The 50,712-nt window shown below is 37.9% G+C and carries 43 protein-coding genes and 1 riboswitch; of the genes, 4 read left to right on the top strand and 39 right to left on the bottom strand.

What is annotated here, in order from left to right:
* Nucleotides 1–170: 170 nt before the first annotated feature.
* From RYP29_RS02830 to RYP29_RS02840, 3 genes are all read right to left on the bottom strand, one after another.
* Complete coding sequence (locus RYP29_RS02830) at nucleotides 171–914, bottom strand: DUF4241 domain-containing protein (protein ID WP_311532130.1); 744 nt, start codon at nucleotides 912–914, stop codon at nucleotides 171–173.
* Between the two features lie 11 nt (nucleotides 915–925).
* On the bottom strand, nucleotides 926–1,816 hold the full coding sequence (locus tag RYP29_RS02835) for an HAD family hydrolase (RefSeq protein ID WP_311532131.1): 891 nt from the start codon (nucleotides 1,814–1,816) through the stop codon (nucleotides 926–928).
* Nucleotides 1,817–1,931: 115 nt separating this feature from the next.
* Nucleotides 1,932–2,867: a DUF1848 domain-containing protein gene (locus RYP29_RS02840; RefSeq protein ID WP_311532132.1), complete on the bottom strand. Its 936-nt coding sequence runs from the start codon at nucleotides 2,865–2,867 to the stop codon at nucleotides 1,932–1,934.
* Between the two features lie 125 nt (nucleotides 2,868–2,992).
* On the opposite strand from RYP29_RS02840, the gene RYP29_RS02845 reads away from it, so the two are divergent.
* Nucleotides 2,993–3,739, top strand: coding sequence for a class I SAM-dependent methyltransferase (locus RYP29_RS02845; RefSeq protein WP_311532133.1), 747 nt, complete (start codon nucleotides 2,993–2,995; stop codon nucleotides 3,737–3,739).
* A gap of 82 nt (nucleotides 3,740–3,821) precedes the next feature.
* Here the strand turns inward: RYP29_RS02845 and RYP29_RS02850 are convergent, their stop codons facing one another.
* From RYP29_RS02850 to ribD, 9 genes are all read right to left on the bottom strand, one after another.
* Nucleotides 3,822–5,105, bottom strand: coding sequence for an amidohydrolase (locus tag RYP29_RS02850; RefSeq protein WP_311532135.1), 1,284 nt, complete (start codon nucleotides 5,103–5,105; stop codon nucleotides 3,822–3,824).
* Between the two features lie 72 nt (nucleotides 5,106–5,177).
* Nucleotides 5,178–6,422, bottom strand: coding sequence for an adenosylhomocysteinase (locus RYP29_RS02855; RefSeq protein WP_311532137.1), 1,245 nt, complete (start codon nucleotides 6,420–6,422; stop codon nucleotides 5,178–5,180).
* A 96-nt stretch (nucleotides 6,423–6,518) separates the two neighbouring features.
* Nucleotides 6,519–7,577 (bottom strand): S-methyl-5-thioribose-1-phosphate isomerase, encoded by a 1,059-nt coding sequence (mtnA, locus tag RYP29_RS02860; protein WP_311532139.1) that lies wholly within the window; start codon nucleotides 7,575–7,577, stop codon nucleotides 6,519–6,521.
* A gap of 43 nt (nucleotides 7,578–7,620) precedes the next feature.
* A complete protein-coding gene (gene mtnP, locus RYP29_RS02865; RefSeq protein WP_311532141.1) occupies nucleotides 7,621–8,415 on the bottom strand; it encodes an S-methyl-5'-thioadenosine phosphorylase in 795 nt (264 codons plus the stop codon).
* Between the two features lie 75 nt (nucleotides 8,416–8,490).
* Nucleotides 8,491–9,369 carry an Hsp33 family molecular chaperone HslO gene (gene hslO, locus RYP29_RS02870; protein WP_311532142.1) on the bottom strand — a complete coding sequence of 293 codons (879 nt, stop codon included), beginning with the start codon at nucleotides 9,367–9,369 and terminating at the stop codon, nucleotides 8,491–8,493.
* A gap of 196 nt (nucleotides 9,370–9,565) precedes the next feature.
* Complete coding sequence (ribE, locus tag RYP29_RS02875) at nucleotides 9,566–10,027, bottom strand: 6,7-dimethyl-8-ribityllumazine synthase (RefSeq protein WP_005377561.1); 462 nt, start codon at nucleotides 10,025–10,027, stop codon at nucleotides 9,566–9,568.
* Nucleotides 10,028–10,080: 53 nt separating this feature from the next.
* Complete coding sequence (locus RYP29_RS02880; RefSeq protein ID WP_301835921.1) at nucleotides 10,081–11,283, bottom strand: bifunctional 3,4-dihydroxy-2-butanone-4-phosphate synthase/GTP cyclohydrolase II; 1,203 nt, start codon at nucleotides 11,281–11,283, stop codon at nucleotides 10,081–10,083.
* A gap of 17 nt (nucleotides 11,284–11,300) precedes the next feature.
* Nucleotides 11,301–11,957: a riboflavin synthase gene (locus tag RYP29_RS02885; RefSeq protein WP_311532147.1), complete on the bottom strand. Its 657-nt coding sequence runs from the start codon at nucleotides 11,955–11,957 to the stop codon at nucleotides 11,301–11,303.
* Nucleotides 11,938–13,158 carry a bifunctional diaminohydroxyphosphoribosylaminopyrimidine deaminase/5-amino-6-(5-phosphoribosylamino)uracil reductase RibD gene (ribD, locus tag RYP29_RS02890; RefSeq protein ID WP_311532148.1) on the bottom strand — a complete coding sequence of 407 codons (1,221 nt, stop codon included), beginning with the start codon at nucleotides 13,156–13,158 and terminating at the stop codon, nucleotides 11,938–11,940. Before ribD ends, RYP29_RS02885 begins: the two co-directional genes overlap by 20 nt.
* 73 nt (nucleotides 13,159–13,231) lie before the next feature.
* Nucleotides 13,232–13,347: riboswitch (FMN riboswitch) on the bottom strand.
* A gap of 245 nt (nucleotides 13,348–13,592) precedes the next feature.
* Between ribD and poxB the strand changes: the two genes are divergently transcribed.
* Nucleotides 13,593–15,338, top strand: a complete 1,746-nt coding sequence (gene poxB / locus RYP29_RS02895) for a ubiquinone-dependent pyruvate dehydrogenase (protein WP_311532151.1) — start codon at nucleotides 13,593–13,595, stop codon at nucleotides 15,336–15,338.
* Between the two features lie 74 nt (nucleotides 15,339–15,412).
* Here the strand turns inward: poxB and RYP29_RS02900 are convergent, their stop codons facing one another.
* From RYP29_RS02900 to RYP29_RS02915, 4 genes are all read right to left on the bottom strand, one after another.
* Entirely contained in the window at nucleotides 15,413–19,138 is a 3,726-nt protein-coding gene (locus RYP29_RS02900) for a PolC-type DNA polymerase III (protein ID WP_311532153.1), read from the bottom strand.
* A 2-nt stretch (nucleotides 19,139–19,140) separates the two neighbouring features.
* Nucleotides 19,141–20,121 (bottom strand): DNA polymerase III subunit delta, encoded by a 981-nt coding sequence (gene holA, locus RYP29_RS02905; protein ID WP_311532154.1) that lies wholly within the window; start codon nucleotides 20,119–20,121, stop codon nucleotides 19,141–19,143.
* 14 nt (nucleotides 20,122–20,135) lie between these two features.
* The gene (locus RYP29_RS02910) at nucleotides 20,136–22,151 is read right to left on the bottom strand and encodes a ComEC/Rec2 family competence protein (RefSeq protein WP_311532156.1); all 2,016 of its coding nucleotides are present in this window, start codon (nucleotides 22,149–22,151) and stop codon (nucleotides 20,136–20,138) included.
* A gap of 136 nt (nucleotides 22,152–22,287) precedes the next feature.
* Nucleotides 22,288–22,917, bottom strand: coding sequence for a ComEA family DNA-binding protein (locus RYP29_RS02915; protein WP_311532158.1), 630 nt, complete (start codon nucleotides 22,915–22,917; stop codon nucleotides 22,288–22,290).
* Between the two features lie 152 nt (nucleotides 22,918–23,069).
* Between RYP29_RS02915 and RYP29_RS02920 the strand changes: the two genes are divergently transcribed.
* Nucleotides 23,070–24,299: an aminopeptidase gene (locus RYP29_RS02920; RefSeq protein WP_311532160.1), complete on the top strand. Its 1,230-nt coding sequence runs from the start codon at nucleotides 23,070–23,072 to the stop codon at nucleotides 24,297–24,299.
* Nucleotides 24,300–24,422: 123 nt separating this feature from the next.
* On the opposite strand, the gene RYP29_RS02925 is transcribed toward RYP29_RS02920, so the two are convergent.
* From RYP29_RS02925 to RYP29_RS02935, 3 genes are all read right to left on the bottom strand, one after another.
* A complete protein-coding gene (locus tag RYP29_RS02925; protein ID WP_311532161.1) occupies nucleotides 24,423–24,902 on the bottom strand; it encodes a dCMP deaminase family protein in 480 nt (159 codons plus the stop codon).
* Nucleotides 24,903–24,985: 83 nt separating this feature from the next.
* A complete protein-coding gene (gene leuS, locus RYP29_RS02930) occupies nucleotides 24,986–27,454 on the bottom strand; it encodes a leucine--tRNA ligase (protein WP_311532163.1) in 2,469 nt (822 codons plus the stop codon).
* A gap of 80 nt (nucleotides 27,455–27,534) precedes the next feature.
* Nucleotides 27,535–29,154 (bottom strand): glycosyl hydrolase family 18 protein, encoded by a 1,620-nt coding sequence (locus RYP29_RS02935; RefSeq protein WP_311532164.1) that lies wholly within the window; start codon nucleotides 29,152–29,154, stop codon nucleotides 27,535–27,537.
* Between the two features lie 131 nt (nucleotides 29,155–29,285).
* Between RYP29_RS02935 and lgt the strand changes: the two genes are divergently transcribed.
* Nucleotides 29,286–30,113, top strand: a complete 828-nt coding sequence (lgt, locus tag RYP29_RS02940; RefSeq protein ID WP_118353167.1) for a prolipoprotein diacylglyceryl transferase — start codon at nucleotides 29,286–29,288, stop codon at nucleotides 30,111–30,113.
* 98 nt (nucleotides 30,114–30,211) lie between these two features.
* Here lgt and trmFO read toward each other — a convergent pair whose 3' ends face one another.
* From trmFO to RYP29_RS03040, 20 genes are all read right to left on the bottom strand, one after another.
* Nucleotides 30,212–31,528: a methylenetetrahydrofolate--tRNA-(uracil(54)-C(5))-methyltransferase (FADH(2)-oxidizing) TrmFO gene (trmFO, locus tag RYP29_RS02945; protein ID WP_311532165.1), complete on the bottom strand. Its 1,317-nt coding sequence runs from the start codon at nucleotides 31,526–31,528 to the stop codon at nucleotides 30,212–30,214.
* Nucleotides 31,521–33,839, bottom strand: coding sequence for a type I DNA topoisomerase (topA, locus tag RYP29_RS02950; protein WP_311532167.1), 2,319 nt, complete (start codon nucleotides 33,837–33,839; stop codon nucleotides 31,521–31,523). Before topA ends, trmFO begins: the two co-directional genes overlap by 8 nt.
* Nucleotides 33,829–34,965, bottom strand: a complete 1,137-nt coding sequence (gene dprA / locus RYP29_RS02955) for a DNA-processing protein DprA (RefSeq protein ID WP_311532188.1) — start codon at nucleotides 34,963–34,965, stop codon at nucleotides 33,829–33,831. Before dprA ends, topA begins: the two co-directional genes overlap by 11 nt.
* Nucleotides 34,949–36,520, bottom strand: a complete 1,572-nt coding sequence (locus tag RYP29_RS02960; protein ID WP_311532168.1) for a YifB family Mg chelatase-like AAA ATPase — start codon at nucleotides 36,518–36,520, stop codon at nucleotides 34,949–34,951. Before RYP29_RS02960 ends, dprA begins: the two co-directional genes overlap by 17 nt.
* A gap of 10 nt (nucleotides 36,521–36,530) precedes the next feature.
* Nucleotides 36,531–36,932: a YraN family protein gene (locus RYP29_RS02965; RefSeq protein ID WP_311532169.1), complete on the bottom strand. Its 402-nt coding sequence runs from the start codon at nucleotides 36,930–36,932 to the stop codon at nucleotides 36,531–36,533.
* A gap of 172 nt (nucleotides 36,933–37,104) precedes the next feature.
* Nucleotides 37,105–37,905 carry a ribonuclease HII gene (locus tag RYP29_RS02970; protein ID WP_311532171.1) on the bottom strand — a complete coding sequence of 267 codons (801 nt, stop codon included), beginning with the start codon at nucleotides 37,903–37,905 and terminating at the stop codon, nucleotides 37,105–37,107.
* Nucleotides 37,898–38,803: a ribosome biogenesis GTPase YlqF gene (gene ylqF, locus RYP29_RS02975; protein ID WP_005379959.1), complete on the bottom strand. Its 906-nt coding sequence runs from the start codon at nucleotides 38,801–38,803 to the stop codon at nucleotides 37,898–37,900. Before ylqF ends, RYP29_RS02970 begins: the two co-directional genes overlap by 8 nt.
* Nucleotides 38,804–38,894: 91 nt before the next feature.
* Entirely contained in the window at nucleotides 38,895–39,236 is a 342-nt protein-coding gene (gene rplS / locus RYP29_RS02980; RefSeq protein WP_005377523.1) for a 50S ribosomal protein L19, read from the bottom strand.
* Between the two features lie 170 nt (nucleotides 39,237–39,406).
* The gene (locus tag RYP29_RS02985; protein WP_287523811.1) at nucleotides 39,407–39,778 is read right to left on the bottom strand and encodes a MarR family winged helix-turn-helix transcriptional regulator; all 372 of its coding nucleotides are present in this window, start codon (nucleotides 39,776–39,778) and stop codon (nucleotides 39,407–39,409) included.
* Between the two features lie 146 nt (nucleotides 39,779–39,924).
* Entirely contained in the window at nucleotides 39,925–41,976 is a 2,052-nt protein-coding gene (glyS, locus tag RYP29_RS02990) for a glycine--tRNA ligase subunit beta (RefSeq protein WP_311532175.1), read from the bottom strand.
* A gap of 1 nt (nucleotide 41,977) precedes the next feature.
* Nucleotides 41,978–42,853 carry a glycine--tRNA ligase subunit alpha gene (gene glyQ, locus RYP29_RS02995; RefSeq protein ID WP_287532043.1) on the bottom strand — a complete coding sequence of 292 codons (876 nt, stop codon included), beginning with the start codon at nucleotides 42,851–42,853 and terminating at the stop codon, nucleotides 41,978–41,980.
* Nucleotides 42,854–43,663: 810 nt separating this feature from the next.
* A complete protein-coding gene (locus RYP29_RS03000) occupies nucleotides 43,664–44,257 on the bottom strand; it encodes a hypothetical protein (RefSeq protein ID WP_311532178.1) in 594 nt (197 codons plus the stop codon).
* Between the two features lie 931 nt (nucleotides 44,258–45,188).
* Complete coding sequence (locus RYP29_RS03005; protein WP_311532181.1) at nucleotides 45,189–45,530, bottom strand: hypothetical protein; 342 nt, start codon at nucleotides 45,528–45,530, stop codon at nucleotides 45,189–45,191.
* Between the two features lie 47 nt (nucleotides 45,531–45,577).
* The gene (locus RYP29_RS03010; protein WP_311532183.1) at nucleotides 45,578–46,036 is read right to left on the bottom strand and encodes a hypothetical protein; all 459 of its coding nucleotides are present in this window, start codon (nucleotides 46,034–46,036) and stop codon (nucleotides 45,578–45,580) included.
* Nucleotides 46,037–46,536: 500 nt separating this feature from the next.
* Nucleotides 46,537–46,776, bottom strand: a complete 240-nt coding sequence (locus RYP29_RS03015) for a hypothetical protein (RefSeq protein ID WP_311532184.1) — start codon at nucleotides 46,774–46,776, stop codon at nucleotides 46,537–46,539.
* Nucleotides 46,777–46,906: 130 nt separating this feature from the next.
* Nucleotides 46,907–48,226, bottom strand: a complete 1,320-nt coding sequence (locus tag RYP29_RS03020) for an amidohydrolase (RefSeq protein ID WP_311532185.1) — start codon at nucleotides 48,224–48,226, stop codon at nucleotides 46,907–46,909.
* A 132-nt stretch (nucleotides 48,227–48,358) separates the two neighbouring features.
* The gene (locus RYP29_RS03025; protein WP_118353908.1) at nucleotides 48,359–48,820 is read right to left on the bottom strand and encodes a hypothetical protein; all 462 of its coding nucleotides are present in this window, start codon (nucleotides 48,818–48,820) and stop codon (nucleotides 48,359–48,361) included.
* Nucleotides 48,813–49,616 carry a DUF3100 domain-containing protein gene (locus tag RYP29_RS03030; RefSeq protein WP_038123354.1) on the bottom strand — a complete coding sequence of 268 codons (804 nt, stop codon included), beginning with the start codon at nucleotides 49,614–49,616 and terminating at the stop codon, nucleotides 48,813–48,815. The genes RYP29_RS03025 and RYP29_RS03030 overlap by 8 nt, the downstream gene beginning before the upstream one ends.
* A 208-nt stretch (nucleotides 49,617–49,824) precedes the next feature.
* Complete coding sequence (locus RYP29_RS03035; RefSeq protein WP_227068247.1) at nucleotides 49,825–49,992, bottom strand: hypothetical protein; 168 nt, start codon at nucleotides 49,990–49,992, stop codon at nucleotides 49,825–49,827.
* A gap of 14 nt (nucleotides 49,993–50,006) precedes the next feature.
* Nucleotides 50,007–50,363, bottom strand: a complete 357-nt coding sequence (locus tag RYP29_RS03040) for a hypothetical protein (RefSeq protein ID WP_311532187.1) — start codon at nucleotides 50,361–50,363, stop codon at nucleotides 50,007–50,009.
* Nucleotides 50,364–50,712: the final 349 nt, after the last annotated feature.

The raw sequence follows: 50,712 nt of genomic DNA on the forward strand, positions 1-50,712 counted from the left end.
AACATTCCTTACGTTTTCTTGCAGAAATCGTTGTAGGTCTCAGTTGTTTACGTGTTGTTATTAACTGGATTTTTGGCATTTAATAATCGAATATATTAATATACTAAAGGCGCCTAGCATTGCTAAGCGCCTTATTTTTGTATTCATAGATCTATATACTATTTTTATTATTAATCATTAGAGCTACAGCTAATGTATTCAATAATGATTTGGCATATATCACCGGCTTCATCAAATGCCCAATATACAGGATATAAACCATCACCAAAGCCAGATTGTATCATTGGTACATACAAATCGGTGTTTGGAATTTTAAAATTAATCCAATCGCCACCAGGTCGTTGAAATTTAGGATAAGCGATAGCATTTAATTTAAATAGTTCATCAAAGTAATCATCATAAATATTGCCATCAGGATGTTGTTCATACCACTGACGATCAAATTCTTTATATGCACGAACCGTGGCTTCATCTACAATGGTTGCTAATCCTGCGTCTACAGGAAAGCCAATATAGCTTTCACCATCTTCTAACTCGCTTAAATCTTCATGACCTTTAAGAGCTAACTCATATTGGACAGGTTTTGTATTCTTAAATAATACCCTAGTTAATACATAACGATAATAATCTATATCTAGTTCAGCCACTTTTGTTTCTATCGGATAGGTTCCTGGTTCTACAGTGCGTATATATGTCTTATTATCAACAGCAGCTAAATGTGTTAAAGGATCACAAGCAACAATATGACCTGTAGGAAAAGCTACATGTCCCATCTGCAATGTATATAGTTTTTTGCCAAATATTTCATCAGCTTCGAATATGGCATGATAATCAACTGGTGCTTTTAATTTCCCTTCACCACCTAGATGATTAAATGTGTCTATCCATTCCTTTGATATATCCTGTGTATTCATTATAGCAACTCCTATCTATGTGATTCTGCTTCGTGCTTATTACGTACATATTGTTGTTCTAACGCTTCATAAGCCGCTGTTTTCTGAATGATTTGTTTAACCACAGTATCTAAATCAGATCCATCTGTATAATCTGCCGGTGCATAATAACGAATGCGATGATGTTGCATCATTTTATAAACCTTATCCTTATTCTTGCTATTAGGATCGTATACACCAATTGAATGACCGCCATTGACATTGACAAGGCTCATGCAAGGAATATCTGTATCACTATCACCTATATAAATCATATTGCGGAACGGTACACGTTGTTCTTCAGGACGGATGTAATCGTTTACACCGAGATCATTTATATCTAATACGCCTTTTTGTATACGGAATAAGAACTGCGTTTTATTCGTGTAATTGATGGCTTGTGCAGGCCAGACGGCCACTCCTTTATCATCAAACATAAATGCGCTGGCATAGATTTTTTTGAAAGCCCCATTCTTTGCCATTTCAGTGCCTTCAATCATCTCTTTTAAGCCAGAAGATATGATGTAATGTTCGATTTGTACACCTTGTTTTAACCCGTACTGGCGGATACGTTCAAACCAACTACTCACACCATTATATAAGGCCACCTTACTTCCATAATCGGCTAATACCTCTTTCGTAAGGAATTGTTTACCATACGATTTAGTAGCCATCATATACATATACGCCAAGTTATTGTCCATATCATGTTCTTTAGCAAGTGTATTCGATTCTTTCCAAAATTCGTTGACGTCTACATTCAAGGATTGGATAAAGCCTTGTGCTTGCATATCATCAGGTGACAAGGTCTTATCGAAATCATAACAAATTGCTAATACGGGTAAATCAGATTCTGCAGATACTTGATTTTTATAGGTAATCATAAGACACCTCCTTTTAATACATAAAATACATTCCTCTACTTATATACATTCCAGAAAAGCTTCGTTGACAAGCAAATTCGATCAAAAAACTGCAATAATATTTTTACCCCTGAAATTATGGGTTAAAAAGGCTGTTTTGGACGGGAATACTATATTTAGAGGCGCTACTAATTTTTATAGTATCATTAGGGTTTATATGTCCAATCAATAATGAAGATTGAGGATCATGGTTATTTCTATTGATGCGTACAGCTTGCTGATTAGTATTGGCATAACAATAACGGCAAAAATGACTGCATGTATCATAAGCACCTATATCGCCATGTAAATAACAATTACATTCAGTCCTTGCCGGTCTTTTCTTAGGCACCTTTAATTTTACATTCCACGCCCGTTCATAGCAATCTATGGTTAAACAGCCGCTTGTATCAGCGCCAATATGTTTGAACGTATCACCTTCACCACATGTTTTTAAGGTCATGCCAAATTGATTAGCAATGTCTACCAAGTTCTTCATCAAACGTATTTGTATATCTTTTGGTGGTCGTTTTCCTTCTGGAAAGTTTCGTAATACCTTATCGTATATATCTAAATAACTGGCTATCACTGTATCTGTATACCCTTCTAATGATTTAGCCATCTTGTAAAAGCTTTCACAATGAAAATCGAAAGAATACGTGTGATTGATAAGAATCGGATCATAGCGCCATACCATTGATTGAGGATTTAGGCCATTACTAATAGTTTTAAACCCATTAATCACCTGTTCATATGGAGGTACATAAGGTTCAATATCAGTACCATACGGTGTAATCGTCATATGCCAATATTGACGATGGTCAGCAATATATGGCAAATACTGTATAAATGGCAGTGGATTTTTAGTACAAAAAGCGATGCCATCGACGATGTTATGATTAATCATATACCGCGTAATCTGATTAGGATGATAAGGATTACGTACATCTACAAAACCAGATTTCACACGATTGATAAACCACTGTCCATAAAAGGCTGGAATATCTGTTCTTTGTCCCGTCTGTAAAATCATAATCCTTTTCCTTCCTTTCAGAGCTTCTATTTTATTATATCTAATGTAGTCAATTTATGAAATATTTCATAGGAATACTACCATAGGTATGATACTATTAGTACAGTAAAAAATAAGGAGATACTATGAACGATTCATTTAATCATATTATTCATCCTAAGGAGGATGACAAAACATTTATTACATCCTATTGGACAGAGCGTGCCAAGGATTTTCGTAAATTGCGTGAAAAAGAATTACAAAGCCCTAAGCTTTTATTGTGGCGCGATGAATTACTAAAACACATGGAAGGGAAATCTAATTTACGTATTTTAGATATCGGATGTGGTGCTGGTTTTTTCAGTATTATTCTGTCTCAGTTAGGACATACTGTAATGGGCATCGATATTACGCCTAACATGATTGAAGAATCTAAACTATTAGCTCAATCTGTTGGTAGTACAGCCCAATTTGCTGTTATGGACGCTGAAAACCTAAATTTTGATGACAACACCTTTGATATTATTGTAGCTCGCAATGTAACATGGAATTTACCACATCCAGATCAAGCGTATAAGGAATGGTTACGAGTTCTTAAATCTGGCGGTATGATTTTAAATTATGATGCAGAACACGCTAAAAATCATCACCATCTACCTCAATCTGTTCACAATGCGCATGAACATATCAAATCTGAACTATTAGAAAAATGTCACACCATCTATCATATGTTATCTATTAGCGGCACAGATCGTCCTGAATGGGATAAACAGCTTCTAGAATCTTATGATGCTACCGTAACAATAGATTCGACTGTAGGACCTCGCATCTATGCAGAAGAAGATGAATTTTATATCCCTGTGCCTATGTTTTTGGTGAAAGCTATTAAATAGAATACCTCTTACGCTGGACAACATAAAACCCACTCTATGAAATATATCATGAGTGGGTTTTTGTTATGTGTGGTATAAAATCTTAGTTTTTAAAATACTCTTGAGCTTTACCAATTTCGCTACGCAATTTTTCTTCATCGATAGTCAATAGTTCTTTATTTTTCATAAGAATCTTACCAGCTACAATGACTGTATTAGCATCAGAGCTATTAGCTGAGTATACAAGTGCTGCTACATCATTATATCGAGGCATCCAGTGCATACCAGATACATCATACAATACGATATCTGCACGTTGACCTACTGCAATTTTACCGAGGTCATTATATCCAAGAGCTTTAGCCCCTTCTACAGTCCCCATATTCCAAGCCGCTTGTGCAGGAATAGCCTTTGGATCATAAAGACGAGCTTTATGTAATGTAGCTGCCAAACGTACTTCTTCTAGCATATCTGCATTGTTATTGGATGCAGAACCGTCTGTACCAAGACCTACAGTAATGCCTTTTTCTATCATTTCAGGAATAGGCGCAATACCACTAGCCAATTTCAAATTAGATTGTGGATTATGAGCTACAGCTACATTATTTTCAGCCATAATAGCCATATCTTCTTCTGTTACATGTACGCAGTGAGCTGCCAATGTAGTATTCCAGAACAAACCTAAATCATGCATATGGGCGATTGGTGTCTTGCCAGTCGCTTTTATAACATTTTCCACTTCCCCTTTAGTTTCGGACAAGTGCATATGAATGCCACAATTTAGTTCATAAGACAATGCAATAACCTTTTCCATATACGCATCTGGACAAGTATATGGCGCATGAGGTCCTAATAGAACCTTGATGCGGTCATTATCATAACCATGATAAGTGCGAGATAAATCTGCATTTTCCACAAGCGCTTGATCAGCTGTAGGAGAAACACCAGCAAGACCACGGGACAATACAGCGCGAATACCGGTTTCTTTCACCACATCAGCTGTTGTGTTCATAAAGAAATACATATCGCTAAATGTAGTTGTACCAGAACGTAGCATCTCTGCAATACCTAGTTGTGTGCCCCATTTAACAAGATCATCATTCAATTTAGCTTCCGTTGGCCAAATTGCAGTTTCAAGCCAATCCATAAGTTCTAAGTCATCAGCGTAGTTACGGAACAATCCCATCGCTATATGGGTATGCGTATTGACAAGACCTGGAGCAGCCAATTGACCTTTACCGTCTAGTGTTTCCTTTGATTGCACAGATTTTGCTTCTTCTGCGGTTAAAATAGCAGTAATATAACCATTTTCGATTTCAACGGCATGATTTTTTAATGTTCCATTATCGGTAAGAACATCTACATTGGTAATTAATAAATCCGACATAATGCCTCCTTGCATAGGTATAACCGAGTCTATATAGACTCGGTTAATAATACGTTCAAGTTAAAGATTATATTAGTTTACCTTTGTTAAGTAATCGATTTGATCTTGCGTTAATGCATCTAAATCGTAGCCCATAGAGTGCAATTTGATTTTTGCTACTTCTTCATCAAGTTCACGAGGCAATACATATACTTTTGATTCCATGTTTTTACCATTGTTCAATACATGTTCAGCAGCCAATGCTTGCATAGCAAAGGACAAGTCCATGATTTCAGCAGGATGACCATCACCTGCTGCTAAGTTTACAAGACGACCTTCAGCTAATACATAAATTTTGCGACCATCAGCCATTGTATAGCCTTCAATATTTTGACGAACACGTTCATGGCTAACTGCAACTTCTTCTAAATCATGAACATTAACTTCGCAGTCAAAGTGACCAGCATTACAAAGAACAGCTTTATCTTTCATAACTTCGTAATGTTCTTTTACGATAACATCTTTACAGCCTGTTACCGTACAGAAGATATCACCGATTTTAGCAGCTTCTATCATAGGCAATACAGTAAAACCATCGAATACTGCTTCAATAGCTTTAATAGGGTCAACTTCTGTAACAAATACGTGGGCACCTAAGCCTTTAGCGCGCATTGCAACGCCTTTACCGCACCAGCCATAACCAGCGACAACAACATTTTTACCTGCTACTGTAAGGTTTGTAGTACGCATGATACCATCCCATACGGATTGGCCTGTACCATAGCGGTTATCGAATAAGTATTTGCAGTTAGAATCATTAACAGCAATCATAGGGAATGTCAATTGTTTAGCATGTTCTAAGGCATATAAACGATGAACACCTGTTGTAGTTTCTTCACTACCACCTAACAAACGTTCTTTTGCATCAGTACGTGTTGTGTGTAATAGATTAACAAGGTCACCACCGTCATCGATGATAATATGAGGTTTATGATCCAACGCTTTGTTGAGGAACATAAAATATTCTTCATCAGTACAATCGTACCAAGCATATACAGTAAGGCCCATATCAACAAGACCTGCTGCTACATCATCTTGTGTAGAAAGAGGATTAGAACCAGTAACGATAACATCAGCACCACCGCGTTTTAAAACGGTTGCAAGGTATGCAGTTTTAGCTTCCAAGTGAACGGAAACAACAATTGTTTGACCTTTGAAAGTTTGTTCTTTTTCAAAACGGTCGCCCAATGTATTTAATGTAGGCATAAAATTAGAAACCCATTCAATTTTTTTACGGCCTTCAGCAGCGAGATTAATGTCTTTAATTAATGATTGCATATGTACCCCTTCATTTGTAAATTAATAAATTATATACAAGTTATGGAAAGAACTTACTTCAAAATGATAAGTATTTATATAACCCCATTGTGAAAACTATTTGCTTTCAACAACGGATTGTAAACGAGCAATAGACTCTTGATAATTCGGTGTTAATACACCTTCTTCAGTAATAATAGCTGTTACTAGTTCATGAGGTGTTACATCAAAAGCAGGATTTAATACATGAATACCTATAGGTGCAGATGGCACACCTTGGAATGACAATACTTCATCATCAGCACGCATTTCAATAGGAATGTCCTTCCCATCTTTTAGTGTAAAGTCAAATGTACTATAGGGAGCAGCCACATAAAATGGAATATTATGGAATTTTGCAAGTACTGCTAATCCATAGGTGCCAATTTTGTTGGCTACATCGCCTTCCGTTGTAATACGATCGGCTCCGACGATAATAGCATCGATTAAGCCTTGTTGCATTGCATAGGCCGCCATATTATCAGTCTCTAGTGTAACAGGAATGCCATCTTCATGGAGTTCAAAAGCCGTTAAACGGGCCCCTTGTAATAAAGGACGCGTTTCGTCGGCGTACACCATTTCCAATTGGCCTTGCTCATGTAGTTTACGAATCACACCAAGTGCAGTACCAAGGCCACCTGTAGCCAAAGCACCAGCATTACAATGTGTTAAAATTCGTAAATTCTGTTTTCCTTTAAATAAAGAGGCGCCATTAATAGCCATGCGTGTGTTGAGCTCAACATCCTCTGTATGTATAGCTATGGCCTCTTGCGTGATGCTGTCTACAATGTCCTCCATAGACGTAAATGGATGAGCTTTCACAATAGCTATAATACGATTAACAGCCCAAGCTAAATTAATCGCCGTCGGTCGAGTTTCCTTTAATTCTTCACTCCACTCATAAAATGCTGATAGTTGTTCAGAAAAAGGAACCTCTAAACGATTTGCTTCCTCAGCCGCTAGAATAAGACCATACCCCGCAGCGACACCGATAGCAGGAGCTCCACGGACACGAAGCATCTTAATCGCCTCTGCTACTTGTCGCCAATCGGTACAATGTATATATTCCACCTGAGTCGGCAATTTTGTTTGATCTAATAAAATGAGCGTACCATCACGCCATTCAATATTTTTCATGAGACATCCCTCCACATTGTCGCGTCAAAATGGATACAATCTCTTATAATTTAAAGCCACCGTATTCAGCCATGCGATAATGTGCAGCGTAGTCTGCATTCATATCGATAGCCTCAATTGTACTTAAGATAAGAGCTTTCAATTGAGATGCCATTTCACCCATCATTTCAACTACTTCACTGTGAGTAAGGGCATTTTCAGAAATGCCAGCAGCGTAGTTAGTAATCATGGAGATTGTTGTATACGCCATTTCTGCTTCGTTTGCAAGATTGACCTCTGGTACGTTCGTCATACCTACCGTATCGCCACCAAGCATATGGAACATCTTAATCTCTGCTGGTGTTTCAAAACGTGGACCTTCTGTACAAACATAGGTACCGCCATTATGAATAGACAATTTTTGTTCTTTACCTACAGATTCAATGATTTGACGAAGCTCAGGGCAATAAGGATTTGTCACATCTAAATGTGCTACCGGACGATCGCCACCTTCATAGAATGTAGTGACACGATTTTTTGTAAAATCAAGAAATTGATCTGTTAAGACAAAGTGACCAGGTTCAAAATTCTTATTCAAAGAACCTACAGCAGTTGTAGAAATAATAAATTTAACACCTAGTTTTTTTAGGCCCCAAATATTAGCACGATAATTAATTTTATGTGGAGGAATCGTATGGTCTTTACCATGACGAGCCACAAAAATTACAGTTTTACCTTTATATGTTCCTTGAACATAATCAATTTCTCCATAAGGAGTCATCAAGGATTCTTCATGAATATTTTCAAAAATAGACGGATCATAAACACCGGTTCCGCCAATAACACCGATTGCACTCATAGTTGCCTCCTATTAAAAATACTCTATCTTTATATTGTCGCACATAATGATAAAACAATCTATACATAAGTCCTATTATTGAATAGGTCCTTTAGGTGTAAACATATCTTCTAGTTCTTTTTTAGAGAAATGATATTTTTCATTACAGTAATGACAAACAAGTTCTGTTGTTTCATCTTCTAAGAGGGATTTCTTATCATCTTCACGCAATGTCATAAGAACGCCAGCGAATCGATCTCGGCTACAACGACATTTAAAAGATACTGGTTCGTTATAGACTTCGTTAACAGTAAGTCCATCTAGTACTTTTTCAACGAGTCCTTTACCATCTGGGTGATCTTTTAAATATTCTGTAACAGGTCCTAATTCGTTGATATTCTTTTCTACCATAGCCAGAGCAGCATCGGTAGCATCTGGCAAAGCTTGAACGATAAAACCACCCGCTACAATTGTATGATAGTCTGGGTCTACGAGAACGCCTAGGCTAATTGTAGAAGGCACTTGTTCAGATGTGTATAAATAATACGCTAAATCCTCTGCCACTTCACCACTTTGAATAGGACTGGTAGACGTATAATCTTGAGCTAATTTTGTAAATCTTGTAACTTGTACTTCTCCATGATGGCCAACAGCAGCACCTACGTCGAGTTTTCCAGCACGTTTTAATGGCACATCCACATGTGGCTCATCTACATAACCGCGAACAGTATTATCGGAAAATGCATCAACATGTACAACACCAAGCGGGCCATCACCTTTAATACGAAGGCTAACATTCTCGTGATTTTTAAAATCACCAGCCAATAATAGAGCCCCCGTCATAGCACGACCTAGAGCAGCTGTTGCGACAGGCCATAAATCATGACGTACACGTGCAGTTTCTACTGTATCCGTAGTAACAGCTAATGACATACGCACACCTTCACGGGTAGTAAAACGTTTTATATAATCCATTTAATCATTCCTTATTTATAATCAAATTTTTATGTAATAACACACTTTAGTGCTTATATAGTATAGCATGATATCTATATATTTTCCATTATTATAGAACGTATGTTTGTTTAGTTGAATTTTACTACAAAAGAACATATTTTCGATATAAAAAACACTCAGTATCATATGATACCGAGTGTTTAGTAACGTTGATTTAGATTTGATCGATAAGATTAACCATTTCAATAGCACCCATAGCGCAATCGTAACCTTTATTACCCGCTTTTGTACCAGCGCGTTCAATAGCTTGTTCAATATTTTCAGTTGTTACTACACCGAACATAACAGGGATACCTGTTTCTAAAGAAACGTGAGCAATCCCCTTAGCCACTTCATTACAAACATAGTCATAATGTGTCGTAGCACCACGAATAACGGCGCCTACACAAATAACAGCATCATAACGACCAGATAAAGCTGCTTTTTTAGCAATCAAAGGAATTTCATATGCACCAGGAACCCAAATAACTGTAATATCTTCTTGTTTAACATCGTGACGCAATAAGCAGTCTTCTGCACCACCAATTAATTTAGATGTAATGAACTCATTGAAACGAGAACCGATAATAGCAAATTTCTTACCAGTACCAACCAAATTACCTTCTTGAACCATCATGTTATAGCCTCCTATGAATGATTAGCTTACCTATCTAAGTTAGTAAAGAAAAATTAGTCCTCTAACATATGACCCATTTTTTCTTCTTTTGTTTTTAAATAACCTGCATTAAATTTATTTGCAGGAATAATGAGAGGTACACGTTTGTGCACATCAACACCCCAATGTTCTAAGCCATGGCGTTTTTCAGGGTTATTTGTCAATAAACGGATACTCTTAATGCCTAAGAATCGAATAATTTGAGCCGCTAAGGAGTATTCGCGCATATCTGCAGGAAACCCTAATTGTTCATTTGCTTCTACTGTATCGAGGCCTTGTTCTTGCAGTGCATAGGCCTTAATTTTATTTGTTAAGCCAATGCCACGGCCTTCTTGACGCATGTACACAACAACGCCTTTGCCTTCTTTTTCGATAGAGCGTAATGCATTGTCTAATTGTTCGCCACAGTCGCAGCGTTTAGAACCAAATACGTCACCAGTTAAGCATTCGGAGTGAATGCGTACAAGCACATCTTCACAATCTTGTACATCGCCTTTAACGATTGCAAGATGTTCTTTATGGTCTAAATCATTTTTAAATACGAAGATATTAAAATCGCCAAATTTTGTTGGCAATTTGGAACAAGCGCCCAATTCAATCATATCTTCGTGTTGTTTACGGTACTCAATGAGTTCTGCTACGGACGCGATTTTCAAGTCATGTTCCTTAGCAAATTCGACTAAATCCGGTAAACGTGCCATATCGCCATCATCTTTAGTGATTTCACAGATAACAGCAGCCTCTTGTAAACCAGCAAGACGGCAAAGGTCTACAGACGCTTCTGTATGACCTTGGCGCACGAGAACGCCACCTTCTTTATATACCAATGGGAATACATGGCCAGGTCGACGGAAATCAGCTGGTTTTGCATTTGGATCCAATAGTTTTTGAATCGTATACGCCCGTTCTGCAGGAGAAACACCTGTTGTAGTATCTACATGGTCTACAGTAACAGTAAATGCAGTTTCATGATTATCCGTATTCTTCGTAACCATAGCAGGAATACCAAGGCGTTCCAAGGCTTCTCGTCTCATTGGTGTACATACGATACCGCGTGCATATTTAACGAAAAAATTAATGTTTTCTTGAGTAGCAAACTCTGCAGCGATAATCAAATCACCTTCATTTTCGCGACTTTCATCATCAACGATAATAACAGGTTTACCAACTTTCATATCTTGAAGAACTTCTTCAATTGTGTTCAATGTATAATTCATGGAGACAACTCCTCCTTTTACATAAATCCATTCTCTACTAATAGAGATTCTATGGATTTTTGGGACTTACTTGTATGTGTAGGCTCATCTAATGTCATGAAATGACGAATATAACGGCCTGTAATATCTGTTTCTAAATTTACTACTGTACCAATCGACGCATGTCCTAGCACAGTTTCACTTAACGTATGGGGAATGATAGATACAGAAAACGTTGATTCTGTTCTCTCCATAATCGTTAAACTAATACCATCAATTGTAATAGATCCTTTATAAATGACATAATCCATAATCGATTCTGGCGCAGAAATGGTAAAAATAATTGCATTATCTGTACGTTTCATATTGACGATACGACCTGTACCATCCACATGTCCAGCCACGATGTGACCGCCAAATCTTCCATTAGCAGCCATCGCCCGTTCGAGATTAACTGGCTGGTTTACCTTTAAATTAGTAAACGTCGTCATGCTAATCGACTCAGGCATCACATCTGCTGTAAATTGATGATTACCAATTGACGTTGCTGTTAAACAAACGCCATTAACCGCCACAGAATCACCGATTTTTAAATCATCAAAAATTTTATGGCCACCAATCGTCAATAATAAGGATTGAGCTCCCTTTTTAACGCTTACTATTTTGCCAACCTCTTCAACGATGCCTGTAAACATAAGAGCCCTCCCTTCCTACACGATAGGATTCTATGCGGATGTTATTATCTAATATTCGCGAACTAGCAAATTCAAGTCTAGGTGCATCATGTAATGTAGCAAAACCTGTACCCCCTACAGCAGATGTACTATTCGTTCCACCTACGACAAGATTGCCTATATAGTTAACAATTTTATCGAAGGCCAATGCTTCAACAAAAGAACTGATAATAGTGGAACCACCTTCAACAAGCACTGATGTGTATCCTTGTTTTCCAAGATGTTCCAAACACGCTTGAATGTCTATCTTCTTAATATCTATAGCTACATCAGTGGTACGTCCTTGACGCACTGATTTTGTTGGAAGTTCCTCTACAATCGCTCCAGCATTAGCCAAAGAAATTCTACGTTGCTCTGGACAACCTTTCGCTACATAGACGATAACCTTGCGATTGGGTATCGTAAATACCTTTGCGTCAATTGGCGTACGCCCTTGACTATCCAATATAACAATATCTGGCTGATGTACCTCTAATGTATTCTCTAGAGATACATCATTTGTGTCGATAACAGCTTGATATAATTCATCTCTAGTCAGTCTACAATTAAGTAAAGGATCATCCGCCAATATAGTACCAATCCCAACAAGCATTGCATCATGAGTTGCTCTTAGCACATGTCCATCCTTACGGGAACTTTCATTCGTAATCCATTGGGATTGACCGGTGAAAGTAGCAATTTTACCATCTAGGGACATAGCACTTTTTATAGTTACAAACGGTTTATGTGTTTTAATAAATGTAAAGAAATGTTCATTCAACTGAATACATTCATCCACACATATATCTGTAGTTACCTCTATACCTGCCTCAGTAAGAATTTGAATACCCTTACCAGCCACTAGTGGATTTGGATCGGTACTACCAATCACAACGCGAGCAATACCAGATTCAACGACACGCTTTGCACATGGCGGGGTCTTACCATAATGAGCACAAGGCTCAAGAGTTACATATAAGGTAGCCCCCATAGCATTATCTCCCGCGGCATCTAAAGCATGCACTTCCGCATGGGCCTCACCAGCCTTATGGTGATACCCTTCGCCAACTATTGTATTATTTTTTACTACGACGGCACCAACCAAGGGATTGGGCGATGTATGTCCAGTTGCCATTTTCGCTAGAGAAATGGCACGCTTCATATATAATTCGTCGTTCATCATAATACCTCAATAAAAAAAGGACTATAAACATAGTCCTTGGGTCATCATATATACACATACAAAATATATGTGCTATTGTCTTTTCTCATCCAGACTCTACTGTCGGTATCGGAATTGCACCGATTCATGCTATATAGCTCGCGGACTATAACCGCCGGTAAGGAATTTCACCTATCCCCAAAGACTTATCATATTAATTTATATGTTTATAGTACCACTTTTATGATACTTTCGCAAGATTATACATCAGTTAATGAGAAAAACTATTAAAACTATTAATAATTGATATTTTTCATAGAAATTATACCAACTTAGTGATGTATGCACAATTTTGTGATATTTCTCACATAATAAGGGTATATAAAGTACTAGAATTTATATATACAAGAAAAATAGATATTAATCAATATTAATTACTAATTAGGAGTGATAGTATGTCAAAAAAACGTATTTCTGACGTTCTTATAGAAGTATTAGCCGATGCAGGCATCGAAAGAATTTATGGTATTACGGGTGATAGTTTGAACTCAGTAAACGATAGCTTACGTCGTAATGGCAAAATTCAATTTGAACATGTACGCCACGAAGAATCTGCAGCCTTTGCTGCCGGTGCCGAAGCTCTATTAACAGGTAAATTAACCGTATGTGCTGGTAGCTCTGGCCCTGGTAATCTCCATTTGATCAATGGTCTATTTGATTGTCATCGCAATCGTGTACCAGTGCTCGCTATTGCCTCTCATATTCCACAATCCGAAGTCGGTCTCAACTATTTCCAAGAAACACATCCAGAAAATTTATTTAAAGAGTGCTCTTGTTTCTGTGAACTCGTTTCTAATCCAAAGCAAATGCCTGAAATCCTATTCCGCGCCATGAATGCCGCAGTTGGCAATCGCGATGTAGCCGTAATCGTTCTACCTGGTGATGTGGCCGTTATGGAAACAGAAATTGATGAATTACCTACATGGCATGCGCCTAAATTGCCACGCGTAATTCCTCAATCAGAGGATATTCTTGAAATGGTCCAACATATAACCAATGGCAAACGCATTACACTTTTCTGTGGTGCTGGTTGTGCCGGTGCTCATGACGAAGTGGTTGAACTTGCTACTAAATTACAAGCCCCTGTTGTACATGCTTTCAGAGGCAAAGAATGGGTCGAATGGGACAATCCTTATGATGTGGGCATGACAGGTTTGCTTGGTTATACATCCGGTTACCGTGCTATTGAGCAATGCGATACACTAATCATGCTAGGTACCGATTTCCCTTATCGTCCATTCTATCCTGAAAATGCTAAGGTAATTCAAGTAGACATCAATCCATCTGCCCTAGGTGCACGCGTTCCATTAACACAAGGCATCATAGGTTCTGTGAAAGATACCTTACACGAACTACTCCCTCACCTTACACAACGAGATGATACAGAATTCATCGATACCGTTCGTAAAGCATACACTAAATTCCGCAATGATTTGGACAGCTATGCCGTTGCTGAACCTGATGGTGTAGCAATTCACCCTCAATATTTCGTAAATCGTCTCAATAAATTGGCTGCTGATGATGCCATCTTTACATTTGATGTGGGCACTCCTGTTATCTGGACTGCACGCCATATCAAAACAAATGGCAAACGTCGTATCATTGGCTCCTACAACCACGGTTCCATGGCCAATGCAATGATGCACGCAATAGGCGCTCAAAATGCATGTCCAAATCGCCAAGTTATCTCCCTTTCTGGAGACGGCGGTTTCACAATGATGATGGGCGAAATGTTGTCATTAAAACAATTAAATCTTCCTGTGAAAGTATTCGTATTTAACAATGAAGAACTTAGCTTCATCGCCATGGAAATGAAAGCATCTGGTTACCTAGATTATGCTACAGACTTTGTAAATCCTGACTTTGGTAAACTTGCCGAAGCTGCCGGTATCAAAGGTATTAGCATTACAAACTCTAGCGAAGTAGATGAAAAAATTAAAGAAGCCTTGAACTATAATGAAGGTCCTGTTATTATCAATGTCCGTGTTGATAAACAAGAACTTGCTATGCCTCCAAAAATTGCATACCAACAAGCAAAAGGCTTTAGTAAATACTTGATCAACGCCATCCTTGATGGACGTGGTACGGAACTTAAAGAAATGGCTAAAACTAACTGGATGAAATATAAATCCTTATACTAAAATCTGCCAAAATAATTAAATTGCAAAACTTTCAAAAAAAAGGTGTCATCAAACGATGACACCTTTTAAATTTATTAGCCAAACAGCGACATTTGTTCGTCTTCTGGCAAATCTCCACAGCATTTAAGTTCTTTCATTGTTTCAATGATGGTAGCAGATACCTTACAACGACGTTGCAAGTCTTTTAACGATGTAAACGGTTTTGTATCCCGTTCTTCTACAATAGCATCGGCAACGGTTTCACCAAGTGAATCGATAGCTAAGAATGGTGGTAATAGTGCGCCGTCCTTAATGCTAAATCGGCGAGCACCGGAATGTTGAATATCTACGTTGATAAATCGATACCCTCGTTGATACATTTCCATAGATACCTCTAAGGCGGACATCAAATCCTTTTCCTTAGGGCTGGCACCACGGTCAAGAGCTTTAATACGATTAAATTCTTTCAATTGTGTATTCAAATCACCTGTCATGATGCGTAAATCAAAGGCTTTTGCACGAATGGAGAAATAGGCAGCGTAGAATGCTAACGGATGGTATACCTTAAACCACGCAATGCGGAAGGCCATCATAACGTAAGCAACGGCATGAGCACGAGGGAATAGATAGGAAATCTTTTTACAAGACTCAATAAACCATTCAGGAATATTATTTTCTCGCATTTCTTTTTCAAACTCCGTAGTCGCTTGGCCTTGTTTATTTCTCTTTTCGATGCCCTTCCCTTTACGAACATTTTCCATGACGAAGAAACTATTTTTCTTATTCATGCCACGATGAATCAAAAAGTTCATTACGTCATCACGAGTAGAAATAGCTTCGTTCAATTTACAAGTACCATTTTTAATAAGTTCCTGTGCATTATCGAGCCATACATTCGTACCGTGGGAGAAACCAGAAATACGAACAAGATCAGAGAAGGTTTGTGGCCGTGAATCTTCTAGCATGCCCCGTACAAATTTCGTACCACATTCCGGTACGGCAAGGCTCGCTACTTGGTCCCCTTGCAACTGTTCTGGTGTCAATCCGATACCCTCTGTTGATGAGAATAGGCTTAGCGTTCTTGGATCATCAAAAGGAATCGTCTTCGCATCAATACCGGTCAAATCCTCCAACATACGAATAATCGTCGGATCATCATGGCCCAGAATATCGAGTTTTGTCATACGCCCTTCTATGGAGTGATAATCAAAGTGAGTGGTTAATACGCCACTCTCTTTTTTATTCGCCGGATGTTGTATCGGCGTAAAGTGATGCACGTCCATATCACGAGGACAAACCATGATGCCACCCGGATGTTGTCCTGTCGTATTTTTTACATTTGTAAAACCTTTTGCGAGATGTTCAAGGAATCCACTGCGAGCCTGAATATTTCTAAGCTCTGCATATTTCTTTACATACCCAAATGCAGTCTTATCTGCAATGGTACCAATCGTACCGGCCTTAAATACATTATCACGTCCAAACAGTTCTTCCGTGTATTTATGGGCCTTCGCTTGGTAGTCGCCAGAGAAGTTCAAATCAATATCTGGAACCTTATCGCCTTCGAAACCAAGGAAGATAGCAAATGGAATATCATGACCATTCGTTTGTAATGGATGACCGCAATTAGGACAGTCACGACGCGGTAAATCGAATCCACCGGCGTATTCACCATTTTCATAAAATTCCGACCACTTACATTCAGGGCAAATATAATGCGGTGGCAATGGATTAACCTCTGTAATCTCCGACATGGTCGCTGCAAAGGACGAACCTACAGAACCACGAGAACCTACTAGATAGCCATCATCTAGCGATTTTTTTACCAGCTTATGAGCGATATAGTACAACACGCCATAACCATTGCTGATGATACAGTCGAGCTCATAATCTAGGCGTTCTTGTACAACACGAGGCAATGGATCACCATAAATCTTCTTCGCATTTACATAACACATTTCTGTGAAAGCTTCATCGGCCCCTTCGATTTTAGGTGAATATGTGCCATCTGGCACTGGTTTAATGTCTTCAATACTATCGTTGATGGCCCGTGTATTTGTAACAACAACTTCATAGGCCTTTTCTTTACTCAAATATGGGAATGAAGCTAACATTTCATCAGTAGTACGCAAATGTAAATCAGGTTGTTCATCCGCATCAGGGAACCCACAAGCTGTCAACATAATTTCGCGATAAATCTTTTCTTCTGGCGTTAAATAATGAACGTCACAGGTAGCACATACGCGTTTATTGAGGGCTTCTCCCAATTCAATAACCGTCTTATTCATATCGATAAGAGCTTGTTCATCTGGCACGATACCCTTGCGAATTAAGAATGTATTGTTGGTATGTGGTTGAATTTCAAGATAATCATAGAATGATGCAATCGTTAATAGCTCTTCTTTGGAGGAACCTTTAACAATAGCCTGCATCAATTCACCTGCTTCACAGGCAGATCCTATGAGAATACCTTCACGATGTTCTTCAATGATAGAACGAGGCAAACGAGGTCTCCGTTTATAGTATTCCAAATGGGATATGGAAATCATTTTATATAGATTACGTAAGCCCACCATGTTTTGAGCTAACAAAATAATGTGATATCGAGGCGCCTCGTCTTTTCGTTTTACAACGTCTAAGGATAATTCCTTTTCTAAATCCGCATCATCAACGAGATACCCTTCAACGCCATAAATAACCTTAACACCAAGTTCTTTACCAAGTGCTTGTGCTTCAGGAAAGGCTTGTACAACACCATGGTCCGTAATAGCAACCGCAGGATGGCCCCATTTTTTGACAGTTTTAAATAGATCCTTAATCGATACGAGTGCATCTTTATCACTCATCTTAGTATGGAGATGAAGCTCAACACGAGAATCTGGTCTGTCTTCTGTCCGTTCATTTGTATTGTCTTCTTCGATAGCTTCGATACTTCGTATAGATAAAATATAGTCCTTATCAAATCGATCATCAAAGTTGACACTACCTTGAACGCGCACCTTTTGCAATTTCTTTAATTGCTTTAATAAGGCATCCCCTTCTTCTGGACTATTCGTAAATTTGATAAACTTCATACTGTTCGTATCATCTACGATACTGCCATTTACGATACTTTTACCAGTCCTAGTATCGCGTTTATCAAGGCCAACGAACACACCTTCAAAAATAACACTTGGTGTTTCTACAGTGCCCATGATGCTGGAGGTCGTGCCCTCAATGCGTGGACCTAAAATCATACCCTCATCAGTTGGTGCATCCTTAGGAGCACGTTGTGGATATTTCTTGCCCCCTTTGTGTTGATGTCCGCTATTAGCTGAAGATGTAGATGATGAGCTACTAGATACAGATGGATTTCTTGTAGTTACAGACTCATACGATGTGGGGTCTGGATTAAAATAGTCCAATTCCACCGCATCCATAAATGGCACAAACTCATCTGCATAATCTATTTCATCATCGTTATTACCAGCAAAGGACTTTCCTCTCTCTGGCATGTTTTCTTCCTCTAATTTCTGACGATGCGCTTCAACATCTTCAATAAATTCACCTACACCACAACCACCGGCATAGTAGTATGGTGCAAATTCTTCATCATCGTCATCTACCTTCCACGCAAAGCAGCAAGACGTAGTTGCATTGGTAGGAATCGTATCAAAGGAAATATTTTTTTCTTTGTACCAAGCAGCTAATCGTTCTTGTAATGACACTAATGTTTTAAACGCTGAATCTGCTGCTTGTATGGTTACCTGTTTATCATCACAATTCACATAGAAAGCAGGTTTACTATTCTGTTTTGGTACTACTCGATAACGTACTTTCATTTTTATCCCTTATACCCACAATAGGTCAAACATAAATCCCTAAATCGCCACATATCCCCTTTGCTTGTGCGACTATCTAATATTACCTCATATAATCCTTTTAAGAGTGCTTTTAAAGCCTTTATAGAAATACGAGAACTTGCTTCATAGGCCAGTTTTATAGGGTACGGCTTATAAGAGGCCCCATTTTCTTTACAAAAATGTTCTACTTGTTTAGCTGTCATACCTGCAGCACGACATTCGCTTACCAATAATTGGAGCCGTAACTGTCCTTCAATATAGCCCATAGCGCGGTCAATTTCTTTATAGCTAAACATAAACGGAAATAATTCTAATAAGGTATTCACATCTTGTTTTAATAGAGCTTCTTTAAAGGTAAAGATATTTTTAGCTCCATAATTACTGCTATGTTCCATTAAAAAGGATTTATCAATTTTCTTATGATTTCCTAATAACAGAAAATATCGATCAAACTCGGTGCGCATAAACGCAACCGGCACATCTTGCCACAACTCCAATAGATGAGATAGATAGTCGTGCCCATCAGGCGTCAGCGTATATCCATTAGAGGTGCAATACTGACGAATCCACATCAATAAATCGTCACCTTCTAATCGCTTACATTCCTTATTAGGAATAGATTCTAATATCTTTTTATTTTGTTTTAATCGTTTATCCACCATATCGTGATAGATAATAAGTACTGGATTATCACCGGTATAATTCATCAGTAACTCGGTCAGTGCATCCCATTCTTGACTCTCTTTTTGGCCTGCTTTTTTCAAGATAGGTAGATTGATAAGACAAAATACCTTGGCATCGCCAAATAAAGAATCCTCCATCAATTGTTCTGATATTTTGGAAGGACCTGCTTCATCATGCAACACGCGCACATCTAGATTTTTGTGAGATAAGAAAAACTTTTGTTTCTCTTCTTCTATGAGTTGTGGTTCATTACCATAGATTAGATATACTTGATTCATCGCCAGTCCTCCTTTCATAATCGATAGTCCGGAATATATTGATAGCCCCATAAATGAACATGTTCTGCGTCGGGATCAATGTCTCGCATCGCTCCTCGAGGCATGCTAACAAGCACAGGATAATTCGAATGTAATACTACAATTTGATTCACCATATACGACTGAGAGGTAATCAAAATAGTGTTCCTCATATCATTTAATTGTAGTTTTTTTTCACCATTTTGTCTATTATAGACCATCACAGACGATATATCATTTTTGTATAAAACAGTATTTTTGCCCGTCGATTGAAATCGTTGAACATGAGTATTTTTTAATGGAATACCAAAACTTTGGAGTCCATTTCTTACGCGAATTTCACTAGCTTTCATAGGAATAGCATCAGGCGTATCAATATATACCATAGCCATTTTTTCATAAGGCTTAACAATGAGGAATGCATTTGACTGTTTCATAGGTACAATATGCAAAATCGTTTCATTCCTATATAAGATGCCACTATAAGCAATAGCAATTATACCGATTCCCATAAGAACAATTCCTTTTGTGAAAGTTCTAAATCTAAGCTTGAATGAGACTAGATTAATATATAGTAATCCCACACATCCATAGTATAACACCCCTAATGTGGCAGAAATGGTACCTATCCACCATAAACATATAGAACTGTTAGCGAGATGCGCATTTACATATAAACAGATAGTTAATATCCAGTCGATTACGTTCCAAACCATACCTATTGGGATAAGTAAGGATATTATGGTACAACCAAATAACATAACAATAGCTATATCAAGTAAAGGTGTAATAATAATAGCTGCCAAAAGACTTGCTAAACTTAAATAGTGAAAATAATAGAGCTGGAACGGTATCAATAAAAGCTGTGCACTGATGCAGAGTACTAGTGGAGCTTTCACAATCGGTGGCAATACTGTAATCCATCGATATAATGGCATGCCAAATAATAAGAGCCCATAGGTAGCTCCAAAGGATAGTTGAAAGCTCACGTCTAATATAAGTAACGGATCATATAGTAAAAATAGTATAGCCGTCACTGCTAATCCTTGCTTCGCCGTATACATACGGCCCTTTAAATAGGCTAAAGCAAGCCAAATCCCCATTATGGTAGAACGCACAACAGGTGCACTGAAACCAACCACTATACAATAAAAGATAGATAGTATAATACCACCCATCATAGCATAACGTTTCCTGATACGACATACTCTGCATAGGCCATATACGATAGAAAATAACAGTGCAATATGGGAACCCGATATAGATAAAATATGAATGATACCAGTGTAGCCAAATTGACGTAGCACATCTTGACCTAATTCTCCATAATGGCCTCCTAATACTAATGAAATTCCAAGCCATTTGGTTGTATCTGATAGATACTGCTCCATCAATACTTCAACAGCACTACGCATGGAATCAATTATGTGAAGACACCGTTGATAATAACCGATATAAGAATCTATCTTATACTGTTTAAGAGAATCTAAGTCCATTACCTTATAGGTACCATCAAATATGGCCCCCATATCTTCATTACGAATTGCCTTATTTCGCTTATCAATAGTGCCTCTCTCTTCTGTCAAATAGAGAGATCTAGGCGTACCATGAACGATAATCGAATCCCCCATATGAAGATGTGTAGAATTTTCTTGTATTGTTACTCTAATATGCCCATCGGCCTTAATATGCACGCCTTTTGCCGTATCCTTGTGTGGCACTAACCCTAACAATATAGCACTAAATGATCTATATTCTTTCCCATCAATCACTTTTAAATCTACCGGAGAATCAATGAGTAGTGCATATTCGCCTTCTTGTGATAAAAAGAATTTAGTGTGCCCTACATACTGATTAATTTGATGGTTTACATGTAAAAATGATATGCCACCTAATGCACAAGAGACGATGCAGGTTACAACTATATATTTAATTGACAAAGACGGTTGTAACCTATAGCGAACCACAGCTTTAACCAATGTATATAGTAGATAGCCAGCAGCACCAAACATACAATACCAACTCGTATCGAGCAATACATAATGCGTGCTATAGGCACATAAAATGCCTAGTGTGATACCACTTAGAATATAATGGGCTATCTCCGAATAGGTGATCAGCATATTTAGTGTCAAATAAATAGGTAAATTAGACTGTAATTTTATCGCGTATCTTCTTAAATAATCCATCGCCGATACCTTTGACGTGCTTGATATCCTCTATAGATGTAAAAGCGCCCTTACTTTGACGATACTCTTCAATCCGTTTTGCCATGGTTGGCCCAATTCCAGGCAGTGAATCGAGTTCTTTAACGGTAGCCGTGTTAATATTAATCTTTTGATTTCGTAATAATGATTCAGGATTCCCGTGAAAGTTAAATTTGATGTGAATATGTTGTCCGCCTGTCACAGTCTCTGCTAAATTGATGGACTCTATATCTCCATATGGTAGTGCACCTCCAGCCCCTTTTATAACATCGCCAATGGTCGAGCTAGATGCCACCTTATAAAGTCCTGGTGATTGAATAGCACCCGTCACATACACAATAGCATCTGTACCTTCAGTATGTTGTTCAGATTGAGCTACACCATTATTAGCATGAATAGAATTACTTTCATAATGATTATTGCTATTCACGTCTGACGTATTAGCCGCTAATACAGACGAATCTGGCATTGTGGTGCTTCCTTCTGTTATAATAGGCCATAGGAAATAAATTCCTACTAAAATACACAGGATTATTACAATCCACTTATGTGACATAATAAGTTGTTTCATGTGGTCACCTCCTACTACTAGAGTTTCCATATGCAACAAAAAACTCCTATATGTGACTCTATTAGTCACATAAGCAGGAGTTTTCAAAATTATATCGAATTAAAGGAATATACTTTACCGGTATGTCCTATTACTATGTTAAGGAGTCTATAATGAATCAAGAATTATTACGTAAATACGCCCGTACTTTATTGCAGTCTGGCGTTAATTTACAAGAAAAGCAAACACTCATCGTATCTGTTGATGTAGACAATAAAGATTTTGCAGTCATTGTTACGGAAGAAGCCTATCAATTGGGTGCCAAAGAGGTTATCATCAATTGGCGTCATACCCCAATTACACGACAACGCTTATTACATGCTGATGCATCGGTTCTAGAAACACCGGCTAAATGGATTCCTGTATATTACGAGCAATATGTAGAGGAAAAAGCTGCCTTTTTATCACTTATCAGTGCCAACCCAAAGGCGTTAGCAGGAATTCCTACAGAGCGCATTAGCCTAAACTCACGCAATCTCAACAAGGTCCTATCCTTCTACCATACAGCCATCATGAACTCATCCGTAACATGGTGTGTAGCCGCTGTACCAACAGTGCTTTGGGCTGAACTTCTTGGCTATGAAGGATCAGATGAAGAAAAACTTAACCAACTCTGGCTTACATTACTAAAGTTATGTCGTCTCAATGATGTAGAGGCAAAAGAAACATATGCGCATCACATGGCTAAGCTACGCCATCGTCGCGAAGCATTAAACGCTCTTGATTTGAAAGCATTGCGATACACCTGTGAAAATGGCACAGATTTACTTCTCGAATTACCAGAAGACCATATTTGGCAAGGTGGCGAAGAGTTCTCCAAAGAGGAGATCAAATTTAATGCCAATATACCTACAGAAGAGGTGTTCTGTGCACCCCAATGGAATGGTGTAAATGGTAAAGTAGTTAGTACAAAACCACTTATCTACCAAGGCAATCCTATTTCTAACTTCTCCTTTACCTTTGAAAACGGTAAAATTGTTGATTACACGGCTGAAGAAGGGTTAGATATTCTTAAAGAACTCATCGAAACAGACGAAGGATCTCAATATCTTGGTGAAGTAGCCCTCGTGGATCACTATAGCCCTATTAGCCAATCCAATAGAATTTACTATGAAACATTATTTGACGAAAATGCATCCTGCCATTTAGCAATCGGTGCAGCCTATCCAACATGTTTAAAAAATAGCGATGATTTATCGGAAGAAGAACTCAAAGCACGTGGTCTCAACCACTCCCTCGCTCATGTGGACTTTATGATTGGTCACGAAAACATGAATATTAAAGGCATTACCATTGACGGCCAACAAGTAGATATCATGATCGATGGCCGCTTATTGGTATAACACACAACATATAAAAGGGATGGTACATCCTCCGTAAGCTCCACCGGCCGGGTCTGACTCCGGCCTTCGGCCTCCGCAGGGCCAAAGTCGCTTTCGAAGGATACACCATCCCTCTTTTATCTATTATAGTGTTATTTCCAATACGCGGCCCGTCGATTGATATTCAATAATATCGACACCGGCCGTCTTTAGCATACGTTTTGAAGCCTTAACCTCTTTAGTATCTTTGTACAAATCATCACGATAGATAACGGCCTTTATGCCGCTTTGGATAATAGCCTTTGCGCATTCATTACAAGGGAATAGTGTTACATAAATCTTAGAACCTTCTAGGGAACCACCGCGATAGTTTAGAATCGCATTTAGTTCACTATGAACGGTATAAAAATATTTATTATCATCTGCCGCATCCCGTTCCCACGTAAAATCATCATCACTACAGTTTAAGGGCATGCCATTATAACCGATGGATAAGATTTTATTATCATTGCTGACGATACAGGCCCCCACTTGTGTATTAGGATCTTTGGATCGTTGAGCAGCCAAAATAGCAACGCCCATAAAGTATTCATCCCAAGAAATATAATCGCTACGTTTTGCCATAATAACCTCTCTAGACAATAAAGCCCCCTTCTACCTATGTAGTTGGGGGCTTTCATTATATTAACAAATCATATATAGAAATATTATTTTACAACGATATTCACAAGTTTACCTGGTACGTAGATAACCTTAACGATTTGTTTACCTTCTGTAAATTCTTGAACACGGCTGGATTCTTTAGCCAATGCTTCCAATTCTTCTTTCGTAATATTCACAGAAACAGTTAATTTATCGCGAACCTTACCATTAACTTGAAGAACCACTTCTACTTCGTCTACTTTAAGAGCAGATTCTTCGTATGTTGGCCAGTTCATAGTATGAACAGATTCAGTTTCGCCAAGCTCATGCCACAATTCTTCTGTAATATGTGGCACGAATGGAGCTAATAACAACACGAGATTATGTGTTAACTCATTAGCAAGATCAGCATTTACGGATTCTGCTTTGTCCTTGTGTGCATACATAGCATTAACAAGTTCCATAATCGCACTAATTGCCGTATTAAAGTTGAAGTTATTATCTAAATCTTCAGTAACCTTTTTGATAACACGGTGTAATTCACGGCGTAATGCCACTTCATCTTTTGTAAGGTCACCCGTATGATTTTCTTTTGCTGCTTGGTCATACGCATCAACAATACGCCATACACGACCTAAGAAACGATAGGAACCTTCAACACCTTGGTCACTCCAATCAAGATCGCGGTCAACTGGTGCTGCGAACAAGATGAATAAGCGCGCTGTATCAGCACCGTACTTATTGATGATTTCTTCTGGAGAAACCACATTGCCTTTAGATTTAGACATCTTGCTGCCTTCTTTAAGTACCATACCTTGTGTCAAAAGACCACGGAATGGTTCGTTAGCTTCGATGAGGCCTAAATCATGGATAACTTTCACAAAGAAACGAGAGTATAACAAGTGCAAGATAGCATGTTCAATACCACCGATGTATTGGTCAACGTTCATCCAGTAATTAGCAATTTTGGAATCGAATGGTGCTTTATCGTTCAATGCGTCAGTGTAACGCAAGAAATACCAAGATGAATCGATGAATGTATCCATAGTATCTGTTTCACGACGCGCAGGGCCACCACATTTAGGGCATGTAGCGTTCATGAAAGCTTCGGATGTTGCCAATGGGGATACAGCACCGGATTCAAATTTAACATCTTCAGGAAGACGTACAGGCAATTCTTCTTCTGGTACGAGTTGTTCACCACATTTATCGCAATATACAACAGGAATTGGCACGCCCCAATAACGTTGGCGAGAGATAAGCCAATCGCGAAGACGGAAATTAGTTTTACCTTCACCGATACCGCGTTCGTGAAGTGCAGCCGTAATATTTTTACGAGCCTCTTCAGATGTTTGACCATCAAATTCACCAGAATTAATCAACACGCCATCTTCGTGATCAGATTCTTCCCATGTATCGAAATTGTAGTTTTCACCATTGTGCGAAACAACAGGTTTAATAGGCAAATCGTATTTATGAGCAAATTCCCAGTCCCGTTCGTCATGAGCAGGAGAACCCATAACGGCACCAGTACCATAATCTACGAGAACATAGTTAGCAATCCAAATAGGCACTTGTTCACCAGACATAGGATTTACCGCATAGGAACCGGTAAACATGCCTTCCTTAGGTGCTTCTGTAGACGTGCGGTCGATGTCGCTCATGTTGCGCATACGCGTAATAAAAGCATCTAAATCAGTTTTGTTAGGTGCATTTTCAATTAAACGTTCTACATATGGATGTTCAGGAGCCAATACAACGTAACTTACGCCGTAGATTGTATCTACACGAGTCGTATATACGGAAATGCGTTCGTTAATGGATGGCACATCAAAAGAGAATTCTGTACCTTCAGAGCGACCGATCCAATTCTTTTGCATCAATTTAACGCGTTGAGGCCAACCATCGAGTGTATCGAGGTCATCTAACAAGCGATCTGCATATTCAGTGATACGGAGGAACCATTGAGATAAATCTTTTTTCTCTACAGGATTATCACAACGCCAGCAAAGGCCATCAATAACTTGTTCGTTAGCTAATACAGTGTGGCATGTTTCACACCAGTTAACCTTTGCTTCTTTTTTATAAGCTAAACCTTTTTTATAGAATTGTTCGAAGAACCATTGTGTCCATTTATAGTAATCTTCTTTACATGTGGCAACTTCACGGTCCCAATCATAGGAAAGGCCCAATGCTTTTTGTTGCTTTTTCATGTTCTCAATATTATCAAGAGTCCATGTTTTAGGTGCAATACCATGTTTAATAGCTGCATTTTCTGCAGGCATACCAAAGGAATCCCAGCCCATTGGATGCAATACGTTAAAACCATTCATTTTCTTAAAACGCGCTACTACGTCGCCGATGGAATAGTTGCGCACATGGCCCATATGCAAATTGCCAGATGGATATGGGAACATTTCTAATGCATAGTATTTCTCTTTACTTTCGTCATATTCAGTTTTAAAAGTATGGTTCTCATCCCAGTACTTTTGCCACTTTTTCTCAATATCTTGGGCTACATATTTTTCGTTCATGTAGGTGCCTCCTCAAATCTGTTTGTGATTCTAATTAATAGTATTATTGTACTACTTCGTACCATAAACCGTCAATTTATCTACTTTTTTACTACTTGAACAGCAGGAACGATAGACGCTATATCATTATCAACCTTTTGCTTTTCATTCACAGTCTTAGCATTCGCTTTTGTACGTTCTTTAGATGCTTTAGCTTCTGCTTTTGCCTTTTCTTTTGCAGCTTTAGCTTCTGCTTTTGCCTTCTCCTTAGCCGCTTTAGCTTCTGCTTTTGCCTTTTCTTTAGCTGCTTTTTCAAGAGCCTTACGTTCAGCCTTTGTTAATGGTTTTTCAACAACAGGCTTAGGAGCTTCAGCAACTGGTGCTGTGTTAGGTGTACCTTTACCTAAATCAACGCCTTGAATCATTGTAATCGTATTATCATCTTCAAAGCCTTTACGCCATGCAGCAAAGCCGGCCAATTGTAATTCTTTCACTAGGTTTAATTTATATCCTAAGGATTTATTATCTTCAAACCAAATCTTATCGGTACCACTAGTTGTTGGAATAGCTGCATAATAAGATTTTAACGTATCATTCCAAATAATATTCGATGCGTGATTTGTGAAATAAGATGATTCATTTTTAATGGCTAATGTTTCACCCCGTGCCACACCGCCTGATTCATGCCAAATTCTAGTGTAGAATGGAATGCCAAGAACAAGCTTATGACTTGGTACCTCTTGCAACATCTTCTCAGCATGATTGCGTACCCAAGGATAACTTGCAACCGGTCCTGCCGTAGTACTCTTGGCCCATGTTTCGTCATAAGCCATTAATACGACATAATCTACACTGTTAGCGAAGGATTTACGGTCATATACAAGAGACCAATTTGGACTATTAGAATATCCCGTTACATCTACAGAGGATTGAATATTATACTTATGTAATTCGTCAGCTAAGTATGCTACGAATCTTGTCAATTTATCACGGTCAGAATAGTCTACATTTTCAAAGTCAAAATTATATCCATCAAATCCATAAATATAAGCGTATTGAATAAGATTTTGAGCGTATTTCTTCCACACTGCTTCATCGGCTAAGATACCACTCGTAAAATCTGGATCAAAACGATTTGTAATAAGCGGCCACACATGATATCCGTTGGCCTTGTATGCTTTCACATAGTCCACATTAATATTAGGGCTAGATTCTAAGCCAAGGCTATGCAATTTGAACCAACTTGGAGAGATGATGTTATCTCCGCTGACATTCAATTTTTTTGCATACGGAGTATCTTGGTTAGGCCATGGATCAAAAGCCCAAGATAGAGGCCCTTGGACAGGTTTATTTTGCAATACTTGCATCGTCTCTGGTGCAGCGGTCAATTGAACGTGGTCACCATCCTTCGTATAAGTGACGCCTATCAACGGTGTTGCATTTTCTATATCAACATACTCGGCACCATCCCGTTTGGTAATCGGCAATTTAACGGGCTCTCCAACGGCTTTAGGATTCATCGTAATGGTTGTACCATTCAGTTCTAGCTGTGGTACATAGATTGTATAAGATGTCTTATATTGATTGGCCTCATAATTACGGTTGGTCGTATTTAAATATTGTTGTAATGGCACCAACACTTCAGCCTGTACAGTATTACCAGAAATACTAGATAATACAGCGGCTGCCAAGGTAGTGACCATAGCAAATTTACGTAACATGTATGTCTCCTATAATTTATGCTGACTAGCTTTTGTTTACATAACAATTCCTATATTATATCATACATATATCGACACTTATAATTTCTATGCTTATAAAAGCATGAACGTTTATTCATAAAGGAGTTCATATGCATCAATATCTATTTTTCATAGGCGATTTCCCGATTAGGGCCTACGGTGTCATGTTAGCACTAGCCATCATTAGCGGTGCCTCGGTAGCCTATTTCTTACTCAAAAAAGACGGTCGTGGGTGGCACGAGCACATTGTTGATTTCTCTATTACAGTCGCTATAGCAGGTCTTATCGGCGCCCGCTTATGGGATGTATTTTTCTTCGATTGGCATTACTATGGCAATCATCTCCTCGAAATTCCTTTCGTATGGCAAGGCGGCATGGCCATTCAAGGAGGCGTCGTACTCGGTACATTAGCCGGTTATTGGTATCTAAGAAAACATAATATCGATTTCTGGGCCTTTGCCGATATTTTTGCACCAGCCCTCATTTTAGCTCAATCGGTTGGGCGTATGGCTAACCTGTTTAACGGCGATGCCTTTGGTCATCCTACGGGTGGAAATTTTGGTATTCTCTATCCTGAAAGCACCCTTGCATACCGCACCTATGGTAATCAGCCATTATGGCCAGCTGAAATTTGGGAAGGCCAAATCGATATTCTAATCTTCGTGATCTTACTACTCTTTAGCTCATTCAAACATGCTAAAGGACAAGTGTTCGTTCTATACGCTATCTTGTATTCCGCAGCTCGATTCTGCTTAGAATTCTTACGCGGTGATTATGTAAACCTCACAATGGGTCTTAAATCAGCACAGATGACGAGCCTCATTGTTATGATTGTAGGTATCTGTTTATTTATCTACTTTGGTTATCTAGATAAAAAGCAACAAGATGTGGCTGAAACAGTACCAGAAGCACCACAAAAACAAAAGAAACGTAAATAATAAAATCCTTCATTCACGGATACACAACATCCATGAATGAAGGATTTTTTATATCTATTCAATTATTCTAACGATAGACCATGAGCGACAAGCATCATTTACAGTTGTTCTTGTGCCTTTAATGCGTCAAGTTCTTCTAATGCACGATTGGCAATGAGAGCATTTTTCTCTTTTTTCTTACGAATCCGTTGAGGCCATGATTCCATAATACCAAAATTAACATTCATAGGTTGGAAATTAGATCCTTCATAGGAAGATATATAGTGGCTCAATGATCCGATAGCCGTCGTTTTAGGGAAGTTGATAAATGCATTATCCTCAAGGTATCGTTTTACCTGTAACCCTACCATGAGTCCTGATGCGGCTGATTCAAGATACCCTTCTACACCTGTCATTTGACCAGCAAAGAATAGTCGATGATCAGACTGTAATTGGAATGCATGATTGAGCAATTCTGGAGAATTGATATACGTATTGCGATGCATCACACCATACCGTATGAATTCTGCATTTTCAAGGCCAGGAATTAAACCAAATACGCGTTTTTGTTCGCCCCATTTTAAATGAGTTTGGAACCCTACGAGGTTAAACATAGTCCCATCTTTGTTTTCTTTACGCAATTGCACAACCGCATAGGATTCTTCATTGGTACGCTTATCCACTAAGCCTACTGGTTTCAATGGACCATAACGCAATGTATCCTCTCCACGAGATGCCATGATTTCCACAGGCATACAGCCTTCAAAATAGATTTCCTTTTCAAAATCCTTAGGCTGTACGGCTTCAGCATGGGTCAATTCGTGCCAGAAGTGTTTATACTCTTCTTCATTCATAGGGCAATTAAGATAGTCAGCATCGCCTTTATCATAGCGAGACGCAGCAAACACCTTATCATAGTTAAGAGACTCTGCGGTCACAATAGGGGCCGCTGCATCATAGAAATAAAAACCCGTATTACCGGTTAATTCTCTAATGGCATCACCTAGTGTTTCAGATGTTAATGGACCAGAAGCAAAGATAACGATTCCTTCTGTAGGGATAGATGTCACCTCTTCATGATGCACTGTAATATTAGGGTGACTTTTTATCTTATCAGTTACCATAGCACTGAATAGATGACGGTCAACCGCTAAGGCACCACCAGCAGGTACAGCTGTTGCATCTGCACATTCCATAATTAACGAGCCTAATCGACGCATTTCTTCCTTTAGTAGACCAACAGCATTCTCTATATTACCAGCGCGCAAAGAATTGCTACAAACTAGTTCAGCAAATTGATCCGTTTGATGAGCCGGAGAACTCTTTACAGGACGCATTTCATATAAATCGACAGCAACACCACGATTAGCAAGTTGCCACGCTGCTTCAGAACCAGCTAAGCCAGCCCCTATAACAGTAACTCTATGTTCACTCACTCTTTGTATCCTCTTCTTTCTTTACTGAATCATCAGACTTTTTCTTTCTCGTTTTCTTAGGTGGTCTAGTTGGACATGTTTCATTGGAGCAGAATTTCTTCGTCGTACCATTTTTATATGATTTTTCAACGATAATGCTACCACATGTATCGCAGAACTCATGAGTAGGCTTATCCCATAACGTAAAATCACATTGTGGATAACGATTACAACCATAGAAGATACGACCACGCTTAGATTTCCGTTCTACGATTTCCCCTTCACCGCATTTAGGACAAGCAACACCGGTACCAACCGTAATCGGTTTAGTGTTCTTGCATTCTGGGAAGTTAGAACATGCTAAGAATTTACCATAGCGACCGAATTTATAGACCATAGGATGACCACAAAGCTCACATGTTTCATCACTTTCCATGGATGCGATTTGAATTTTGTCTACATCGCTAGCATTATCCAATTCTTGCTTAAATATATTGTAAAAATCAGTCAATACCTTCACATACGTATCCTTACCATTAGCGATGGCATCGAGCTCCTCTTCAAGTTCTGCAGTAAACCCAGTGTTGATGATTTTTTCAAAATAGTCCACTAAAAAGTCTACTACTACAAAGCCGAGTTCTGTAGGTATGAATTGTTTATTATTTGTTTCTACATAGTTACGGCTAACGATAGTATCTATAATTGGCGCATATGTACTTGGGCGACCAATGCCTAATTCTTCCAATGTTTTGATAAGGCTTGCTTCAGAATATCTAGCAGGCGGTTGCGTAAAATGTTGTTCTGGGTCGATAAGTACAGTTTCCACCACATCAGATTTCTTCAACGCTGGTAATTGTGGCGTATCTTCTTTCTTACTATCTTCATAGACTGCACTAAATCCAGGGAATAACACACGAGAACCAGTTGCCTTAAAGGTATAAGTATCATCAATATCTAGTTCAATGGTAGTGGACTCATTTTGTTGTGGTGCCATTTGGCTAGCCATAAAACGATTCCAAATCAGTGTATATAACTTTAGTTCATCGCGATTTACAAATGGTTCTACCATTTTAGGTGTCAATTCAAGAGATGTAGGACGAATGGCTTCATGCGCATCTTGAGCTGATTCCTTCTTACCATATACATTCGGTTTAGCAGGGCAATAGTCATCGCCATAGGTTCTCTTAATATAGTCTCTTGCCTGTTCTTGCATATCTTTGGATATACGTGTAGAGTCTGTACGCATATAGGTAATTAAACCTACGTGACCATAAGAACCGATTTCTAAACCTTCATATAAATGTTGAGCAATCATCATGGTCCGTTTAGCCCCAAAATTAAGCTTACGAACACCATCTTGTTGCAATGTAGATGTGGTGAAAGGCGGAGCTGGTTTACGACTTCGTTTACTTTTCTTAACAGATGTAACAGTAGCCGTATGGTCCGCAATAGCCTTTTGGATTGCTACTGCATCTGCTTCACATGTAATATCTAGTTTATCGCCCTTTACATGAGTTAGTTCAGCGGCAAACTCTTCATTAGTTTTCGTCTTAAATTGTCCTTCAATAGACCAATATTCTTGCGGTACAAAAGCTTGTATTTCACGTTCTCGTTCACAAATGAGACGTACAGCTACGGATTGAACACGACCAGCGCTCAAACCTTTGCAAACCTTTTTCCATAATAGAGGGCTTAATTTATACCCTACAATGCGGTCTAGTACACGACGTGCTTGCTGTGCGTCAACCATGTTCATATCCACAGTACGTGGATGCTCTAAGGCCTCTGCAACAGCAGTTTTCGTAATTTCATTAAAAGTAATACGACAATTAGATGTGATATCTACGTTTAGAATGTATGCTAAATGCCAGGAAATAGCTTCCCCTTCGCGGTCCGGGTCAGTTGCGAGCAATACGGCGCTACTTTCATCGGCATGAGCCACCAAATCATCAATCACCTTTTTACGTGCTACCAGATTACTATATCGTGGGGTAAAGTCATGATCAATGTCGATACCCATTTGAGATTTAGGCAAATCTCGAAGATGGCCCATACTGGCTTTCACAATATAATTAGGGCCTAAAAATTTCTCGATAGTCTTAGATTTAGCCGGTGATTCCACAATGACAAGGATTTTACCATCCGGATTATATACGCGAGGTTTTCGTTGCTCTGGTGGCATCGATGTAGCAACAATCGATTTGTCGCGTACAATACCAACTGGTGTCAACGCTTCTTTTGCTACCTTTTTATTAATCGTAGTCTTTTTCTTTTTTGTTTCTTGTTTTGGTTCTTTCGGTTCCCCAATAACGATAGATCCTTTAATGGACAAGTACATCACTCCCGATTATGTTAATATAGCCCTTAGAATGAACCTTCTCAATCATATGTTTCATTTCAAGGTCTAATAAAATACTTTGTAATCGTTGTAATGGAATGTGTGTTTTCTTGATTAAATCGCCTACACTAATACATTGATCGGTAGGAATTGTACTCAACACGACCTCCCATTCCACCTTAAAGCTTAACACATCGGACCCTTGCGTATCAACTACACGGGGCTTTAACTCATAATCCTCGATTATATCTTGTGCTTTCGTTAATATATTAGCCCCTTGGCGCATGAGCCAGTGATTGCCCTCCGCTACATTGCTTAAAATACTGCCAGGCACTACATAGATTTCACGGCCTTCATTGGCGGCCATATCAGCCGTTATCAGAGACCCACTGCTCGCCTTGGCCTCTACTACGATGATGATTTGTGAAAGCCCACTAATAATGCGATTTCTTGCGGGAAAATGGACACCTGACGGCGGTGTACCGGGAGGATATTCTGATACTAATAAACCATGGTTCTTAAGAACGGCATCAAATAACCGTTTATTCTCCGGCGGATATACAATATCTAAACCGCATCCCATAACAACGATTACTTGTCCCTTTGCCGCTAAAGCACCTTCATGGCTATGACTATCTATCCCCCTCGCACCACCACTGACTATGGCTACATTATACGCAGCTAGTTCCTTACCTATCCGCAGTGCCACATTACGACCATAATCGGAGCATTTTCGAGCTCCTACCATGGCAATTTTCATCGTTTCATCATCTAACAACGATACATTTCCTCTCACAAATATGACGGCTGGCGGATTGTATATCTCTTGCAAATGCCCAGGGAATAATACGTCAAGGTACGTAATATATTCTATATGCCAGTTCTTAAGAGCCTTATAGATAGTCCGTAATCGTTCGTCGGTCGCCTCTTTCTCGATTTGCCTATATTTTGTGGACGGAATGCCTAGTATTGTCGTTAGGTTCTTACGATTTTGTAAAGCACACCATGCCTCATAAGGATTTCCAAACTTTTCGACTAAATCACGTATCGTAGCCGCTCCTAGTGAAGAAATACTCTGCATGGCGGCAATGTAAAAATTACTTTCATACTGTTGCTTCATCATGAACTCCTATCCTCGACACATGATATGGAATGTGCCGATACATCATAGCTTCTGAAATATGTTCGTTTTCTATATATAAGGACCCATCTAAATCTGCAATGGTTCGACTCACCTTCAGCAATCGATCAAAGCTACGCCCTGTAAAATGAAATCGTTCATATACGTCTCCTAACAAGCCCCAGCAATCATCGCGTATATTACAAAGTTCACGAATAGCGCCATGTGGCAAGGCACCATTTGACTTAAATGGTTGGTCTTGAAAACGTTCTAATTGCATCTGGCGCCCTTGCTCCACGAGTTGTTTCATAGCTGCACTGCTCATAGAATCAGAATCCATACATAACATATCGTTAAAACTAGGTCTCTCTACAAGGATGAATAGATCTATGCGGTCCAATATAGGTCCAGATATTTTATGCTGATATCTTTCTAATTCTGTAGAGCTACAAACACACTCCTTATGAGGGTCCCCATAATATCCACAAGGACATGGATTAGCGGCGAGTATACATATAAAATCTGCTGGATAGTCATAACTATTTTGTAACCGATTCACAGTAATCATATGAGATTCTAATGGTTGCCGTAACGCATCTAATACATAGCGCGGAAATTCTGGTGCTTCATCAATAAATAGCACCCCTTTATGGGCTAATGTAATTTCTCCCGGTTTTGCATTACTACCGCCCCCTATGATGCTCGCCAAGGTTGCTGTATGGTGAGGGCATCTAAAAGGCCGTTTAGCAATCAGCGTATTCTTTTCGAGCAACCCTGCCACATCATGAATACGTGTTGTTTCTAGCCGCTCCTCCCAACTTAGGGGTGGTAAAATGGTTGGTAATCGTTCTGCCAACATAGTTTTACCAGATCCAGGCGGACCTATCATCATCACGTGGTGAACACCAGCAGCAGCAATAACCATGGCTCGTTTTCCTAGTTCTTGGCCTTGCACATCCTTGTAATCAATGAGGCTGTTGACCGCGTCATTACAATCGTCATCAACAGTGTCTACACGATATTCATCCGGTCGTATTACAATTTTCACAATATCCGCCAATGTATGTGCACCATAGGATGTAATTGCTTCTATATTGTGCAGCAATGATACATTATCCGAACTTGTAAAGATCGTAAGAATCTTGTCATCAAGTGCTTTCATAGCCATACTAAGAATGCCTTGTGTATTTTTCAGACTGCCATCTAAGGATAATTCGCCTATAAACAGAGTTGATTGTAATAATTTCGCTAGTTTAGGTTTGCGTAGCCTAATTTGACCTGATGCGGCTAATACACCTATGGCTATGGGCAAATCTAATCCGGAACTACTTTTTCTGACCTCTGCAGGCCCTAGATTAACAACAATACGACGCATAGGAAAATCAAATCCACTATTTTTAATGGCTGCCCGTACGCGTTCCCTCGATTCTTTTACAGCTTGATTTGGGAGTCCCACAATGTCAAAAACAGGTAGCCCTTGAGATATGTCCACCTCTACTGTTACAACGACACCATCTAAACCATCTATGGTAGCACCATAGACCTTTGCATACATAATGGACCTCCTACATGAAACACTGAGGCATATAGTGTACAGTGGCCTTAAAATCCTCATGTACATATACCTCAACTACATCAAAGGATAGTTCCTTCCATTTGCGATTCTGGGCCCGCAAATCCCGTATAAAATACATAGCTGCCTGCTTAATATGCTTTTGTTTACGTTTTGAGACTGCCTCCCGTGGCAATCCATGGGTGACACCACGACGCGCCTTGATTTCAATAAAATGATAGGTCAGCCCATTTTTGGCGATAATATCGATTTCACCTACCTTTGTTTTGTAATTGGTCGTTACAATTTTTAATCCTTGTTGCTCAATATACTGTCGAGCAATATCTTCTCCCCAATTGCCAAGAGCTTTTGCATCTAATAGGTTACAATTTTGTTCACCATTCATCGTATTCATGATTTCCTCCTTATGTATATAGATGCTTTCGAATACTTATATATACAACATAAGACGGTCTGACCATAAATGTAAATAGAAAAGAGGTTCCTAATAGTCACCTAGGTGACCAATAGGAACCTCTTCTCTATAGATTTTTCATTTTTATTTCACAATAGAGTAATCTATATATTTACTTTTCTTCTCGATGCCATCCAACGATAGATTTAATTGGTTCGAAGCTCTTTCTATGCAATGGTGTCACACCTTGTTGCTCCACAGCTTCTTTATGAAGTTCTGTATAATATCCCTTATGTATGCCAAAACCATAACCAGGATATTCTTCATCAAGGCTTTTCATATATCGATCCCGTGTAACTTTCGCAATGATGGATGCCGCTGCAATATTTGCACTTTTACTATCGCCCTTGATGATAGCTTCAACAGGTATCGTTAAATCAGGTAATTTCATGGCATCAGCTACAACAGCCTCTGCAGGTACATCAAGGGTGCGAATAGCCTCATACATCGCTTGACGTGTGGCCTCATAAATATTGAGCTCATCAATTTTTTCTGGACTATAAGAAATACAACTAACCGCAACCGCTTCGTTCATTATAATATCATACAATGCTTCACGTTTTTCTTCAGTTAGCTTTTTAGAATCATTAAGGCCTGGAATTAATGTCATAGGCGGTAAAATAACGGCAGCCACCGTAACAGGACCTGCAATAGGACCGCGCCCTACTTCATCGACGCCAGCCACATGATATAGCCCTTCATCATAGAACATGCCTTCATAGTCGTACATGCTCATCAAGCGTTGTTGTTCTTTTAGCTCTTTTTCTTGACGTTTAATATAAGAGGCTGCCAATTTTTGAACGGAACTACGAGTATCTTCTTGTGCTAATGGTAAAATTTCCAAAGCTTGTTCCGTTTCAAAAAGGGCCTTAATATCAGCTACCTTTAACTTAGCGAAGATATCCTTATCCATGATATGTTTCCTCACCATCTTCTGGATAGTACGGTTCTTCATTAACTTGGTCTAGTGTAATTGTACCAAGCTTTGTATTGCGATAGTCTTGCAAAATAATGCGGCGCGCCTTATCAAGGTCCACAACACCACCGCTTACAAGACAGCCTCGACGACGACCAATGCTTTCAAGAATTGTATCCACATCGGCCATCTCTTCTTCTTTTAATTTGTAGCGTTCAATCAAGATATTAGGTGTATTCGTCAATAGATGGTTTAACAATTGCTTAATTACGTGCTCTAAATCATATACATCATCAGAAATGGCACCTGTCATAGCAAGACGAGCAGCAGCCCGTTGGTCCTCTAATTTAGGCCATAATACGCCTGGCGTATCGAGCAATTCCATATTCTTACCAATTTTAACCCATTGCTGACCACGCGTGTGACCTGCCTTGTTAGCCGTACGGGTTGCTGCAGATCCAGCCAAGGAATTAATCAATGTAGATTTTCCTACATTAGGAATGCCTAAGATAATGGTACGTATAGAACGGCTACGTATGCCCTTTGCTACCCAACGATCAATGATAGGTTTACTGAGACGTTCTACAGTAGATACTAATTTCTTATTACCCTTACCAGACTTGGAATCGATGGCTAATACAGTAATGCCTTGTTGCGTAAAGAATTCTGTCCATTCCTTCGTTGCTTTTGGATCTGCTAAATCTACCTTATTTAACAGTACAATATGCGGTTTTTGACCAACTAACTCAAGGATGACAGGGTTCGCACTAGAACGAGGAATACGCGCATCTAATAACTCGATAACAACGTCTACCTTTTTGATGTACTCCGTTATCATGCGCGTCGCTTTCGCCATATGCCCAGGGAACCAATGTACGATAGGTGAATCTGCCATAATGTCTCCTTTCTATCTATCTTATATGAATATATTTATATCTATATTTTAGCAAAAATAAAAGGCTGCCAACGGCAGCCTTTTAAGAACATTAGCGTTTTTCGCGAATACGAGCAGCTTTACCAGTAAGGTTACGTAAGTAGTACAATTTAGCACGACGAACAACACCACGGCGCATAACTTCGATTTTAGCTAAGCGTGGGCTGTGAAGTGGGAATGTACGTTCTACACCTACACCGGATGCAATACGACGAACTGTGAAAGTTTCACGTACGCCACCGTTTTGACGTTTAATTACCAAGCCTTCGAATACTTGGATACGTTCACGGCTACCTTCCACTACTTTTACGTGTACGCGTACTGTATCACCAGCACGGAAAGTAGGGATGTCTGTACGAAGTTGTTCTTGTTCGAGTACGTTAATAATGTTCATTGTTTCCTCCTGTTTGCAGACATTCAATACCTACACCTTATAGGCAGCGGACTGTCTCAAATTAACAGTAATATATTATCACAAGTCAATGTACAATGCAAGAGGTTACACACTATATCTTGTATAGATTTATATACCCATTTGAACGCAACTATATACAAATAAATACCTTAATCAATTAGGCCTAATAGGTCATACAGATCTTGACGATCCTCTGACGATAATCGTCTAAACCGATGAGCTAACTGCTGTTCCCTATGTTCAACTAAACTATGTGCTTCTTCTTTCCCTGCATCAGTTAGTGTTACAACAGTTGTCCTTTTATCCATCGTATCGATGGTCTTTTCTACAAATCCCAATTGTATGAGTACATCCAGTTGCTCTGATACGGTAGCTGGGCGAATCTGTAAACTATCCACTAATACACGTTGGCTCGTTCCCTTACCGATTGTATATAATTCCATGAGTATTCTATAACGTGAACCTTCACGCTTAGCCGTCACATTACGGAGGGCATTGAATAATTCAACATTTGTAATCATAATGACATCTCCTTACAACTTTGTATACTTTATGTATTCGACATAGATGCCAAAATTCCTGCATAAAGAAAAGGCAACCACAGTTGCCTTTCCTCAGTTTCACATAGTTAAGACAAATGTAATTTCCTAACTATATAAAATATATGTTATTTTAATGCACTAATATCGCCGATAATAGCCATTACGCTATAGGCTAAACGAACAAGTTGTAAACGGTTAGCTTTAATAGCTTCATCTTTGTCCATGACCATAACATCTTCAAAGAATTTGTTGATGGCAGGCACCAATGTAGCAGGTACTGCCACAACAGCGTCATAGTCATTTTTATCCCATGCATCGATACTTGCTTCAGATGCTTTCGTAGCCATTTCATACAAGGCACGTTCTGCATCTTCTTTTAATAGACTTTCATCAACACTGGTATATGTTACATCTTTCACAAGATTATACATGCGTGTGAAAGCTTGTACTAATTCAACATTTTCATCAATACGGTTTGCCAAGAGAGCTTTCACAAGACCTTCAGCATCCGCAACGGACAATTCATTGTTAGATAACAACAAGTCGATTACGTGATGAGGCACTTCACGATCAAGGAAGATATTTTTCAAACGCAATGTAATGAATTCTTCTACTTGGCCAAGCAATTCATCTTGTTTATCTGTAGGCACATTAAGAAGATTCATAGATTCCACGATGATTGGGCGCAAGGAAATATTCCATTCGCTATTAAGTAAGATGTTCAAGATACCAATTGTTTGACGGCGCAATGCATATGGATCTTGAGAACCTGTAGGAATCAAACCACGGCTAAATGTTGCAACGATGTTATCGATTTTGTCGATAATGGACAACACTTTACCAGCTTCTGTTTGAGGCAATACGTCGCCTGCAAAACGAGGTAAATATTGTTCAAAAATAGCTTCTGCTACTTCTGGGGATTCACCGTCGAGTAACGCATATTCTTTACCCATTACACCTTGTAATTCGGTAAATTCTGTAACCATACCTGTTGTAAGGTCTGTTTTGGCAAGTTCAGTAGCACGTTCTAATACGACGCGCGCATCTTCGTGTAATTCACATTCTTCACTGAACACACGGCCTAATGTTAACAAACGTTCTGTTTTGTCAGCCAAGTTACCAAGACCTTCTTGGAACACGATTTTTGTCAAACCATCTTGACGGTCGATAAGAGGTTTCTTGCGGTCTTCGTTGAAGAAGAATTTCGCATCATCAAGACGTGCGCGCAATACACGTTCATTACCAGCTTGAACTACTTCAATAGAATGATCGGAGCCGTTGCGAACTGTTAAGAACATTGGCAATAATTTACCATCTTGGTCAACTAATGGGAAGTAACGTTGATGATCTTTCATTGGTGTAATGATGGCTGCATCTGGAAGTGCCAAGTAAGACTCTTCAAAGCCACCACACAATGCTGTAGGCCATTCAACAAGATAGTTAATTTCTTCTAACAAATCATCATCCCAAACAATGGATGCATTTCTAGAAGCTGCAATATCATGTAATTGTTTAGAGATCAATTCACGACGCGCATCTTGATCAACCATAACAAAGTTTTCTTTTAATGTGTCTACATAGGATGCTGCATTTTTGATAGTAATTTCATCAGCACCTAAGAAGCGATGACCACGTGTTACATTACCAGATTTTACAGTAGCAAATTCTACAGGAATTACCTCTTCATCAAGTAATGCTACAAGCCAACGTACAGGACGTACGAACTTAGCATCTAAATTGCCCCAGTGCATGGATTTAGGGAAATTAAGGCCTGTAATCAATTGTGGCAACATGTCTGTGACAATATCTTTTGCAGGTACGCCAGCAGTTTTAGTTTCAGCGTAAATATAGCCATCTTCTACAACGAGGTCTGATACGTCAAGTCCTTTACCACGAGCAAAACCAATAGCTGCTTTTGTAGGATTCCCATCAGCATCATAGGCGATAGATGCGGAAGGACCTTTGTGAGTCTCTCTTATTTCATCAGATGTATCCTTAATACCTTTTACAACAAGTGCTAATCGGCGAGGAGTACCAAATGTTTCAATTGTTTCAAAAGTAAGATGAGCAGCATAGAATTTAGATACTGCCAATTGTTTCAATTGACCTAAGATATTTGGCATAAAGCCGGCAGGAATTTCTTCTGCACCGATTTCAAATAATAAATCCTTTGCCATCTTATTTATCTCCTTTCAAAAGTGGGAAACCTAATTCTTCGCGTTTAGCGAGGTATTGTTGTGCACAAATACGAGCTAAGGCACGTACGCGGCCGATAAAAGCTGTACGTTCGCTGATAGAAATAGCGCCACGGGAATCAAGCAAGTTGAATGTGTGGGAACATTTCAATACATAGTCGTAAGCTGGTAATACATAGCCCGCTTCGCAAACGCGTTTTGCTTCTGCTTCATACATATCAAACAATTTGAAAAGCATATCTGTATCTGCTAATTCAAAGTTATATACGGATTGTTCAACTTCGTTAGCATGCCAAACGTCACCATATGTAACATTTTCATTCCATTTAAGGTCATATACATTTTCTACGCCTTGAATGTACATAGCCAAACGTTCTAAACCGTATGTAATTTCTACAGACACTGGTTTACAGTCGATGGAACCAACTTGTTGGAAATATGTGAACTGAGTTACTTCCATACCATCGAGCCATACTTCCCAACCAAGGCCCCAAGCGCCCAATGTTGGAGATTCCCAGTTATCCTCTACGAAACGAATATCGTGATCTTCCGCATGAATACCAAGAGTTGCCAAGGATTGTAAGTACAATTCTTGGATATTATCTGGAGATGGTTTCACGATAACTTGGAATTGATGATGTTGGAACAAACGGTTAGGGTTATCACCATAACGACCATCTGCTGGACGACGAGAAGGCTCTACATAACATACAGCCCATGGTTCAGGACCAATTGCATGCAAGAATGTAGCAGGGTTCATTGTACCTGCACCCTTTTCGATGTCATATGGATTTTGAACGATACAACCTTGTTCACTCCAAAACTTTTGTAGATTTAGTATAATCTCTTGAAATGTCATTGCTGCCTCCACTTTACACAACCGACATAAAATCAAACATTTCGTTACAAACAAAAAAGTCCCTGTAACGAAAAACGTTACAGGGACGAGTATACCCGCGGTTCCACCCTATTTGGCTTGCGCCCTCTTTTTTCTATGTTGGCCTTTACTAACAGATACCTGCGTTCCTGCCAATGCTCTACAGCGCCTTCAACCAAATGTGAGCTTACACCATCCTCACTCGCTTGAGAGGTTTACTACTCTGCTTCATCGCATATATTATACACAATATTGTAGCAATACAGAGGGATGAATGTCAACACAGATATAAATTAATGGGTACCAGTAATGCGGTTACTTTACATATAAGGATTTAAGGATTAAAAGAATCACACTACCAGAACCAATTAAGCGTTGCCAATTACTCATATCCGCATAGAATATAATCCACATCAAAAATAGAATATAAATTACTAACCATATATAGTCATATAGTGAATAGGATTCAAATGAAAGTCTAAAAGCAGAACTATTGAGTTCATCTTCTTTCACAATTTTATCTATCCACCCTACTAAGAACCATAAACAGAAAAAAATGTAGAGTGTCCTTTGTTGATATATTTTCGATATATTAAAACAAAAAGTTTTCTATGACTAATGAGAGGCCACAAAAGCATTACAATAAAAATAGTACATACTAGTGTTGCCTGTGGAATCGCAACAATACCCTCAATAGGTATAGCATCTATTGCATTTAATGTCCATGCAACTATCATAAATAAAGAACACCATAACCTATATCTGATCAATCTTATGAAGTTATGTTTCTGTTTATATACATTCATTTATTCTATCCGTAATAGGTATTTCCTTTCTATAAAAATATCTTAAATCTATATCTTTATTTGTCCAAAATTCAGATATCTGACTTCTAATAACCCAAAAATCTTCCTTACAAATTATACTTTTATCAATAAAACTTAAATTGCCTTGAATGGCATCCCAAGCAATAATATAGTAATCATGACCAGAAATAGTAATTTTTATTGCTATATCAATACTATTTATTTCATCTGAATAAAATGTAGTAAATTCATCATTAACAATACTAATCTGTTCTATGATTCCATGAATATTATTTGATACTATTTGATGGTAATCCGTATCTTCACTCATTCTAATACAACGTTTTATTTCAAAATTAGGATATTCATCATAATCTTCAGTTTCTATATAGTCATTAACAATCTCAATATATGAATCCTGAATTTGTATATATATCACCACATCATTATTATCATCTAATTTTTTTTGACTTCTATCTGGAGTAAATCCAAATAATTTTTGAGAAAAAATATTATCCACATGTTGATTAATTGTACTTGCAAGTATATCTAAACTCTTTTTATTTATATGATTAATCATAATTACCTCTTATTCTGGAAAATGTATTTTTTGTTCTGGTTTGTTTGGCCCCGCTTTAGAAAAATCTACAGCTGGATCACCGGATTTAGAAACCAATCTAAAACCAATTAGGTTAGAAGCTTCTATTCCGACTTGAGGTGATACTATTGTTTGGAGTGACTTGCATCATTATGATCGCCTATTTACCAATCTTTGGGATTGAAATAGCAACACTTTTTGTCCTATAACCATTTATTTACTTGTCACAAATGTATTATACTCTTACAAATATGTACTTGATTGCATAACTACAAGTTATTAAAAATTGATGCACACTATCTAATACATTTTAATGTAATATAATCCATAAAATAAAAACAATTCCAATTATGTATATATAATTTTCATTACGTCCATCTTTATATGTACTAGATTCCTTTTTCTGGATATTTCTAATGAAATCTTTAAAAAAATGAATTACTAGGACTGCACCTAATGGATAAAAATAAGCATATCCAAAATTAAAGAACATATAGAATATTAAAAAAACAATTCCAGTCACTATACTTACTAAATTTGTAAATTTATATAAATGTGGGTATCGCATATTATTTACCCACTCTAGCTGCTTACGAGTTAAATTCCGTTGTAATACATTTTTATAATACGCACGAAGATCCCAAACCAAAATAAATAATACTACTCCAAAAGTATAATCAAACTTATTTATCATTTAGCAGACTTATCTCCTAACTAGCTTCAAATAACTCTTATATAAAATAACAGTCATGTTAAATCATATTAAAATATAGAATGTTTTATTCAAATAAATGGACAAAACCCTAACTATATAATGACTTTAGTGTTTTATAAATAGCTAGGATCATAGAAATGGATAATATCCATATAGGAACATTATTTGAATACATCCATATAAAAGTAATAATAGAACTTATAACCCAAAATCCCAAAAATAACCAATCATAAATACTCTTTTCGCTATAGGTATACCAACTAATGTATTGTGAAATCCTAAAATAAATAATATACATACAATTAATCTTGAATTATACTGATTTATTCCTCTTCTATATATCTGTCCAACAATACGACGGCCACGAATTAATGGTGTTAATAGAAATCCACCCATAACTAATATAGGGATAATAAACCTATAGTCTACATTCGGTGCAGTCGCCTCAATGGCATTACCTGTTATAGTAATTGCTAAAAAAACTGTTCCAATTATTCTAAACCTTATTAAATTTAATAACTTAACTATTCTAATCTTCATATACTATTATCCAATTTCACTTATTTATAAGGTTTAAATTCCATAAATCAGTATGATCTAGTAACCCAAGTATCACGGTCATATCTTGGTTTAGCGTCCTTCTTAGTTATCTCAGATATAATCTTTCTTTCATCTTCTGAAAATTGATCAATACTCTCTAAAATTATAAGTTCATCACCATATGCTCTTTGTAAAGACTCTAAATTACCATCTCCTGGAGATTCAAATGTTTTACTAAAGCCTTTATGATCTGGAATGATACGTACTGTACCATATGGTAATACGTTAACAACAACAATACCAAAATCACCACTAGAGTATATATAGGGAAAATCTGTAGCAAAACCAGTCATATTTTTGTTTAGCCCTATTTGTTTTTCTCCATCTACAAGAGATGTTATAAAGATTTTGTATGAATTAATTCTAAGGCCAAGAAAAAGTAAAATAATCAACACCAATCCTAAAAAAGATATAAAGGTTATTTTTAAAATCTTTCTAGAGAGCATAATAACTCCTTAATTCATTAGATGTAAATACGAAAGGTATATTAGTAACTTTATTATTGTAAGGCTTTCTTAATTTGAATTAACACTATTTATATACCGAAAATTGCTTTCAATATACCAAAGAAAATTAACCAACTAACGAATCCCGCACCATAAAAATCATAGTGAATTTCAGCACCAATCATATAATCATAAGCCATGCCATATATAATTGAAGTCAATGAAAATAAAGCAAATATATAGAAAAATAATTTTTTTATAGTAGTCATTTTAATTTTACCTAACAAACAAAAAAACAGATTTAAAAACACTATCTTTACTTCATACAGTGTTATATCAGAATGTAGTAAATTAACATACATAAATACATTTTTTCTAATTATTGATTTTTATACTTGCTCTAAAGCTAATAAATCAACATCGTTATAAATTAATGTCAATAAATTATAGTTTTGATCTATTGAGAATGTCCCTTTAAGACCTTCTGCATCAATAAATTATTAAGTATTATCATCAATTTTATAGAATTCACTTTCTAAAGGTACAAAATACTTATCTAATGCTAGACCTACCTTCTCTGCATCTTCTTCGGAACACCCTAAAACATCTCGTACACGTTTAAAGTATGGCTTGTGAACAGTTTCTATTCGGTCTTCTATTATTTTATTTGTTTTTTTATATGTCTTGAATCTATAGATTAGATATAGGATAGCTAGTAATAAAGCGATATTTTCTTTCATAAGCGCCTCTAAAAATATACTAATATTTTAGTATATAAGGAATAGACTTAAATAAATTTTTATAGTTATATAAATAAATTGTAAACCACCTACCAAAGATAATCAATTCATCTTCGATAGGTGGTTTATTTTATTCACCCTTAGCAATGCGATCTAAGAGTTCAATATAGCTTTGTTTATTTAATGCTGGTGTAAAGTTATCTAATACATCTTTAGCACCTGTAGCATCATCGTATAATAAGTCTACGATGGTCATAGCTAATGCTTGTGCTGTTTTAATGTATGCTACATCAGGTACAGAGATTTCATATTCTGCACTGTGCAGTACACCACTGATACAGCCAACCCAAGGATGGATAACTGGCATCAAGTGAGAAACGTCCCCCATATCTGTACTAGCCGTAATATGTGGACCCTGGTATACATTGGTTTCACCAAAAATAGGGTTTGAATTTTCTCGTAATAATACATTCATACGTTCATCATTACGCATAGGTAAATAACCAGGTAGGTCCTTGATAACACATGTGGCCCCTACTGCATCACCACCAGCTTTTAAGGCCCGATTTACACGATGATTGCCATCTACAATAGCTTGAATATTAGAGGCACGCACATAACTTTCAACTTGGACATAATCAGGCACACAGTTTACTAATGTACCGCCTTGATTAATGATGGGATGGAATCTAAAATAATCGCTTTCTTTGAAAGTTTCACGAATGGAGTTAACCCCCATAACGCCCATCAAAGCAGCATTAAGAGCATTGATTCCTTCATGCGGTGCTTGAGCCGCATGAGCTACCTTGCCGTGATACTCAATCAATTTAGATACAAAACCATTGGAGGTACTGCCAAGCCCCATTTCACCAGCTGGAGTTTTGGCGGTCTCCACATGCATTTGCATAGCCATATCGATATCATCAAAAGCACCTTCATAGATAAGCTGTTGCTTACCGCCCATATATTTCAGTTTTCCTTGCTCACGCAATTTATTGCGGTAATCAATTTCAATCATTTCCTCTGCTGGAACAGCAAATAATACGACATCGCCAGCTAGCTCATTCATCACCGCTTGTAAGCCCATAGCGACAGCAAACATATTGGTAATTTGTACATTATGACCACAGCAATGGGCAGCCCCTGTTAAATCATCAGCACGAGGATGGCGAGGACAGAGAATGGCATCTAATTCACCCACCATTGCAACCGTATATTTACTATCTCGGCCTTTCATTCTACCTTTTACACCTGTCAATGCATGCCCTGTAGTATAAGAAATGCCAAGTTCATCAAACATAGCTTGAACCTTTTTAGAGGTTTTTACCTCTTTAAAACCTAGTTCAGGTTCAGCCATAATAGATTCAGCTAATTCTCGTAAACGCGGTTGTGCATCAACAATAGCTTTACAAACACGTTGTTTTACTTCTTCCTTTGTCATACGGCTCATAATATCTCCTTTATAAAATCGACCGTATAAAATACGGTCGATCATGTCATCATGATGTATAGATATCTTCTAAAATATAAACCTATAATTATATCTTAACATAATTTAGATATCTAACATTATGATTTAGTATTAAATTAAACCTTCTAAATGAAGTACTAATTGGGCTAATGCTGTTGCACAGATGAACGTACCTGCTGTTACAGCTAGTGCAACAGGAATAATGCGCCAAGATAAGCGACGGAATGCTGCTAAATCTTTACCTAAAGATAAGCCTGCATAAGCTAATACAGGTGTTGTAGTAGCTAAAAATGTAACTTGACTTGTTTTAGCTATAATCCATTCTTGTCCTGGCATAATAGGTAAAGATGCAATAACACCAACCAAAGACACCCAGAATACCATAGGTAATTTATTTGCATATGGAAAATGAGAAATAATCCCTCCAATAGTCGCAAGAATAGCCATAATAGCAACACCGATTAAGCTATCACTAAAAAGATGCTTTCCATCCATTACATTACCTACAGCAGTAATAATTGCAGCAATACAAATGACAATAATAAATTGTGTAATTTGTTCACTCTTACTCATGATGTACTGCCTCCTCTGCTAGATCTTGTTCACGTGTACGACCAGTAAAGAAATTATACGTTTTTTCCATTATTGGTAAGGATACGAATAAGCCAAAATAAACACCAAGAACAGTTGTCAATAAATTAGCTGCTCCCGATAATGCCATAATTTGTTGTTCATACTCCGGATATACTGCAACAATTGGTGCTGTAGCTGCTGCCATCATACTCGCACTACCAACACCAGCCCCCATTGCCAAAGCTAATGGATGGAATAATCCAGATGAAGCTAAAATTCCAGATAATACAGAAGCCCACATTGCACCAATGAGAACACCACAAATGTACATCCCCATAACGCCACGACCTTCTGGCGAACTAAATCCATATTTGTCTATAATGATAGCTACATTCGGTTCTCTATCTACAGAGTAGCAAGCACCTACAGCTTCACGCCCCATTTTTACGAATAAAGCAACTGGTAATCCGAAAACAATCGTACCTAGGAAATGACCTAGTTCTTGTAATAACAAAGCCCAACCCGCACTTGTAAGAATTCCTAGGTTTGGACCAATACCAAGACCTACTTTTACCATCAGGATCATAACTGCTATACCAATATAATCAGCAGATTTTTCCATTTGTTGAACAGTAAGAATCTTAAACTTAGGAATAGAAATTAAAAGGCCAAGAATCAAAGTGTACAATAACGGTAATAAAACAATAGGTCCTAATTTCTGGATACCAATGAATTCAGCCACGACTGTAAGAACCAGTGTGAGAAAGTGAATTTTGAGATTCCCCAAAAGTTCCATAATAACCTCCTACAAATAACTAAATACCACTACGGTTTTATTATAATATATTCTCTCATCAGAATAAATAAATCCTATTATGTATACATATCAATGTAAAGCTATTAGGTTAATGACCATACTAATAAAAAAGATAAAAGCATACCAAATAATCATGATGTACCTTTATCTTTTTATATTAACTTTTAAAATATAACGTATTACGCTTTCACCACAACAGATACGCCATCATGGATAACTGTAATGCTTGCATCATTATTGATTCATTACGAGAAACCTTAACAATGGGATTTAATAACTCACGAGGTGTTTTAGCATTTTTAAGGTTTTCGTATAGAGATTCTCCACCATGACCATCATTACAAGCGGCAATCATAATGTGAACAGTAATTAAAATAAGAATACAAAAGCTAATCCACCAGCCATTATTCCAATACCACTAAGATAAAGTAGTCCACCTTTTAAAATTTCTCGACGTCTTTCTGGAGTTTCTGCCGTTTTATATAAATATATGAAAAGACATAGAAAAGATATATGCATAAGAACTAGGATAACTGACGATATATAAAAACATAGCTTAAATGGAATATAACCATATTCGTATAATTTACTTACTATAATTCCAGGAATCCCGAAGATAAGCAATATACTAATAATCAAAAAAGCATCTTTCCATTTATTCCTATAAGACTTTATTAATTGATAAAATAACAATCCCATAAAAAAATATAACAATAAATCACTCATTTAATTATTCCCTCACCTATCATTATTCTTCTTCTTATTATTATTTTCATTATCTTTTATAATATCTTTTACTCCAGTAGAAACTGCTTTTTGAATCTGTTGTCCTCAAAAAACATCTAGAACATTATAACATGTAACTTCATCAGGAACCCTCTCTTCATTAGCTAAATAAGTTTGGTAATTGTGAAGTAAAAGATGTTTCCACAAAATTATTGACACTAACTAAATGTTAAACCACCCATCAAAGATTACCAATCATCTTTAACAGGTGGTTTATTTTATGACTCTAAATATTATTTTCTAAGAGTTCAATATGTTATTGTAAATTACGCTTTCACCACAACAGATA

It is taken from the genome of uncultured Veillonella sp., from assembly GCF_963534045.1.
Classification (GTDB): domain Bacteria; phylum Bacillota; class Negativicutes; order Veillonellales; family Veillonellaceae; genus Veillonella.

What these genes read in the sequence shown, in the direction of transcription:
- RYP29_RS02830 (WP_311532130.1), bottom strand. Translation starts at nt 914, where the DNA reads ATGAATACACAGGATATATCAAAGGAATGGATAGACACATTTAATCAT.
- RYP29_RS02835 (WP_311532131.1), bottom strand. Translation starts at nt 1,816, where the DNA reads ATGATTACCTATAAAAATCAAGTATCTGCAGAATCTGATTTACCCGTA.
- RYP29_RS02840 (WP_311532132.1), bottom strand. Translation starts at nt 2,867, where the DNA reads ATGATTTTACAGACGGGACAAAGAACAGATATTCCAGCCTTTTATGGA.
- RYP29_RS02845 (WP_311532133.1), top strand. Translation starts at nt 2,993, where the DNA reads ATGAACGATTCATTTAATCATATTATTCATCCTAAGGAGGATGACAAA.
- RYP29_RS02850 (WP_311532135.1), bottom strand. Translation starts at nt 5,105, where the DNA reads ATGTCGGATTTATTAATTACCAATGTAGATGTTCTTACCGATAATGGA.
- RYP29_RS02855 (WP_311532137.1), bottom strand. Translation starts at nt 6,422, where the DNA reads ATGCAATCATTAATTAAAGACATTAATCTCGCTGCTGAAGGCCGTAAA.
- mtnA (WP_311532139.1), bottom strand. Translation starts at nt 7,577, where the DNA reads ATGAAAAATATTGAATGGCGTGATGGTACGCTCATTTTATTAGATCAA.
- mtnP (WP_311532141.1), bottom strand. Translation starts at nt 8,415, where the DNA reads ATGAGTGCAATCGGTGTTATTGGCGGAACCGGTGTTTATGATCCGTCT.
- hslO (WP_311532142.1), bottom strand. Translation starts at nt 9,369, where the DNA reads ATGGATTATATAAAACGTTTTACTACCCGTGAAGGTGTGCGTATGTCA.
- ribE (WP_005377561.1), bottom strand. Translation starts at nt 10,027, where the DNA reads ATGATGGTTCAAGAAGGTAATTTGGTTGGTACTGGTAAGAAATTTGCT.
- RYP29_RS02880 (WP_301835921.1), bottom strand. Translation starts at nt 11,283, where the DNA reads ATGAATTATACATTGAACACAATTGAAGAAGTTCTTCAAGATATGAAA.
- RYP29_RS02885 (WP_311532147.1), bottom strand. Translation starts at nt 11,957, where the DNA reads ATGTTTACAGGCATCGTTGAAGAGGTTGGCAAAATAGTAAGCGTTAAA.
- ribD (WP_311532148.1), bottom strand. Translation starts at nt 13,158, where the DNA reads ATGATGAACGACGAATTATATATGAAGCGTGCCATTTCTCTAGCGAAA.
- poxB (WP_311532151.1), top strand. Translation starts at nt 13,593, where the DNA reads ATGTCAAAAAAACGTATTTCTGACGTTCTTATAGAAGTATTAGCCGAT.
- RYP29_RS02900 (WP_311532153.1), bottom strand. Translation starts at nt 19,138, where the DNA reads ATGAAAGTACGTTATCGAGTAGTACCAAAACAGAATAGTAAACCTGCT.
- holA (WP_311532154.1), bottom strand. Translation starts at nt 20,121, where the DNA reads ATGAATCAAGTATATCTAATCTATGGTAATGAACCACAACTCATAGAA.
- RYP29_RS02910 (WP_311532156.1), bottom strand. Translation starts at nt 22,151, where the DNA reads ATGTTTGGTGCTGCTGGCTATCTACTATATACATTGGTTAAAGCTGTG.
- RYP29_RS02915 (WP_311532158.1), bottom strand. Translation starts at nt 22,917, where the DNA reads ATGAAACAACTTATTATGTCACATAAGTGGATTGTAATAATCCTGTGT.
- RYP29_RS02920 (WP_311532160.1), top strand. Translation starts at nt 23,070, where the DNA reads ATGAATCAAGAATTATTACGTAAATACGCCCGTACTTTATTGCAGTCT.
- RYP29_RS02925 (WP_311532161.1), bottom strand. Translation starts at nt 24,902, where the DNA reads ATGGCAAAACGTAGCGATTATATTTCTTGGGATGAATACTTTATGGGC.
- leuS (WP_311532163.1), bottom strand. Translation starts at nt 27,454, where the DNA reads ATGAACGAAAAATATGTAGCCCAAGATATTGAGAAAAAGTGGCAAAAG.
- RYP29_RS02935 (WP_311532164.1), bottom strand. Translation starts at nt 29,154, where the DNA reads ATGTTACGTAAATTTGCTATGGTCACTACCTTGGCAGCCGCTGTATTA.
- lgt (WP_118353167.1), top strand. Translation starts at nt 29,286, where the DNA reads ATGCATCAATATCTATTTTTCATAGGCGATTTCCCGATTAGGGCCTAC.
- dprA (WP_311532188.1), bottom strand. Translation starts at nt 34,965, where the DNA reads ATGAAGCAACAGTATGAAAGTAATTTTTACATTGCCGCCATGCAGAGT.
- RYP29_RS02960 (WP_311532168.1), bottom strand. Translation starts at nt 36,520, where the DNA reads ATGTATGCAAAGGTCTATGGTGCTACCATAGATGGTTTAGATGGTGTC.
- RYP29_RS02965 (WP_311532169.1), bottom strand. Translation starts at nt 36,932, where the DNA reads ATGAATACGATGAATGGTGAACAAAATTGTAACCTATTAGATGCAAAA.
- RYP29_RS02970 (WP_311532171.1), bottom strand. Translation starts at nt 37,905, where the DNA reads ATGGATAAGGATATCTTCGCTAAGTTAAAGGTAGCTGATATTAAGGCC.
- ylqF (WP_005379959.1), bottom strand. Translation starts at nt 38,803, where the DNA reads ATGGCAGATTCACCTATCGTACATTGGTTCCCTGGGCATATGGCGAAA.
- rplS (WP_005377523.1), bottom strand. Translation starts at nt 39,236, where the DNA reads ATGAACATTATTAACGTACTCGAACAAGAACAACTTCGTACAGACATC.
- RYP29_RS02985 (WP_287523811.1), bottom strand. Translation starts at nt 39,778, where the DNA reads ATGATTACAAATGTTGAATTATTCAATGCCCTCCGTAATGTGACGGCT.
- glyS (WP_311532175.1), bottom strand. Translation starts at nt 41,976, where the DNA reads ATGGCAAAGGATTTATTATTTGAAATCGGTGCAGAAGAAATTCCTGCC.
- glyQ (WP_287532043.1), bottom strand. Translation starts at nt 42,853, where the DNA reads ATGACATTTCAAGAGATTATACTAAATCTACAAAAGTTTTGGAGTGAA.
- RYP29_RS03000 (WP_311532178.1), bottom strand. Translation starts at nt 44,257, where the DNA reads ATGATTAATCATATAAATAAAAAGAGTTTAGATATACTTGCAAGTACA.
- RYP29_RS03005 (WP_311532181.1), bottom strand. Translation starts at nt 45,530, where the DNA reads ATGAAGATTAGAATAGTTAAGTTATTAAATTTAATAAGGTTTAGAATA.
- RYP29_RS03010 (WP_311532183.1), bottom strand. Translation starts at nt 46,036, where the DNA reads ATGCTCTCTAGAAAGATTTTAAAAATAACCTTTATATCTTTTTTAGGA.
- RYP29_RS03015 (WP_311532184.1), bottom strand. Translation starts at nt 46,776, where the DNA reads ATGAAAGAAAATATCGCTTTATTACTAGCTATCCTATATCTAATCTAT.
- RYP29_RS03020 (WP_311532185.1), bottom strand. Translation starts at nt 48,226, where the DNA reads ATGAGCCGTATGACAAAGGAAGAAGTAAAACAACGTGTTTGTAAAGCT.
- RYP29_RS03025 (WP_118353908.1), bottom strand. Translation starts at nt 48,820, where the DNA reads ATGAGTAAGAGTGAACAAATTACACAATTTATTATTGTCATTTGTATT.
- RYP29_RS03030 (WP_038123354.1), bottom strand. Translation starts at nt 49,616, where the DNA reads ATGGAACTTTTGGGGAATCTCAAAATTCACTTTCTCACACTGGTTCTT.
- RYP29_RS03035 (WP_227068247.1), bottom strand. Translation starts at nt 49,992, where the DNA reads ATGATTGCCGCTTGTAATGATGGTCATGGTGGAGAATCTCTATACGAA.
- RYP29_RS03040 (WP_311532187.1), bottom strand. Translation starts at nt 50,363, where the DNA reads ATGAGTGATTTATTGTTATATTTTTTTATGGGATTGTTATTTTATCAA.